The following is a 56,655-nucleotide window of genomic DNA, read 5'->3' on the forward strand; positions in this document are numbered from 1 at the left end:
CGTGAACAACTGCGACGACAAGTGCCCCGGTTCGCAGGCTGGCCAGACCATCGGTCCGGACGGCTGCCCGGTGCCGGTCTCGATCGACCTGAAGGGCGTGAACTTCGACTTCGACAAGGCCACGCTGCGTCCGGATTCGACCGCCATCCTCAACGAGGCCGTCGAAATCCTGAAGCGCAACCCGTCGCTGCGCGTCGAAGTCGCCGGTCACACCGACCAGTGCGGTAAGGACGCGTACAACCAGAAGCTGTCGGAGCGTCGCGCTCAGACCGTGTACGACTACCTGACCAGCAACGGCGTGGAAGCGTCGCGTCTGGGCGGTCCGAACGGCTACGGCGAAAGCCGTCCGCTGGAAGACAAGGGCCAGGCGTTCCCGGGCTGCAAGAGCGAGACCAACCGTCGTACCGAGCTGAACTCCCAGAACTAAGGGACGCCAGCCGGTTCCTCGGAACCCGCCGCAACACCACGAAGCCCGGCCTAGCGCCGGGCTTCGTTCATTTGCGGGCCATAGTTGATAAACAACGTTAAGTGGTATTAACAATCGTCTTGACGGTGTATCATCGCCCCGCCAGTGATCGCCTGCCGGCGTGACCGTGCCAGACGGCGTCCCTGCTGGGCTTTCCGCCGTGAATCAAACCGTTCCTACTGATCTGAAGGAGTTAGAGATGAAGATCCGTTTGTTGAGCACCGCATTGTTGGCGGGCTTGGCGTTTGCCCAGGCGGCCAGCGCGCAGGATTTCGACGACCGCTGGTACATCACCGGTTCGGCCGGCATGAACCTGCAGGACAACGACCGCGGTACCCGTAACGCNTCTGAACCAAGGAGCTATAACAAATGAATAAGAAACTCCTCTGCGCCGCCCTGCTGGGTGGCCTGAGTCTGGCCCAGGCGGCCAGCGCGCAGGATTTCGACGACCGCTGGTACATCACCGGTTCGGCCGGCATGAACCTGCAGGACAACGACCGCGGTACCCGTAACGCCCCGTTCGTGGGCCTGGGCGTGGGCAAGTTCATCAGCCCGAAYTGGTCGGTCGACGGTGAGCTGAACTATCAGCACCCGAAGTTCGACGCCGACCAGGACCTGTCGTGGAGCCAGTACGGCGTCTCGCTGGACTTCCGTCGCCACTTCATCACCGAAGGCCGCAACTGGAACCCGTACGCCCTGCTGGGTATCGGTTACCAGCGTTCGGAAGAAGAATTCGACAACTTCCCGTCGCCGAACTCGCCGGGCCGCCGTGAAGACGGCAACCTGGCCGCCAAGGTCGGTCTGGGCATCCAGGGCGACCTGGGCCGCGTCGGTATCCGTACCGARCTGGCGTACCGCGCCGATTTCGACGACACCAGCATTGCCGCTCCGCAGGAAGACTGGTTCGGCGACGTGCTGGCTTCGGTCGGCATCATCGTCCCGCTGGGTCCGGAAGCTGAAGCCCCGGTCGCTCCGGCTCCGGTCGTTGCCGCCAACTGCGCCGATCAGGACGACGACGGCGACGGCGTGAACAACTGCGACGACAAGTGCCCCGGTTCGCAGGCTGGCCAGACCATCGGTCCGGACGGCTGCCCGGTGCCGGTCTCGATCGACCTGAAGGGCGTNGTCGCCGAACTCGCCGGGCCGCCGTGAAGACGGCAACCTGGCCGCCAAGGTCGGTCTGGGCATCCAGGGCGACCTGGGCCGCGTCGGTATCCGTACCGAACTGGCGTACCGCGCCGATTTCGACGACACCAGCATTGCCGCTCCGCAGGAAGACTGGTTCGGCGACGTGCTGGCTTCGGTCGGCATCATCGTGCCGCTGGGCCCGGAAGCTGAAGCTCCGGTCGCTCCGGCTCCGGTCGTTGCCGCCAACTGCGCCGATCAGGACGACGACGGCGACGGCGTGAACAACTGCGACGACAAGTGCCCCGGTTCGCAGGCTGGCCAGACCATCGGTCCGGACGGCTGCCCGGTGCCGGTCTCGATCGACCTGAAGGGCGTCAACTTCGACTTCGACAAGGCCACGCTGCGTCCTGACGCGGTGACGATCCTGAACGAAGCCGCCGAGATCCTGAAGCGCTATCCGGAACTGAAGGTCGAAGTGGCTGGTCACACCGACCAGTGCGGTAAGGACGCGTACAACCAGAAGCTGTCCGAGCGTCGCGCTCGCGCCGCCTACGACTACCTGACCAGCAACGGCGTCGATGCCGCTCGTCTGTCGGGTCCGAACGGCTACGGCGAGAGCCGTCCGCTGGAAGACCTGGGTCAGGCGTTCCCGGCGTGCAAGAGCGAGAAGAACCGCCGCACCGAGCTGAACGTCCAGAACTAAGGACGACGGGGCCCTCGGGACCCGAAAGCGACACCACGAAGCCCGGCCTAGTGCCGGGCTTCGTTTTTTTGCGCGTGCGGCATGCACGGCGGAAACGTGATCGCAGCGGCGGAACGGCGGCATGTGAACGATGCTGCGGTTGTCCGATCAGCCCCCCGCGCCTACACTGTTTCGGTCGTGTCCGGACCCTGTCGGGACATCGCTACAGCCAGACCGGGAGGAGTTCGCCATGCATCGTGTCCTAGTCGCAGCGCCGCTGCTGTTGATCGCAACGATCGCCCAAGCCGACGTCGGCAACTGCGGCGCGATCTCCGTGCCCGCGCTGCCGGTGCAGCCGACCGTGATCGCCCCGGTCGCGCCGGAACTGGTCGCTCCCTCGTACCAACTGGGCTCGCCGACCGGCGTGCTCTCGCAAGCCTTCGACGAATCCCTGTCGGTGGACCGCGTGCTGCTGCGCATGCGCATCGACGGCTGCAACCTGGCCAACGCCAAGCCCGCCGCCGGCGGCATGCCGAGTTCGAACGATCCGGCCGCCTACAAGCCCAAGACCCAGTTCGACAACACCCCTTGGCGCTTCGACATGAGCCAGAACGGCAAGCGCATGACCGCCGACGAATTCAGCGCCTGGATGAAGGCCAAGGGCGTGCGCGTGGCCAAGGGCGCCCCTGGTTCGGCGCCTGCGACGCCGCCGCCGGCCCCGGTGGTCGAAGCGCCCAAGGACGAGAAGAAGGGCAAGAAGAAGTAAGCGCCGCGCTGTCGCGCCGCGTTCTTCGCGCCATCCACCACATCCCGGCCGCGCCGCGCGCGCGGCCTTCGTCATGACCGCCATACCTCGTCACGGCCTCGCCCGCGTGCTGTCCAAGCAGGGTCTGTGCTCGCGCACCGAAGCCGCGCGCTGGATCGCCGCCGGCCGGGTCGCGGTCGACGGCCGGGTGGTGCGCGACCCCGAATTCCCGATCCAGCGCGGCCGCCAGCGCATCGCCGTCGACGGCCGCGATATCGACCAGGCCGCGCGCCTGTACCTGATGCTCAACAAGCCGCGCGGCCTGGTCACCAGCGCCCGCGACGAACGCGGCCGCGACACCGTCTACCGCTGCCTCGACGGCGCCCAATGGCAGGGCGCGCCGCTGCCGTGGCTGGCCCCGGTCGGGCGCCTGGACCAGGCCAGCGAAGGTCTGCTGCTGTTCTGCAACGACCCCGAATGGGCCGCGCGCATCACCGACCCCGAACACGGTCCGGACAAGACCTACCACGTCCAGATCGACACCATCCCCGACGCCGACGCGCTCGCGGCCCTGGTCGCCGGCGTGGTCGAGGACGGCGAGCCGCTGCGCGCCAAGTCGGCGCGCCTGCTGCGCAGCGGCGAGAAGAACGCCTGGCTGGAGATCGTGCTGGACGAAGGCCGCAACCGTCAGATCCGGCGCTTGCTGGCCGCGTCCGACATCGGCGTGCTGCGGCTGCTGCGGGTCGCGATCGGCGAACTGGCGCTGGGCGAACTCGGCAAGGGTCAGTGGCGGATGCTGAGCGCGGCGGAAGTCGCGCAACTCTCGCGTTGATGCGCAAATCGCGCCGTTCGCATCGACGGCCCGACGCGAACGCTTAACCGGCGCGTCCCGTGCCCGAAAAAAGCGTGCGCTGCTGCGGCATCGCGGCGTGCGCCTGCGCCGCAATCGCGACATCGCTGCGCGCGCCTGCGCAGGAGTGTGCCAGACCGCACCGTTTCGCACCTTTGAGTTGCGATGCGCGCACCTAGACTCCCCGGACCGATGGGTTGGACTTTGGGGAGTGTGGAATGCGTACGATCGCGATGGCGATACCGCTGCTGCTGTGTTCGGGTTGGCTCGGCGCGCAGGAGCTGCCCTGCGGCAGCGCCCCGGCCGTGCAGGCCGAAGTTGCGTTGTTGCTGGAGCCGACCGCCGCGACGCCGAAGCTGGCAAGGCGCCAGCTCACGGGCGGCAACGGCCTGCTCGCTTTCGCCGAGGCCGCCCCCCTGTCGCCCACGCTGGCATCGCCGCTGGGAGCATGCACGCAGCTGACCGCGCGTCGCGACAAGCGCAAGCGCAGCGCCGGCGGCAGCAGCGCCGCCCCGGCCGCCTACAAGCCCAAGACCCGCTACGACAACACGCCCTGGCGCTTCAACATGGAACAGAACGGCAAGCGCATGACCGCCGATGAGTTCGATGCCTGGATGAAGGCCAAGGGCGTGCGCGTGGCCAAGGGCGCACCGATGCCGGTGAAGAAGGAAGACCAGCGCCGCCGCATCGCACGCGAACGCTGAGCGAGCCGGATGGAACCGCAGCGCTGAGCGAGCCGGACGCAACCGCAGCGCCGAGCGAGCCGAACCGGACCGCTGCGCCATGCGGGCGCGGCGCGCGCCCGCGCCCGCGCCTTCGCGGGCATGCATCGGCGTGCGAGCGCGAGCGCGCGCGAGAAGAACGGAGCAGGGCGTTGCGCCATCGCGCGTCGCAACGCGGGCACTGGCTTCGTGCCGCATCCCTGGGCTAGTCTCGCCCTACCGCAGCGCTGAGCCGACGCAGATCGCGTCGCAGCGCCGGCCGCGCCCATGAAGGGCTCGGATATCGACACAGGGAGGTGGCCAGCCGGCCCGGATCTCGCGATCCGTAGAGGACGCCGGCACCGACGTACTTTTCTGCGACCCGCGCCGGCCCTGCCCGGTACGGCGACGCCGCGCGCGGCTGCGCGCTTCCCCCCATCTCAAGGAGAGAATCATGCTTCGTAACAGCTATGTCGCATTCAAGGCCCTGCTGCTGTCCCTGCTGCTGATCGCCAGTCCGCTGGCCCTGGCCGAACCGACGGCCGCCAATCAGCAGATGCAGATGGCCCAGCTCAATTTCATGCAGGTGAAATTGCAGTTCCAGATGGCCCAGAACTACCTCGCCACCGGCAACATCAACCTGGCGCGCCAGTCCTTCATCTCCGCCCAGGTCAGCGCACAGCTGCTGAACATGTCCGTGATGCAGCTGAAGATGGAGAACACCGACACGCTCAACAACGGCCAGTACGTGCATCGCGCGCCGCAGGAACGCGCGGTGGCCTACAGCGAACTCGCCAGTCTCGATGCGCTGCAGCTGTCGGTGCAGCTGTCGGTGCTGGCGCAGCAGCCGACCTCGTACGGGAACCGGATCCAGGCGCAGATCGCCATCCAGCAGTTGACCTTGAGCCTGCAGCAGTGCGCGCAGGAAATGGCGGCCGCGCAGTAAGTCGTAGTGGCGGAATCGATACGCGCGAAGACCGTTCGCAGATTCCGCATCGCGCCGGGTCGCCGCATGCGCAGCGGCCCGGTCGCGAACGGCGCCGTTGCGGCGCCGCTTGAGGCTCAGGCAGCGATTACGCCCAGCTCGCGGCCGATCTTCACGAACGCGGCGATCGCCCGGTCCAGATGTTCGCGCGTGTGCGCCGCCGACATCTGGGTGCGGATGCGCGCCTGACCCTGCGGCACCACCGGGAAGAAGAAGCCGATCGCGTAGATGCCTTCTTCGAGCAGGCGCGCGGCGAACTTCTGCGCCAGCGGCGCGTCGTACAGCATCACCGGCGCGATCGGATGCACGCCCGGCTTGATGTCGAAACCGGCCTGGGTCATGCGCTCGCGGAAATAAGCGGTGTTCTCGGCCAGGCGCTCGCGCAGCTCGCCGGCGGCCGACAGCATCTCGAAGGCCTTGATGCCGGCCGAGACCACGTGCGGCGGCAGCGAGTTGGAGAACAGATAGGGGCGCGAACGCTGCCGCAGCAGCTCGATCACTTCCTTCCTGGCGGTGGTGAAACCGCCCAGCGCGCCGCCCATGGCCTTGCCCAGGGTGCCGGTGAAGATGTCGATCTTGTCCATCACGCCCTTGACCTCGGCCGAGCCGCGGCCGCTGGCGCCGAGGAAGCCGGTGGCATGGCATTCGTCGATGTGGACCAGGGCGCCGTACTTCTTGGCCAGCGCGGTGATTTCGTCGAGCGGGGCGATGAATCCGTCCATCGAGAACACGCCGTCGCTGGTGATCAGTTTGGTCTTGCAGCCGGCGGCGTCGGCGGCCTGCAGCTGCTTCTCCAGGTCGGCCATGTCGCAGTTGGCGTAGCGGAAGCGCTTGGCCTTGCACAGGCGCACGCCGTCGATGATCGAGGCGTGGTTGAGCGCGTCGGAAATGATCGCGTCGTTTTCGTCCAGCAGCGGCTCGAACAGGCCGCCGTTGGCGTCGAAGCAGGCCGCGTACAGGATCGTGTCTTCGGTGCCGAAGAAATCCGCGATGGTCTTTTCCAGTTGCTTGTGCAGGTCCTGGGTGCCGCAGATGAAGCGCACCGAGGCCATGCCGAAACCGTGCGTGTCCAGCGCGTCTTTCGCGGCCTGGATCACGTCCGGATGGTCGGCCAGGCCGAGGTAGTTGTTGGCGCAGAAGTTCAGCACCGTGCGACCGTCGGCGAGGGTGATTTCGGCCGACTGCGGGCTGGTGATCACGCGCTCGGACTTGAACAGCCCGGCGGCGCGGATCTCGTCCAGGGTGTCGGCGTAACGTTGGGTCAGGGACATAGAGGCCGGGATTCGAGATTAGGGATTAGGGATTTGGGATTGGCGAGGCGAAGCGGGGGGCGGTTGGAGTTCGCTTTTACGAATCCCCAATCCCGAATCCCGGCCTTCATCAATTCCAACTCAATACGACCTTGCCGGCCTTGCCCGCTTCCATCAGGTCGAAGCCCTTCTGGAAATCGTCGATCGACAGCTGGTGGGTGAGCACCTTGCCGAGCGGGAAACCGCCGAGCACCAGCTGGGTCATCTTGTACCAGGTCTCGTACATCTTGCGGCCGTAGATGCCGTGCAGGGTCAGGCCCTTGAAGATGATCTTGTCCCAGTCCGCGCCGGCGCCCTTGGGCATGATGCCGAGCATGGCGATCTTGCCGCCGTGGTACATGCAGTCGAGCATGTCGTTGAACGCGCGCGGGTTGCCGCTCATTTCCAGGCCGACGTCGAAGCCTTCCATGTGCAGGTCGGCCATCACGTCCTTGAGCGACTGGTTGGCGACGTTGACCACGCGGGTGGCGCCCATGTCGGCGGCCAGCTTGAGGCGGAAGTCGTTGACGTCGGTGACCACCACGTTGCGCGCGCCGATGTGCTTGCAGATGCCCGCGGCGATGATGCCGATCGGGCCGGCGCCGGTGATCAGCACGTCCTCGCCGACCACGTCGAATTCCAGCGCGCAGTGCGCGGCGTTGCCGAAGGGATCGAAGAACGCGGCCAGCTCGCTCGGGATCTGGTCCGGGATCGGCCACAGGTTGCTGGCCGGCATCACGATGTATTCGGCGAAGGCGCCGTTGCGGTTCACGCCGATGCCGGTGGTGTTCGGGCACAGGTGCTGGCGGCCGGCGCGGCAATTGCGGCAATGGCCGCAGACGATGTGGCCTTCGGCCGAGACGCGCATGCCGACGGTGTAGCCGGTGACGCCGGCGCCCACCTCGACCACGCGGCCGACGAATTCGTGGCCGATCACCAGGCCGGGCTTGATCGTGCGCTGGCTCCACTCGTCCCACAGGTAGATGTGCAGGTCGGTGCCGCAGATCGCGGTCTTTTCGAGCTTGATCAGGACCTCGTTCGGCCCCGGCGTGGGAACCGGCACCTGTTCCATCCAGATGCCCTTGCCGGTTTCGCGCTTGACCAGTGCCTTCATCGTTTGCGTCATGGGTTGCATGCCTTCGGGTGCCGCGCGGGGGTGCGGTTAAAGAGACCGGAATTATACGCCCCGGACCTGCGCCGGACGCCCGCCGGGTTTGCCCGGTCCAGTCCGCATCGCCTATCGTCGCGGCTTCCCAGCGATCCGGATCGACCATGCGCCCCCGTCTGTTAGCCCTGTCCCTGGCGCTGTGCGCCGCGCCCGCCCATTCCGACGAGGGCATGTGGATGCCGTCGCAGTTGCCGGAGATCGCCGCGCAACTGCGTGCGGCCGGTTTCAAGGGCGAACCCGGCGACCTCGCCGAGCTGGCCAAGCCGCCGATGAACGCCGTGGTCAAGGTCGGCGGCGCCACCGGGGCTTTCGTCTCCGGCGACGGCCTGGTGCTGACCAACCACCATGTCGCCTTCGGGGTGATCCAGTACAACAGCAAGCCGGACAAGGACCTGATCAAGCACGGCTACATCGCCGCCGATCGCGCCGCCGAGCTGCCGGCCAATCCCGACTACCGGGTCCTGGTCACCACCGGCTTCGACCGGATCACCGACCGCATCCTGGCCGGCGCGCGCGGCAAACAGGGCCGCGCCTACTACGACGCGGTCGACGCCGCGACCAAGGCTGTGGTCGCCGAATGCGAGCGCGAGCCGGGCAACCGCTGCAGCGTCGCCAACATGTACTACGGCACCGACTTCTACCTGATCCGCCAGCTCGAGCTGCGCGACATCCGCCTGGTCTACGCGCCGCCGGACAGCATCGGCAACTACGGCGACGAGGTCGACAACTTCGTCTGGCCGCGCCACAGCGGCGACTTCACCCTGTTGCGCGCCTACGTCGGCCGCGACGGCAAGCCGGCCGACTATTCGCCCGACAACGTGCCCTACCAGCCGCCGGGCCACCTGCAGGTCTCCACCGACCCGGTGCGCGAGGGCGACTACGCCATGCTCGCCGGCTATCCGGGCATCACCTTCCGCCACCGCATGGCTTCGGAGTTCAAGCAGCAGATCGAATGGCAGCTGCCCTCGCGCGTGGCCCTGTTCGGCGACATGATCAAGACCGTCGAAACCGCCGCGGCCGGCGACGCCGAGGCCAAGGTGCGCTACGCGGCCCAGGTCGCGAGTTTCAAGAACACCCTCAAGCGCGCCCAGGGCGAGCTCGACGGCCTGCGCCGCAGCGACGCGGTGCGGGTGCGCGCCGACGACGAAGCCGCGATGCTGGCCTGGCTGGCCAAGCAGCGCGAGGCCAAGGCGATCCGCGCCGACATCGACGCCGCGCAGCGCGTGCTCGATGCCGCCGCTAAGACCGCCGAGCGCGATCAACTGCTGGCCGCGATCCGCAGCCAGAGCCAGCTGCTGCGCGCCGCCATCACCTTGCAGCGACTGGCCGCGGAGCGCGCCAAGCCCGATGCGCAGCGCGAATCCGGCTACCAGCAGCGCGACGAGACCCTGATCGCCGGCCAGCTCAAGCAAGTCCAGCGCCGTTACGCGCCGGAGGTCGAAAAGCGCCTGCTGCGCGAGCTGCTGATCCAGTACAAAGCGCTGGCCCAGGACCAGCGCATCGCCGAGTTCGACGCGGTGTTCCCTGGCGCCGATGCGGACGCGCTGCAGGCCGCGCTCGACAGCCTGTACGCGGGCACGCGCCTGGGCGACGAAGCCGAACGCCTGCGCCTGATGAACGCGCCGGCCGCGGAACTGAAGGCCTCAGACGACAGCCTGCTCAAGGCCGCGACCGCGCTGATGCCGGCGCTGCTGCGCCTGGAAGAACAGAGCAAGGCGCGCGAAGGCGAGCTGCTGCGACTGCGCCCGGCCTACATGCGCGCGCTGATCGGTTTCCGCAAATCGCAGGGCCGCGCGGTGTATCCGGACGCCAACTCCACTCTGCGCGTGAGCTACGGCAAGGTCAGCGCCATGGACCCGCGCGACGGCGTGCGCTATCGCCCCTTGACCACGGTCCAGGGCATCGTCGAGAAGCACACCGGAGTGGCTCCGTTCGACGCGCCGCAGACCCTGCGCGAAGCGATCGCCAAAGGCGATTTCGGCAGCACCGTCGATCCCGAACTCAAGACCCAGACCGTCGACTTCCTGACCAACCTCGACACCACCGGCGGCAATTCCGGCTCGCCGGTGCTCGACGCCCACGGCAAGCTGATCGGCCTGAACTTCGACAGCAACTGGGAGGCGGTCAGCGCCAGCTGGATGTTCGACCCGCGCTACAAGCGCGCGATCCATGTCGACCTGCGCTACATGCGCTGGCTGCTGGCCAAGGTCTACCCGGCGCCGCATTTGCTCAAAGAAATGAATCTGCCCGCCGAATGAGGCGCGGCGCAGTCTGAATGGCCGGGGCAGGACTTTCGTCATGCCCCGGCCCAAGTCCGGCGGGCTAGACTCGCCGGTCGATTACCGCAAGGAGTGTTGCATGCGATACACGGCGTTGGCTGCGGCCATGGCGATGACGGGGACGTTCGCGGTCGGGGCCGGTCCGGCCCACGCGGGCGAGGGCATGTGGGTGCCGCAGCAATTGCCGGAGATCGCCGGCCCGCTGAAAAAGGCCGGGCTGAAGTTGAACGCCAAGCAGCTGGCCGACCTGACCGGCGACCCGATGGGCGCCGTGGTCTCGCTGGGCGGCTGCACCGCCAGCTTCGTGTCGCCGCAGGGTCTGGTGGTGACCAACCACCACTGCGCCTACGGCGCGATCCAGCTCAATTCCACCGCCGACAAGAACCTGATGCGCGACGGCTTCAACGCCGCCACCGCCGCCGAGGAAGTGTCGGCCGGCCCGAACGCGCGCATCTATGCCCTGGATTCGATCCAGGACGTGACCCGCGAAGTGAAGAACGCGATCGCCGCCGCGCCCGACGCGCTTAGCCGCACGCGCGCGCTGGAAGACGTCGAGAAGCGCCTGGTCGCGGCCTGCGAAGCCGACGCCGGTTTCCGCTGCCGCCTCTACAGCTTCTCCGGCGGCAACGTCTACCGCCTGTTCCGCAACCTCGAGATCAAGGACGTGCGCCTGGTTTACGCGCCGCCGGGCAGCATCGGCAACTACGGCGGCGAAGTCGACAACTGGATGTGGCCGCGCCACACCGGCGACTTCTCGTTCTACCGCGCCTACGTCGGCAAGGACGGCAAGCCCGCCGCCTACGCCGCCGACAACGTGCCCTACCAGCCCAAGCATTGGCTGAAGATCGCGACCCAGCCGCTGGGCGCGGGCGATTTCGTCATGGTCGCCGGTTACCCGGGTTCGACCAGCCGCTATGCGCTGGCTGAGGATTTCGACAACACCGCGCAGTGGACCTATCCCACCGTCGGCGGCCACTACAAGAAACTGGTCGCGATGGTCCAGGCCGAAGGCGCCAAGAACCCCGACATCGCGGTCAAGTACGCCAACACCGTGCGCGGCTGGCAGAACTCGATGAAGAACTACGACGGCCAGCTCGACGGCTTCCAGCGCATCGGCGCCAGCGAGAAGAAGCACGCCGACGACGCGGCGGTGCTCGAATGGCTGCGCAAGCAGGGCGCCAAGGGCGAACCGGCGCTGGCCGCGCACGACACCCTGGTCCAGGTCGGCGCGGCCGCGCGCGCCAACCGCGAGCGCGACCTGGTGTTCAGCCAGTTCCGCAACACCGGCGCGATCGGCGCCGCGCTGCAGCTGTACCGCCTGTCGATCGAACGTGCCAAGCCCGACGCTCAGCGCGAGCAGGGCTATCAGCAGCGCGACATGCCGGCGTTCGAAGGCGCGATGAAGCAGATGGAGCGCCGCTACGACCCGAAGATGGACCGTCAGCTGCAGGCGTACTGGCTGGCCGAGTACGTGAAGCTGCCGGCGGCGCAGCGCGTCCCCGCGCTCGACAAGTGGCTGGGCGGCTCGGACGAGAAGGCGATCAAGCGCGCGCTCGACAAGCTGGCCAAGACCAAGCTGGGCAACACCGAAACGCGCATGGGCCTGATCCAGGCCGACCGCGCCGCGTTCGACAAGAGCAAGGACCCGGCGATCCAGCTGGCCGCGGCGCTCATGCCGACCGTGCTGAAACTGGAAGAGGAAGCCAAGGCGCGCGCCGGCGAGACCCTGGTCGCGCGCCCGGTCTATCTGCAGGCGGTCGCCGACTACAAAAAGAGCAAGGGCCAGTTCGTGTACCCGGACGCCAACTCCTCGCTGCGCATCACCTTCGGCAACGTGATGGGCTACACCAAGACCGACGGCAGCAAGCAGGCGCCCTTCACCAAGCTGGAAGAAGTCGCGGCCAAGGCCACCGGCACCGAACCCTTCGATGCACCGCAGGCCCTGCTCGACGCGATCGCCGCCAAGCGTTACGGCGGTCTGGCCGACAAGCGCCTGGGCACGGTGCCGGTCAACTTCCTGTCCAACCTCGACATCACCGGCGGCAATTCCGGTTCGCCGGTGCTCGACGGCAGCGGCAAGCTGGTCGGCCTGGCCTTCGACGGCAACTGGGAGTCGGTGAGCTCGAACTGGGTGTTCGACCCGACCATGACCCGCATGATCGCGGTCGATCAGCGCTACATGCGCTGGATCATGCAGGAGGTCTACCCGGCGCCGCAGCTGCTGAAGGAACTCAACATCGCGCCGAAGTGAGGCGCGAAGCCTGAGCAAGACCGAAAAGGCCGGGCGATCGCCCGGCCTCTTTCGTTTCCGCACCGCTCGCTTCGGGGTAGGAGCGGCGTAAGCCGCGATCACGAAGTCACGCACATCCGCGCATGTTCGTTGTCATGCACATCCGCGCAGGTTCGTTTCCACGTATTGCGCATGCTTTAAGTGCCGCGACGCAGCGGCAAAGGCGTGGTCGCGGCTTACGCCGCTCCTACCCCAAGGCGTCGTCCGCGTCGGTCTATTCGGCTGCTGTGTCCAGGGCACCGCATGCGCGAAGGCCGGGCCGGAGCCTGGCTTCTTCGTTTCCGCGCCGCCTGCTTTGGGGTAGGAGCGGCGTAAGCCGCGACCAAGAAGTCACACACATCCGCGCATGCTCGTTGTCATGCACATCCGCGCAGGTTCGTTTCCACATATTGCGCATGCTTTAGGTTCCGCGGCGCAGCGGCCAAGGCGTGGTCGCGGCTTACGCCGCTCCTACCCCAAGGCGTCGGCTGCGTCGGTCTATTCGGCTGCTGTGTCCAAGGTGTCGCATACGAAAAGGCCGGGCCGGAGCCCGGCCTTTTCGTTTCCGCGCCGCTCGCTTCGGGGTAGGAGCGGCGTAAGCCGCGACCACGAAGTCACGCACATCCGCGCATGTTCGTTATCACGCACATCCGCGCATGTTCGTTTCCACGTATTGCGCATGCTTTAGGTGCCGCGACGCAGCGGCAAAGGCGTGGTCGCGGCTTACGCCGCTCCTACCCCAAGGCGCGATCTGCGTCGGTCTGTTCGGCTGCTGTGTCCAAGACATCGCATATGCGAAGGCCGGGCAGAGGCCCGGCCTTCGCGATTTCGCTGTGGTAGCTAAGGCTCAATCGCCCGGGCAGAACGCATGCCCCGAGCTGTAGCGCGAAGTCAGCACGCCGGACTGGTAGTACGTGCCGTCGCAATCCATCGAAGACTCGCCGACCGCCTGGCCGTTGGCGTCGAAGTAGACGTAGAACTCGCCGATTTCGTCGGCGATCGGCGGGCGGGCGAGGGCGGCGGTGGCGTAGATGGCCAGAGCGAGGCCCAGGCCGATGACGATGCGCTTACGCATGGGTGTTTCTCCTTGGATGCGGCGCGCGCGACGCAGCTGCGCGGCGGGGCGCCGGAATGGCGGTGGTGGGCTTGGCGCGCGCGCGTCGCGGCGTGTGCGCGGTTGCGGATCGGCGGATCGGCTCAGCGCGGGTCGGGATCGCAGATGAAGTAGCCGTCGGCGTAGGTTTTGGTGAACTTGCCCCAGGACGTGTGGGTGCCGTCGCACTCGATGGCTTGGTAGCCGACCACCGCACCGTTGGCGTCGTAGTAGTAATAGAACTGGCCGGGGCCGGTCGGCCCGACCGCGGCGATGGCCGCGCCCATGGTCGCCGCGGCCAGCAGGCCGAGGGCCCAAACGGTCTTCTTTCGCATCTTCCACTCCCTGTCGTCGAATGCGCCGGCGTCGGTGCCGGCGCTGCGACCCTAGGGCGGTATTTGTTGCGATCAGGTGAGGCTGAAGCTAGGAATTCGTGACTTTGTGACCGCGTTCCGTACCGGCGTCGCGAATTGATTAGGCCGGCACATCGGCGCAGTGACGGCGGTGCGGTGCTTGCAACCGCGCCCGGCTTTGCTAATCTGCGCCCTCAGTCGCGGATTCCCATGCCAGCCGGCCCCGTCTCCCGACCCGTGTCAGATGCCGCCTTACCGCGGCCGCGCTACCCCAGGTCCGTCCCTCAACCGGCGGCCCGGACGTAGCCGAACCTGTTCCCGCAGTGCCGGCTCATAGGCTTTCCGCGCTCCCATCCCACGAATGGAGCTTGCGATGAAAGTACTGGCCTGCGATGGCATCCACGAAGACGGTCTGGCCCTGTTCCGCGATGCGGGCTGGGACGTGGTCGTCGCCCCCGCCCCGATCAAAGATCCCGACGCGCTCGCCCTGGCGCTGGCCGATGTCGACGCCGTGCTGGTGCGTTCGGCCACCGCCGTGCCGGCCGAGGCGCTGCGCGAGGCCAGGCAACTGCGCGTGATCGGCCGCGCCGGCGCCGGCGTCGACACCATCGACGTCGAAGCCGCCACCGCACGCGGCATCGCGGTGATGAATGCGCCCGACGGCAACACCCTGGCCGCGGCCGAGCACGCGATCTCGCTGCTGTTCGCGCTGGCCCGCCACATCCCGCGCGCCGACGCCGGCATGAAGGCCGGCGAGTGGCCCAAGGCCGGCCTGACCGGCTTCGAGCTGGAAGGCAAGAAGCTGGGCGTGATCGGCCTGGGTCGGATCGGCGGCACCGTCGCGCGCAAGGCCCAGGGAATCGGCATGGAGGTCGCAGCCTACGATCCCTTCCTGCCCGCGTCCGCCGCCGGCAAGGGCAGCGTGCCGCTGAAGACCCTGGACGAACTGCTGGCCTGGGCCGACGTGGTCACCCTGCACATCCCGCGCACCAAGGAAACCACCAATCTGCTGTCGGAAGCGCGGATGCGCGCGATGAAGAAGGGCGCCTACATCGTCAACGCCGCACGCGGCGGCTTGGTCGACGAGACCGCGCTGCTGACCCTGCTCGACGAAGGCCACATCGCCGGCGCCGCCCTCGACACCTTCGCCACCGAGCCGCTGCAGGCCGACTCGCCGCTGCGCGCGAACGCCAAGCTGATCCTGACCCCGCACCTGGGCGCGTCCACCAGCGAAGCCCAGCAGGCCGTCAGCACCATCCTGGCGCGCCAGATCATCGATTTCGTCGCCACCGGCGCGGTCGCCGGCTGCGTCAACCTGCCGCCGCTGACCGCCGAAGCCGCGCGCGAAGTCGGCCCGTGGATGCCGCTGATGTCCTCGCTGGGCCGCCTCGCCGCGCGCCTGGTGCCGGCGCCGACGCGCCTGGAAATCACCTACGCCGGCCGCACCGAGGCGCTCGACACGCGGCCGCTGTCGCGTTTGCTGGTCGCCGCCCTGCTCGGCACCGCCTCCGGCCGCGTGACCCCGGTCAACGCCCTGCAGGAAGCCGCCGCGCGCGGCCTTGCCGTGTCCGAAACCCTCGGCGGCGACGGCGACGGCTTCGACCGCCTGCTCAAGCTGCGCGTGGTCGGCGAACACCGCACCCGCGAGATCGAAGCGACCCTGCACCGCGGCCCGCGCGTGGTCCGCCTGGACGGCGTCGAGATCGAATTCGATCCGCAGGCGCACGTGCTGCTGCTGCGCAACGAGGACCGTCCCGGCATGATCGGCCTGGTCGGCAGCCAGCTCGGCGCGGCCGGCGTCAACATCGTGAACTTCGCGCTGGGCGCGGCCGGCGACGGCCAGGCGCGCGCGGCGATCACGGTCGACAAGCCGGTGACCGACGAGCAACTCGCCGCGTTGCGCGCGACCCCCGGCATCCTTTCGCTGGCGCAGGTCTGACATGCGCATCCTGCTCGCACGTCACGGAGAAACGCCCTGGAACGCCGAAGGCCGTTACCAGGGCCAGGAAGACATCCCGCTGTCGCCGATCGGCGAAGCCCAGGCGATCGCCTTGGGCGAACGCCTGCGCGAAGTCGCGATCACGCGCGCGGTGGCCTCGCCGCTGGTGCGCGCGCGCCGTACCGCCGAACTCGCGCTCGGTCCGGCGCGCGCGGCCACGCTGCAACTGGACCCGGGCCTGATGGAAATCGCCCACGGCACCTGGGAGGGCCTGCTCGCCAGCGAGATCCGCGAGCGCGACGGCGAACGCCTGCAGGCCTGGCGCGACACCCCGGATGCGGTGCTGATGCCGGGCGGCGAATCGATCCAGCACGTGCTCGACCGCGCCTGGCCGGCGTTCGCGCGCGCGGCCGAAGGACTGGGCGAACACGACACCCTGCTGGTCGTGGCCCACGATGCGGTCAACCGCGTGCTGCTGTGCAAGGTGCTCGGCATCCCGCTGGCCAGGCTGTGGACCTTCCGCCAGGCGCCGACCACGCTCAACCTGCTCGAAGGCGGCGACGTCGATCACCTGGACGTGGTCCGGCTCAACGACTGCAGCCATCACACGCTGCTGTTCGGCGAAGCGGTGCATCGGGCGCTGTAGCCCCGGGCCGGCTGCCGCGCCTCATCGGGCGCGGCAGCTCCGGCGACAGGCGCGACCTTTGGCTTGGCCGTTCGGAGCCGCCCCAGCCTGTCTGCGGCAGATCGGATCGGCGACAATGGCGCCATGCAACGCACGCTCGCCGACTGGCTGTCCCACATCGAACGCATCCACCCCAAGTCCATCGACATGGGCCTGGAGCGCATCCGCGCGGTCTCCCAGCGCCTGGGGCTGAAACGCCCGGCCAGGAAGGTGGTCACCGTCGGCGGCACCAACGGCAAGGGTTCGACGGTGGCCTTCATCGAGGCGATCGCGCGCGCGGCCGGCAAGCGCGTCGGCGCCTACACCTCGCCGCACCTGCTGGCCTACAACGAGCGCGTGCGCATCGACGGCCGCGACGCCGATGACGCGGCGCTGATCGCGGCCTTCGAGGCCATCGAAGCCGCGCGCCTGGGCGAGGGCGAGGGCGAGGGCGAGATCGCGCTGACCTATTTCGAATACGGCACCCTGGCCGCGCTGTGGCTGTTCGAGCGCGCCAGGCTCGACCTGGCGATCCTGGAGGTCGGCCTGGGCGGGCGCCTGGACGCGACCAACATCGTCGACCCCGACGTGGCGGTGATCACCACGGTCGATATCGACCATCAGGACTACCTCGGCGACGACCGCGAAGCGATCGGTTACGAGAAGGCCGGCATCGCGCGCGGCTGGAAGCCGCTGGTGCTGGGCGACGACGATCCGCCGTCGAGCGTGCTGCGCCACGCCTACGCGATCGGCGCTTCGGCCATGCGCGCGAACTGCGACTTCTTCTTCGAAGCGCTGCCGGCGGTCATCGACGCGCCGCCGCAATGGCGCTGGCGCGAGGTCGGCTACCGCGCGCAGCTGCCGATGCCGCAATTGGCCGCCCCCGCGCAGCTGCGCAACGCCGCGGTCGCCATCGCCGCGCTGCGCGCCCTGGGCGGCGCGCCGAACAAGGCCCAGATCGCCGAGGGCGTGGCGCGCGCGCATGTGCCTGGGCGCCTGCAGCGTTTCGAACGCGCCGGCGTCGAGGTGCTCGTCGATGTCGGGCATAACCCGCAGGCCGCGCGCGAACTCGCAGCCTGGTTGGCCGCGGCGCCGGCCAGCGGACGGGTGCGCGCCGTGTTCGCCGCGCTCGCCGACAAGGACGTTGCCGGCGTGGTCGCAGCGCTGGCCGGACGCATCGACGAATGGCATCTGGCCGGCCTGACCGACAGCGGGCCGCGCGGCGTCGACGTGGACGCGTTCGCCCAGCGCCTGCGAGGCAGCGCGGCGGGCGAGGGCGAGCGTCACGCCGATGTCGCCGCGGCGCTGGACGCGGCGATCGCGCGCGCCGAAGCCGGCGACCGCATTCTGGTGTTCGGCTCCTTCCACACCGCTGCGGCGGCGATGGACTATCTGGCCACGCGCTAGCCCCGAGTCTTCAGTCACCGCCGTATTGCGGCGCGTCGCGCAGCGCCGTGGCGCGTCGGCCATGCGCCGAACCGGTGCGCGCGAGCTTGCCCGTGCCTGAGCGTACCGGCGACACTAGCGTCCAGGGCGTGGGGACGCCCGTTTACGCTCAGGGGACATCGAATGTTGAAGTGGATGCTGTTCGGCCTGTTGGCCGTATCGGCGGGCGCGCACGCCCAGGAAATGACGGAAGCCGAGCAGAAGCAAGCCGAACAGCGCGCTCAGCAGTTGGTTCAGTCGCTGCAGTACAGCGAGGGCAAGGTCGCGGTCGCCCAGGCCCAGGCCCATCTGAATCTGGGCAAAGAGTTCCGCTACCTGGGCGCGGCCGACGCGCGCAAGGTGCTGGAGCAGCTGTGGGGCAACCCGCCCGATGCCGACGTGCTGGGCATGGTGGTGCCGCGCGGCGGCGACCTGCTCGACGACAAGGGCTGGGCGGTGGTGGTGACCTACGCCGATGAAGGCTACGTGTCCGACGAGGACGCGGCCAAGATCGACTACAGCGAAATGCTGCAGGAGATGAAGGACAGCACCAAGGAGAGCAACGCCGAGCGCCGCGAAGCCGGTTACGGCGGCATCGACCTGATCGGCTGGGCGGAACCGCCGCGCTACGACGCCGCGGCCAAGAAGCTGTACTGGGCCAAGGAACTCGCGTTCGAAGGCAGCGAGAACCACACCCTCAACTACGACATCCGCGTGCTCGGCCGGCGCGGCTACCTCAGCCTCAACGCGGTGGCCGGCATGGGCGAGATCGGCCAGGTCCGCGCCGGCATGCAGCAACTGCTGCCCGCGGTCGAGTTCGACCAGGGCGCGCGTTACGCCGACTACGATTCCAGCTCCGACAAGACCGCGGCCTACGGCCTGGCGGCGTTGGTCGGCGGCGGCATCGCGGCCAAGGCCGGTCTGTTCGGCAAGATCGGCGTGCTGCTGCTGGGCCTGAAGAAGCTGCTGATCCCGCTGGTGCTGGTGATCGGCGCGTTCTTCGGCAAGGTCCTGAACTTCTTCCGCCGCGGCAAGAAGGACGGCGAGGGCGGCGGCACGGTCAGCTGAGGCATGCCCGGCTCGGCGGTGGCGCGCTCGGTTCGGCGCACGCCCCTGTGCAGTGGCCGCTGTCGCCGCGGCTGGCGCGAATCCCCCGGAAACGGGGGATTCTTTCGTTTGCATGGGATCGTTTCGCCCAGGACGGGCGGCACTGTGCCGGCACACGCTGCGAGCGCGTCGCTGCGGGCTCGCAGCGGCATGCGCGGCGCGATTCGGGGCGCCGCGAGCGCGCGCGGACACCGCTTCCTGAATGTATCCAGCGCCGCGGACGCCGGTGCTCGCGCCAAGCGGCGCTATAATTCGCGCCGGCACCCGGCCCTGCGAGCGATCGAGTAGCGATGGAACCTGCCCTGAAACAGCGACTGATCGGCGCGGCGGTACTGGTCGCGCTGGCGGTGATCTTCCTGCCCATGCTGATCAAGGGGCCGGCGCCGGAAAGTAGCGCCTCCGACGTCCCGCTCAATCTTCCCGAACAACCCGACGGCCAGTTCGAGACCCGCGAACTGCCCCTGGTGACCCCCGGCGACGCCCCCAGCGGCGGTGTGGTCGGCATGTCCCCGGGCGCCGCCGCGGCGCAGGGCGAGACCCTGCCGACGGTGGATACCGCCGCCGAAGCGGCCAAGACCGCCGCCACCGGCGCGATGCCCGCGACCGCCGCCGGCGGCGATTTCGCGGTGAGCTTCGGCAGCTACGCCAGCAGCGGCGACGCCGACCGGGTGGTCGCGGCGCTGCGCGGCGCGCAGCTGCCGGGCTACCAGGAAGCCGTGCCGGGCAACGGCCGCACTCTTTACCGTGTCCGCATCGGGCCCTACGGCTCGCGCGCGGACGCCGAAACCGCGCGTCTGGCCTCGGCCAAGGTGCGCAACGACACCAGCGCCAAAGTGGTGACCCTGGATGCCGACGCGGCGCCGCCGGCCGCCAGCGCTTCGGCCTCGCAGCCGGTCGCCGCCGCGACGCCGCCGGTATCGGCCGCGGTACCGCTGGCCGACAGCCGCCCGGCGACCAAGCCGGCCGCACTGCCGCCGGAACCGGCCAAGCCCGCGCCCAAGCCTGCTGCCGCGATGCCCAAGCCCGCCGCCGCGCCGGCCAAGCCGCCGGTCGCCGCCGCACCCAAGCCGGTCGAACCGGCCAAGCCTGCGGCCGCCGCGCCGGCGCCGACCAAACCGGCCGCCAGCGACACCGGTTTCGCGGTGCAGCTGGGTGCGTTCGGCAGCGCCGAGGAGGCCAACAAGCTGCGCGACCGCGCCCGCGCCGCCGGCTTCAGCGCGTTCGTCGAACAGGTCCGTACCGACAAGGGCACGCTCAGCCGCGTCCGCCTCGGTCCGGTCGCCAACCGTGCCGATGCCGACAAGCTGAAAAGTCAGGCGGCGGCCAAGATCGGCGTAGACGGCTTCGTCCGTCCGCATCCCTGAGCCGACCGCAATGGGCGCCGCCGACTTGATTCTGCTGGCGGTGGTCGCGATATCGGCGTTGCTCGGGCTGATGCGCGGCTTCGTCGGCGTGGTCGCCTCCCTGGCCGCCTGGATCCTGGCCGGCTGGGCCGCATTCGGTTTCGGCGGCACCACCGCGCTGATGCTGGCCGGCCGCGGTTCGCCCGGCCTGGGCGAAATGTTCGGCGGTTACGCGCTGTGCTTCCTGGGCGTGCTGATCACGGTCTGGATCGTCGGTTACGTGGTCAAGCGCATGATCCACGAGGCCGGCCTGTCCGGCGTCGACCGTTCGCTGGGGCTGGTGGTCGGTGTCGCCCGCGGCGCGCTGATCGCGAGCATGCTGGTGTTGCTGGTCGGTTTCACTCCGCTCGCGCATCGGCCGGAATGGCGCTCGGCGCAGCTGGTGCCGTTGTTCGTGCCCGGCGCGCGCATGGTGCGCAGCTGGATGCCCGACTGGGCCGGCCGGGCGATGGATTTCGGCAGCGGCGTGCCGGCCTGGATGCCGTCGCTGCCCAAGTTGGACTTGAACATGCAGGGCCTGCCGGGCCTGGGTGGTAGCGGCAACGGCAACGGCAACGGCCAGGCTTTCGGCCAGGACGTCCTGCCGATCCTCAACGAAGGCGTGCTGCCCATCCTCAAGGGCGCGGGTTTCAAGGGCGCGCCGGTGGATGGCATGCCTTCCCAGATCGGTTCGCCGCAGGGCGATCCGCTGCAAGTGTCGCCTCGCACGAAGCGCGACGAAGCCCTGCCGATGCCGGTCGAGCAGGACGAAGCGTTCGTGATGTAACCCCACGCAACAGACAGCAGGACTCGAAACTCATGTGCGGCATACTCGGCATCGTCGGCCATAACGACGTCGCGGCCCAGCTTTACGACGGCCTTACCGTGCTCCAGCATCGCGGCCAGGACGCAGCGGGCATCGCCACCGCCGACGGCTCCAAGCTGCGCGTGCATAAGGGCAACGGCCTGGTCAGCGACGTCTTCGACGAGAGCGCGATGCGTTTGCTCGACGGCCGCGTCGGTATCGGCCATTGCCGCTACCCGACCGCCGGCAGCGAGGGCTCCGACGAGGCCCAGCCGTTCTACGTCAACTCGCCCTTCGGCATCGCCCTGGCCCACAACGGCAACCTGATCAACACCGACGCGCTGCGCCGCGAGGTGTTCGAGCAGGACCGCCGCAACGTCAACACCGAATCCGATTCCGAAGTCCTGCTCAACGTGTTCGCGCACGAGCTGGACATGCAGCGCGCGCTGACCCCGGAGGCCGCGTTCAAGGCCATCGAAGGCGTGCACCGGCGCTGCGTCGGCGGCTACGCCGTGGTCGCCACCGTGCTCGGCCTGGGCCTGGTCGCGTTCCGCGACCCCAACGGCATCCGTCCGCTGGTGCTGGGCAAGCGCCACAGCGGCGGCCAGGACGAATACGCGATCGCGTCCGAATCCGTGGCCCTGGACCTGCTCGGTTTCGAGCGTGTGCGCGACGTGCGCCCGGGCGAGGGCATCGTGGTGACCCCGCGCGGCGAGCTGCACACCCAGATGTGCGCCGAACCGCGCCAGCACGCGCCGTGCATCTTCGAATTCGTCTACTTCGCCCGTCCCGATTCGATGATGGACGACGTTTCGGTGCACAAGGCGCGCATGCGCATGGGCCAGACCCTGGCCGAGAAGATCCTGCGCCTGCGTCCGGACCACGACATCGACGTGGTGATCCCGATTCCCGACACCTCGCGCGACGCCGCCTTGGAAATCTCCAACGCGCTGGGCGTGAAGTACCGCGAAGGCTTCATCAAGAACCGCTACGTCGGCCGCACCTTCATCATGCCGGGGCAGGGCGAACGGGCGAAGTCGGTGCGCCGCAAGCTCAATCCGATCCCGCTGGAGTTCCGCAACCGCGTGGTCCTGCTGGTCGACGATTCGATCGTGCGCGGCACCACCTCCAAGCAGATCGTGCAGATGGCGCGCGACGCCGGCGCGCGCAAGGTCTACCTGGCCTCGGCCGCGCCCGCGGTGCGCTATCCGAACATCTACGGCATCGACATGCCCTCGGCCGAGGAATTGGTCGCGCACGGCCGCAGCGACGACGAAGTGCAGACCCTGCTCGGCTGCGACTGGCTGATCTATCAGGACCTGGACGCGCTGGAGACGGCGGTGTCGGGCCCGAAGCACCGCATCGATCATTTCGATTCGTCCTGCTTCAACGGCGAGTACGTGACCGGAATCGAGCCGGGCTATTTCGAGCGCCTGCAGCAGCTGCGTTCGGACGACGCCAAGAAGACCCGCCGGGTGTCGTGAGCCCGCAGCGCTCCGCCTCCGCCTTTCCCCCTGCGCAAAATGGGGGCAGGGCGGATTCGGCGCCCAGCCCCATGCCCAGCCTGTTCGACGCCGCGCGTGCCTGCCTGGACGCCGCCGCTCCCGAGGACAAGGTCGCCGCGACGTTCGCCGCCGCGAGCGCCTACGCGCGCGGCGAATTGGCGACGCCGGACGACGCGCCGGCGCCGCAGCCGATCCGCATGCCCGGCCGTCCCGAGCGTCCGCTGCTGGTGCATCCACGCGACCTGCCCAAGCGCGGTTTCGGCACCGAAGAGGGTCGCGCCGCATTCGTGCACGCCATCGCCCACATCGAGTTCAACGCCATCGACCTGGCCTGGGATGCGGTGTACCGCTTCCGCGGTCTGCCGGCGCAGTTCTATGCCGACTGGGTGAGCGTGGCTGCCGACGAGGCGCGCCACTTCGACCTGCTGCGCGCCCGGCTGCACGAACTGGGCTACGACTACGGCGATTTCGACGCCCACAACGGTTTGTGGGAAATGGCCGAGAAGACCGCTCACGACGGTCTGGCGCGGATGGCCCTGGTGCCGCGCGTGCTCGAAGCGCGCGGCCTGGACGTGACCCCGGGCATGATCGTCAAGCTGCGCTCGCTCGGCGACAGCGCCACGGTCGCGATCCTGGAAACCATCCTGCGCGAGGAGGTCGCGCACGTCGCCGCCGGCTCGCACTGGTACCGCTGGTACTGCGAGCGCGCCGGCATCGATCCCGGCCCGCGCTTCCGCGAACTGCTGGCGCAATACGCGCGCGCCGTGCTCTACGGCCCCTTCAACTTCGAAGCGCGCAGCGCGGCCGGCTTCGACGACGAAGAGCTGCGCATGCTGGAAACCTTCGTCGAACGCTGAGCGCGGCGCCCGTTAGGCCACCCGCACCAGCGCCCAGCGCTGCGCGTAGCCGCTGTCATTCGGCCGGGTCGAGCCGCGAAGCGTGCGCGGCGCAGCGTTCTCGGACGAACTGCCTTCTGACTGCAATCTCGCGTACACACGATATCGACAGACTTCCGCGGCTTCGCTCTGCATGCCGCCCGGAGTGATACGCGCCAACGCGCGGCGGCACTCTCTCTCACTGGAAGTCCCTCATGACGACGAAGACGACGATCCTCGCCGCCTCGATCCTGCTGTGTCTGTACGCCGCCACCGCACATGCCGAAGCCGATGCCTCCCAACCCGCCGCCGTCGCCGCGTCCGCCGCGGCCATGGACGACGCCACCACGCTCGATGCGGTTTCGGTGGTCGGCACCGGCCAGACCCGCCAGGTGCAGGCACTGGGCAAGGCCGATCTGCAGCGCGAAGCCGCCGGCACCAGCCCGCTCAAGGTCATGGCCAAGCTGCCGGGCGTGCATTTCCAGAGCTCCGATCCCTGGGGCAACTACGAATGGTCGAGCAAGCTGAGCATCCGCGGCTTCTCGCAGCAGCAGCTGGGCTTCACCCTCGACGGCGTGCCGCTGGGCGACATGAGCTACGGCAATCACAACGGCCTGCACATCAGCCGCGCGATCATCAGCGAGAACCTGTCCGGCGCCGAGTTGTCGCAGGGCAGCGGCGCGATCGACACAGCCTCCAGCGGCAACCTCGGCGGTACCCTGCGCTTCTTCAGCAGCGACCCCTCGGCCGACTACGGCGTGCGCCTGGCCCAGACCTTCGGCAGCGACGCCACCCGCCGCAGCTACGCGCGCGTCGACACCGGCGACCACAACGGCTTCAGCGCCTACCTCAGCGGCGCCTTCCACACCACCGACAAGTGGAAGGGCGAGGGCCCGCAGCGCAACGCCCAGTTCAACGCCAAGCTGGTCTACGCCACCGAAGACCTCAAGCTGACCGGTTACGCCGCGACCTCGCGCCGGCGCGAGACCGACTACGCCGACCTGTCGCTGGATTCGGCGCGTCGCCTGGGCATGGATTGGGACAACTACGCCGGCGACTGGCAGCGCGCGATCGACGCCGCCGGCGGCGTGTTCCGCGGTGGCGTCAACAGCCTCGACGACGCGTATTACATCGCCCGCGGCCTGCGCGACGACGACCTGCTGTACGTCTCCGCCGACTGGTCGGCGACGCCGGACCTGAGCTTCGCCGCCACCGTCTACTACCACCGCAACGAAGGCCAGGGCCATTGGGCGACGCCGTACGCGTCCTCGCCGGACGTGCCGATCGCGATGCGCACCACCGAGTACGACATCGAGCGCACCGGCATCACTCCCAGCCTGACCTGGCAGATCGGCAACCACCGCCTGCAGGCCGGCCTGTGGCTGGAGCAGAACGCCCATGGCGTGCAGCGCAACTTCTACAACCTGCGCCGCGACACGCCGCCGAACGGCATCTACTTCCTGCGCGACCCCGACGCGCGCGTGTTCCGCCAGCGTTTCGACACCGACACCCGCCAGTACTACATCACCGACCACATGGAGTTCGCCGACGGTCGGGTCGCGGTCGATGCCGGCTTCAAGGGCACGCGCGTGGAAACCGACGGCAAACGCCTGATCGGCAGCCGCGCCGGCGGCAAGCTGGAAGCGGAAGACAATTTCCTGCCGCAGGTCGGCGCGCGCTGGCAGTTCAGCGAGCACGAGGAAATCTTCGGCTCCTACAGCGAGAACATGGCCGCGTTCCGCACCGGCGTGAACGGTCCGCATTCGACCTCGCAGTTGGCGTTCGATGCCGCGGTGGCGACCTTGGAGCCGGAAACCTCGCGCACCATCGAAGCCGGTCTGCGCACCAGCCGCGACGGCCTGGAGGCCTCGCTGGCGCTGTACCGCGTCGATTTCGAAAACCGCCTGCTGGCGATCGCGCGTTGCGCCGGCATCGTCGGTTGCGCGTCCAGCTTCGCCAACGTCGGCGACGTCGAGACCCGCGGTGCCGAACTGACGGTGCTGTGGACGCCGATCGAAGGTTTGAGCTGGTACAACTCGCTGGCCTGGAACAAGTCCGAGTACGCTTCGGATTACCTTGACGGCACCACCCTGATCCCGGCCAAGGGCAAGGACGTGGTCGACGCGCCCAAGCGCCTGTACGCGACCGAGCTGCGCTGGAGCCGCGACGGCTTCTCGGCCCAGATCGGCGCCAAGTACACCGACAAGCGCTATCTGACCTATCTCAACGATTCCAAGGTCGGATCGTTCTGGGTCGCCGACGCCGCCGTGTCCTACGAATGGACCGAACTGAGCTGGGCGGACGCGTTCAAGCTGCAGTTCAACGTCACCAATCTGTTCGACGAAGACTACTTCGGCAGCATCGGCACCAACGGCTTCGTGACCTCGGACCCGAACGGTCTGAACTACACCCTGCAGTCGGGCGCGCCGCGGCAGATGTTCCTGACCGCGGAAGTGAAGTTCTAAGTCTGGAAGGGCGGGCGCCGGCCTTGCCGGCGTCCGCGCTCAGACCCGCCGTGCGCGCGGCGGGTTCGAGCGAAAACGAAGATCAGCTCAAGGCCTGCAGCTGCAGGCCGTCGCGGTTCACCCGCAGCACCGAGCCTTGGTCGTACCAGTCGCCCAGCACCACGCGCTGACGCGCGATGCCGGCGACTTCGAGTTCGTGCACCGCCGGGCGGTGGGTGTGGCCGTGGATCATGCGGTCCAGGCCGTAGCGTGCGTACACGCTGTCGACGGCGGCCGGCGACACGTCGGTGATGGTTTCCATGGTGCCGGCGTCGCGCAGGCCCGATTGATGGGCCTTGCTCGCCGCGCGCGCCTGCTGGGCGAAGGCCAGGCGCGCGGCCAGCGGCTGCGCCAGGAACTGTGCCTGCCAGGCCGGGTCGCGGGTCTGGGCGCGGAACTGCTGATAGGCGACGTCGTCGGTGCACAGCAGGTCGCCGTGCTGGATCAGGGTCGGCTGGCCGTACAGGATCACCACGGCGGGGTCGGGCAGGATGCGCATGCCGGCGCGGCGCGCGTAGTCGTCGCCGAGCAGGAAATCGCGGTTGCCGCGGATGAACGACACCGGCACGCCGCTGTCGGCCAGCGCGCGCAGTTCGGCGGCGACATAGGCGCCGGTCTCGGACGGGTCGTCGTCGCCGACCCAGGCTTCGAACAGGTCGCCGAGGATGTACAGCGCGTCGGCGCCGCGGGCCTCGGAGCGCAGGAACTGGCCGAACAGGGCGGTGGTCTGCGGGCGTTCGGCGTCCAGGTGCAGATCGGAAATGAAAAGGGTCGTCATCGGGGTAGTTTAGGGCACCGACACTGAGCGGCAGGCCGAATGCGGCGCGTGAAGGTCGGCAAGCGGCGGATTTGCGTTGGTCGGTGCGGTTCTGCGTCCGCGGCGATGCCATCGGACCGGCTGTTGCGGGCGTATCCGGCAGCGCCACGGCCACTCCGTTAAAATGCCCGATTCCCCGGTCCATCCCGAGTCCCGCATGACCTGCCGCACCCGCTTCGCTCCCAGTCCCACCGGCTACCTGCACATCGGCGGCGCACGCACCGCGCTGTACTGCTGGCTGGAAGCGCGCCGCGCGGGCGGTCAGTTCATCCTGCGCATCGAGGACACCGACCAGGAGCGCAGCACCCAGGCCGCGATCGACGCGATCCTGGAGGCGATGGACTGGCTGGGCCTGGGCTACGACGAAGGCCCGATCTACCAGACCCAGCGCCTGGCGCGTTACCGCGAGGTCGCCGAGCAGATGGTTGCCGCCGGCACCGCTTACTACGCCTACGAAACCAAGGAAGAGCTCGCCGCCGCGCGCGACGCGGCGATGGCGGCCAAGGAGAAGCCGCGTTACAACGGCGCCTACCGCGACCGCAACGAACCCTACCGCGACGATCCGAACCGGGTGATCCGCTTCAAGAATCCGCTCGAGGGCACGGTCGCGTTCGACGACAAGGTCAAGGGCACCATCGAGATCGCCAACAGCGAGCTCGACGATCTGGTGATCTTCCGCGCCGACGGCTACCCGACCTACAACTTCGCGGTCGTGGTCGACGACCTGGACATGGGCATCACCGACGTCGTGCGCGGCGACGACCACGTCAACAACACGCCGCGCCAGATCAACATCTACCGCGCGCTCGGCGCCCCCGTGCCGCATTTCTCGCACCTGCCGATGATCCTGGACGAGGACGGCAACAAGCTGTCCAAGCGCACCGGCGCGGCCGACGTGATGCAGTACCGCGACGACGGTTACCTGCCGCATGCGCTGCTGAACTATCTGGTGCGTCTGGGCTGGTCGCACGGCGATCAGGAAATCTTCTCGATCGAGGAGATGACGCGGCTGTTCAAGCTCGAGGACGTGAACTCCAAGGCTTCGCGCCTGGACGCGGCCAAGCTGGGCTGGCTCAACCAGCAGTACCTCAAGAGCGACGATCCGGTCGAAGTCGGCAAGCACCTGGAGTGGCACCTGCGCCAGCAGGGTTACGACCTCGCCGCCGGGCCGGCACCGGCCGACGTGGTGGTCGCCTTGCGCGACCGCGTGCAGACCCTGAAGGACATGGCCGAGCGCGCCGCGGTCTGGTACCGCCCGCTGCAGGAGTACGACGAGGCCGCGGTCGCCAAGCACCTGAACGCCGCAGCGCAAGCGCCGCTGGCCGAGGCACGCACGCGCCTGGCCGCGCTTGAGGCCTGGACCGCCGAGGCCGTCGCCGTGGCCCTGCACGCCAGCGCCGAGGCCCTGGGCATCGGCATGGGCAAGGTCGCCCAGCCGCTGCGCGTGGCCATCACCGGCACCCAGGTCAGCCCGGACATCTCGCATACGGTCTATCTGGCCGGCCAGGCCCAGGCCTTGCAGCGCATCGACGCTGCCCTCATTAAGATCCCTGCGTAGGACCCGTCCGCGCCTGGAGCCCGCCATGAGCAGCCACACCGCCGCCTGCACCGACCCCAAGCACCACGTCCACGACGGCGACGCCTTCGTGCACGAGGTCGAGCGGGCCTGCGAGCAGCGCGGCCTGCGCCTGACGCCGATCCGCGCCCACGCCCTGCGCCTGATCGCCGATGCCGGCCGGCCGATGAAGGCCTACGACCTGCTCGACCGGATGAAGGCGACCCACGACGCGGCGGCGCCGCCGACGATCTACCGCGCCCTGGATTTCCTGCTCGAACACGGCTTCATCCATAAGCTGGCGTCGATCAATGCCTACGTCGGCTGCCACCATCCGGGCGGCGCCCAGCACGCGGTGCCGTTCTTGATCTGCGACAGCTGCCAGTCGGCGACCGAACTGGAAGACGAGCGCATCGTCGACCTGCTCGAATCGCGCGCGCGCGCGCTGGGCTTCGCACCGCAGGCGCAGACCTTGGAAGTGCACGGCATGTGCGCGGACTGCGTGGCCAAGAACGCGGCCTGATCGCGGCGAGCCCGCCTTCTGTGGGAGCGTCGTACTGTGGGAGCGGCGTAAGCCGCGATCGCCTTACCCGTACCGTGCCATCCATCGCGGCTTACGCCGCTCCCACAGCAAGCGCGCTTCCACTCGGAAGCATGTAGAGAAAGCGAAGGCTTACGCTGCCGCCAGCGCCCGCTGCACGCGTGCTTCACGGATCGGCAGGTTCGCCGCCGCGGCCAGCAGCGCCAGCACGATGTCGGCGTACCACATCCAGGTGTAGTCGCCGAACTTCGCCATCGCCAGGCCGCCGAACCAGGCGCCGAAGAAGCCGCCGATCTGGTGCGAGAGCAGGGTCAGGCCGAACAGCGTGCCCAGGTAGCGCGGGCCGAACAGCTTGCCGACCAGGCCCGCGGTCGGCGGCACCGTCGCCAGCCAGGTCAGGCCCAGGCCGGCGGCGAAGATGAAGAAAGTGGCCGGCGTCGGCGGCGACACCAGGTAGATCGCGACCATCGCCGCGCGGCTGGCATACATCGCCGCCAACAGGTACTTCATGCGATAGCGCTGCCCCAGCGCGCCCGCGGCCAGGCTGCCGGCGACGTTGAACAGGCCGATCACCGCCAGCGATATCGCCGACACGCTGTCGGGCAGGCCGCACAGCGCGATCTCGCCGGGCAGGTGGGTGACCAGGAAGGCGATGTGGAAGCCGCAGGTGAAGAAGCCGATATGCAGGCACCAATAGCTGCGATCGCGCAGGGCGATGCGCACTTGCTCGCGCAGACCGATGCCCGGCGCCGCCACGGTGCTGGCAGCGGTCGCGGCTGGCGCCTGGCGCCGGCGCAGCGGCCAGGCCAATGGCAGCGTCGCCAGCGCGGCGACCGCCAAGGCCCACATGCCCGCGGCCCAGCCCGCGGCACTGATCACCGCCTGTGCGAACGGCGCGAACAGGAACTGCCCGAACGAACCGCCGGCGTTGATCACGCCCGCGGCCATCGAACGGTTCTGCGCCGGCATCCGCGCCGCGGTCGCGCCGATCAGGATCGAGAAGCTGCCGGCGCCGGCGCCGGCCGCGGCCAGCACGCCCAGGGTCAGCAGCAGGCCCCATTCGGAAGCGAACATCGGCGTCATCGCCATGCCCGCGACCAGCAGCACGCTGCCGAACACCAGCACCCGGCCGGGTCCGCGTTGATCGGCGATCGCGCCGAATACCGGCTGCACCGCGCCCCAGACGAATTGGCCGATCGCCAGCGCGAAACTGATCTGGGCGATGCCCAGCCCGGTGCTGGCGCCGATCGGCTTCACGAACAGGCCCAGCGACTGGCGCACGCCCATCGTGATCATCAGCATCAACGTCGCTGCGATCACCAACGGCCAATAGCGCACGGCAGAGGCGGCGGGTGCGGCGAGGGAAGGGGTTACGGCGGTGGCGTCGGCGCTCATGCGGAGGGATTCCCTTGCAGTTGCCCGATCGCCAGATCGAGCTGTTCGTGCAGTGCGAGCAGGCCGGCCCGGCCCAGTCCGCGTTCGATGTCGTCCTGCGCCGCCTGCCACAGCGGCATCGCGCGCGCGACCGTGCGCCGGCCGGCGGCGGTCACTCGGATTCGGCGCTGGCGCGCGTCGTCGCCGGGCGCGGTCTCGACCCAGCCGGCGGCGAGCAAAGGCTTGAGGTCGCGGGTGAGGGTGGTGCGGTCCATGCCGAGCTCGTGTGCGAGCTCGCCGATGCTGCGCGGCGTGCCGCCGGCGCGGCGCAGGATCGAATACTGGTTGAGATTGAGCCCGGCCGGCGCCAGCGCCTGGTCGTAGCGCTGGCTCATCAGCCGGGTCAGCTTGCGCACCCGGAAGCAGGTGCAGGCGCTGCGCGCCGGGGCGTCGGCAATAGGCTTGGCGGGGCTCATTAGGTGTATATGCACATATTCCGGCCGCAACCGCAAGCGCCGGCACGAAGGCCGGCGCTCGGGTCTGACGGGGAGAGGGGACGTCAGAAGAACATGCGCACGCCGAAGGCCACGCCGCGGCCCGGCAGCACCACCGTGTCCTTGAGGAAGGACGTGTGCACGTGCGCTTCCTGGTCGGTGAGGTTGGTGCCGTCCAGGAACAGCTCCCAACCCAGTTGATCGGTGTCCCAGTGGTAGGCGAGGTGGGCGTCGACCAGGGTGTAGCCGTCGGTCGGGGTTTCACCGACGGCGACGTCGTCCTGCTTCATGTAGCGGGTCGCGCCCAGCGAAGCGCGCCACGAGGATGCGTTCCAGCGCAGCTCGCCGCCGACGCGGCCCGGCGCGATTCGCGGCAGGTTGCCGCCCTGGTCGAGGGTGGCGCGGACGCGGTCGCCGAACACGCGCACGTCGAACTTGCCGGCGTCGCCGTCGAACACATGCGCGATGGCTTCGGCTTCGAAGCCGCGGAAGCGCGCGTCGGCCTGGCTCCACTGCCGCACCGGCAGGTCGTCCTCGATCAGGCCGGTGTCGGTGAGGTAGATGAAGCCGTCGAAGTTGGTCTGGTAGGCCGAGACTTTGGCCTCGAAGCGCGAGCCGTGGTAATGCAGGCCGAGCTCGGCCTGGTTCGCGCGCTCCTTGCCCAGGTTCATGTCGCCGATCTCGAACGAAGCCGTGGCCACGTGCGGGCCGTCGGCGAACAGTTCTTCCTCGGCCGGTGCGCGTTCGGCGCGGTCGAGGTTCAGGCTCAGGCGCCAAGCCTCGTTGAACTTCCAGATCGCGCCGGCGGACAGGCTGACCGGGGTGAAGGAACGGTTGAAGCCGGTGGCGGGATCGCTCTCGATGCGGTCGACGCGCGCGCCCAGTTCGACCTGCAGCGCATCCCACTGGTTCTGCTCGGTCAGGAACGCGCCGTAGGCCTTGGTGTGGGTACGCGGCACGAAGGCTTCTTCGCCGATCGCTTCGAACTTGCGGTCGTAGCCCTGCAGGCCGAACGCGCCGATCCAGCCGCCGAAGGGCTTATGGGTCAGTTCCAGGCGGCCTTCGGTGGCTTCGTTGATGAAGCGGGTGCCGACTTCCTCGCCTTCGAATTCGATGTGCTCGTAATCGGTGTGGGCGACGCTGGCGCGCAGGCTGCTGAAGATGCCGAAATCCTGGTTGATGCCGGCCTTGCTCTCCAGGCGGCTCTGCTTCATTTCCAGATGCACGCCCGCCTCGCCGGCGGCGATGTCGCCGGGCTCGCCCGGATTGCCGTAGCTGTCTTCGTAACGCGAAGCCGAGAAGCCGAGGAAGCCCAGATCGCCGACCAGCGAGGCGCCCAGGGCGCCGGTCTTGGTGTCCACGAAGCTGTTGCGCTGCCGGCCCAGCGGAGTCTGGTAGTCCTTGTTGTTGCGGTAGACGCCGTCGGCGTGCAGCACCACGGCGCCGTCGGCGCCCATGGCATCGACGCGGGCCATACCGGTGAAGCCGTCGTTGACCGTATCGTGGCGTACCTCGGCGCGGCCGGACACGGTTTCGTCCAGCGGCTTCTCGGCGATGCGGCCATCGACCACGTTGACCACGCCGCCGATCGCGCCGCTGCCGTAGAGCAGGGTGGCCGGGCCCTTCAGCACTTCGATCTGGTCGGCCAGGAACGGTTCGACGGAGACGTTATGGTCCTGGCTGACCGTGGACACGTCCTGGGTCGCCATGCCGCCGCTCAGCACGCCCACGCGCGGGCCTTCGAGGCCGCGGATGATCGGCCTGCCGACGCCGGCGCCGAAGTTGGAGCTCTGCACGCCGGGCAGTTTGCCGATGGTCTCGCCCAGGGTCGCGCCGCGAGCTTCGTCGAGCTTCTCGCCGGACAGCACTTCGACCGGCTGGGCCAGGTCTTCGGCGCTGGCGCGCAGCGGCGAGGCGGTGACCACGACCGAATCCAGGTCGGTGGGCTGGTCGTGGCGCTTGTCGCTGGCGGTGTCGCTGCCGGCGGCGGAGTCGGGCGCTTGCTGGGCGAAGGCGGGGCCGGCCAGGGGCAGGGAGAGGGTCAGGGCGATCGCGAGCAGGCTGCGACGCGGGCGACGGGCTAGCATGGAGGGCATGGAGTGGGGGCTGGTGACGGGAGGATGTGGAATGTTATATAGTAACGAAATGAGATTTGCACCCTCCCAGAAGTCATCCTTCCTTTGTCCGCATTGCTGATGCCTCCCCTACGCCCCCGCAGTTTTCTCGACCGCATCGGCGCCTTCGGCTCGCTGTTGTGCGCGATCCACTGCGCCCTGCTGCCGCTGCTGATCGCGCTGCTGCCCACCCTGGGCGTGGCCGGCTGGTTCGACGACAGCTTCGAGCTGGCCTTCGTCGTGTTCGCGACCCTGCTGGGCGTGTTCAGCGTGGTCTGGGGTTATCGCCGCCACCACGCCATCCGTGCCGTGTCGTTGCTGGCGCCGGGTCTGCTGGTGCTGTGGCTGGGCGTGCTGTACGCGCCGCTGCACCATTCGGTGGTACCGCACGCGATCGTGATGACCCTGGGCGGCACCCTGGTCGGCCTGGCCCATCTGGCCAACCTGCGCCTCAACCACGGCCACATCCACGACGCCAGCTGCGCGCACTGAGCCCAGGTCAGGACCCCGAAAGCCGCTTGTGCTAGGCTTCGCAGCCTCGCGCGCGACGCGCGGGCCCGATCGTTTCGTCGACCGCGCCCGTCCGGCGCGCGACCGCATACCGCACTAACGCTAATTCAGGAGCACGACCATGGGTAAAGGCGACCGCAAGACCGCCAAGGGCAAGCGCTACAACTCCAGCTACGGCAACGCCCGCAAGGCCGTGACCAAGGCCGCCGGCACCGCCGCCGCGCCGGCCGCGAAGAAGACCGCGAAGGCCCCGGCTGCGAAGGCGCCGGCGGCCAAGAAGGTCGTGGCCAAGAAGGCTGCTGCCAAGGAGTAAGCGTCGGTTCCGGCGCTGCGCAAAAACCCCGCTTCGGCGGGGTTTTTTGTTTTTGGGCCGACGGGTTGTTCCCGTTAGGGCCGCTCTCGTTCTTGGCTCCGCCTTGAAAATTGAGGAGCCGTTCTGACGAATCGCAGGTTCGTGTGTTGCTACCCTCGCGGCCGCGCCGGTTGCGCGCTCGCTTTGGGGTAGGAGCGGCGTAAGCCGCGACCGCGAACTTCGCCTGCTGGCGGAGGTTCTGCTTCAGATCGCTCGGCTTCTGCCTCTGCCTTCTGTGGGAGCGGCGTGAGCCGCGATCGCGAACTCCGGGGTTCTGCGATGGTTTCGGTTCTTGAGATCAAAGGCTTCCGCCCGCTGCGCGCGCGGGTCACTTTCTCTTGCTAGCCCAAGAGAAAGTAACCAAAGAGAAGGGCTATACCTTGACAACCCTCCCTTGCGAGTTCGTTGCTTGCGCGGGGATTTTTCGAAGGAACATCCTGTTCCTCGAAAAACGGCGCGCGTCCTGCGCGCCGCCCTTCGGGTCTACGGTTGCTCGTCGTGGTGCGGCTCAATGGATTCCAATGCCGCGGCAACGGCAACGGCAACGGCAACGGCAACGGCAACGGCAACGGCAACGGCAACGGCAACGGCAACCGCAACCGCAGTGCTGCGATAGCGGAGTTCGCGGCCGCGAGCGAATACCGGGGTATCTCAGCCTGCCTGCGCATCCGCTCCCTCTCCCGCTCGCGGGAGAGGGTTGGGGTGAGGGCCGCTACACCGAGCAGTTGCGCGTAACCCGCCCGCCTCACTTCCCAGCCGTCGCCACCCTCTCCACCTCGCGCCAAACCCGCAGCAGGTTCTCGCCGAGGATCTTGCGGATGTCATCGTCTTTGTACCCGCGCGCCTGCAGTCCGGCGATCAGGTTCGGGTAGTCGGCGACGCTGCGCAGGCCTTCGGGCAGCGCGCCGCTGACGCCGTCGAAGTCAGAGCCGATGCCGACGTGGTCGATGCCGATCAGTTTCACCGCGTAGTCGATCTGGTCCAGCACCGCGTCGATCTTGACCGCGTGCGCCAGCGGCGGATGGCTGCGTTCCCATTCCTTGTCGAACTCCTCGACCGTCTTGGGCTTCTCGCCACGCGCGGCCGCGGCGGACTGCTCGCGGTCGAACTCGGGACGCGCGCGGAAATAGGCGGTGGTCTCGCCGGCGGTCTTGGGATCGACGAAGGCGTTGCCGAAGGTGATCTGGACCACCCCGCCCTGCTTGGCGATGGCCTGGGCGAGCTCGTCGCTGAGGTTGCGCTCGAAGTCGGGCGTGAAATGGCGCAGGCCGGAATGGCTGGCGATCACCGGCGCGCGGCTCGCGGCGAGCGCGGCGCGGGTGGCGTCGTCGGTCAGGTGCGAGACGTCGACCATGATGCCGAGGCGGTTCATCTCCGCGACCACCTTGAGACCGAACGGGCTCAGGCCTTTCCACGGCCGATCCAGGCTGTAGGAGCCGTCGGCGATGCGATTGCTGTGGCTGTGGGCGAGGGTGATGTAGCGCACGCCGCGGACGTAGAACTGCTGCAGGCGGGCGAGGTCGTCGCCGATCGGCGCGCCGTTCTCCATGCCCAGCGCCAGCAGCACGCGGCCGCCGTCGATCTGGCGCGCGTAGTCGGCCGGCGAACGCAGGATCGCGAACTTGTCCGGATGCCGCCCGACCATGGCCTCGACCGCGTCGATCTGGGTGCTGGCGACCTGCCAGGCGGTGCCGGCCGCATCCTGGTCGGGCGAGGTGTAGATCGACATGAAGGCCACGTCCAGGCCGCCCTGGCGCGCGCGCGGGTAGTCGAACTCGACCTTGGGCGTATCCACGCCGAGGTCGTTCCAATGCTTGAGCAATTCGGTCGGCGCGTCGATATGGGTATCGACAATGACCGCGGAGCGGGCGAGCTTCTGTGCCGGGCTCAGGGCCTCGTCGGCACGGGCGGCGCCTGCGAACAGGGCGAGGGTACAGGCGACGGCGAGCAGGGAACGCATGCGGGAAGCCTCGTGCGGTTGGGAGGGGAGCGCGATGGTTAGGCGATGGTCAGGCGATGGTCAGGCGATGGGGCCAGCGACTCGGCGGCCGCCGGCGTAGACGTCGCCTGCGAGCGCGCCGCCCAGCCAGTAGCACAGCTCGGCAGGATGGCCGATGCGCCAGCGCACGAAGTCGGCGCGCGCGCCGACCCGCAGCACGCCGCGGTCCGAACAACCCAGAGCGCGCGCCGCATGCGTGGTCGCGCCGCGCAGGGCTTCCAGCGGGGTCAGGCGGAAATGCGTGCAGGCCAGCTGCATCGCCTGGCGCAGCGACTGCAGGGGTGACGTACCGGGGTTGCAGTCGGTGGCCACGGCCATCGCCACGCCGTGCTCGCGGAACGCCTCCAGCGGCGGCAAACGGGTTTCGCGCAGCACGTGGAAGGCGCCGGGCAGCAGCACCGCTACCGTGCCGTGCTCGGCCATGGCGCGCACGCTCGGCTGCGAGGTGTATTCGACATGGTCGGCCGACAGACCCGAGAACTCGGCCGCCAGCGCCGCGCCGCCGAGATCGCTGAGCTGGTCGGCGTGCAGCTTGACCGGCAGCCCCAGCGCGCGCGCGGTTTCGAACACGCGCCGGGTCTGCGCCGGACTGAAGCCGATGCCTTCGCAGAACGCATCGACCGCGTCGATCAGGCCTTCCTCGTGCAGCGGCCGCATCCAACCGCAGACCGCGGCGATGTAGTCGTCGCTGCGGCCGGCGAATTCGGGCGACAAGGCGTGCGCGCCGAGGTAGGTGGTGCGCACGCCGACGCCGAGGATCTCGCCGATGCGGCGCGCGACCCGCAACATCTTGCGTTCGTTGTCGTAGTCCAGGCCGTAGCCGGACTTGATCTCCAGCGTGGTCGCGCCGTCGCCGACCAGGGCCTGCGCGCGCGGCAGCGACTGGCGCAGCAGTTCGTCTTCGTCGGCGGCGCGGGTGGCGCGCACGGTCGAGACGATGCCGCCGCCGCTGCGCGCGATCTCTTCGTAGCTCGCGCCCTGCAGGCGCAGCTCGAATTCGCGCGCGCGGTCGCCGGCGAACACCAGGTGCGTGTGGCAATCGACCAGGCCGGGCGTGATCCAGCCCTCGGCGACGATCACCTGCGCGGCCAGCGCGGCCGGGTCGCCGGGCAGGTCCGAGCGCGGGCCGACGTAATGCAGGATGCCGTCGCGCCAGCCCAGTGCGGCGTCGGCGATCTCGCCGTAGCCGTCGGCCGAATCCAGCGTCGCCAGCGAGACGCCGACGATCAGGCCGTCCAGCGGCAGGTCCTGCGGTGTCGGTATGTCGCCGGCGGACGCGGCGTTGGGGTCGGGGCGGCTCATGGGCCGATTCTAGCGGAGCCGCCCCAGCGCGGGAGGGCGCAGGCGCCGGCGCGCTGCGACAGGTTTGCCGATGCGGTGTTTCCGAGCGCGCGCAGCGAGCGCGAGCGTGCGCAGGACACGCCCGCGCAACGGGTCTGTAGAATCCGGGGCATGGAGAATCTCGACGCGACCACGCTCTGGACCCCCGCCGGTTGGCGCCACGACACCGGACTGCGCCTCGACGACGACGGCCGCATCCTCGCCCTCGACGGCGCCCAGCCCACCGGCAGCGCCCAGCGCATCGTGCCGGGCATCGCCAACCTGCATTCGCATGCGTTCCAGCGCGCGATGGCGGGCATGGCCGAACGCCAGACCGATCCGCGCGACAGTTTCTGGACCTGGCGCGAGACCATGTACCGCTTCGCCTCGCGCTTCACGCCCGAGACCCTGTACGCGGTGGCCTCGCAGCTGTACGTGGAAATGCTGGAAGCCGGTTACACCACGGTCTGCGAATTCCATTACCTGCATCACGCGCCCGACGGCCGTCCCTATGAGGATCCGGCGGCGATGTCGCGTGCGTTGATCGCCGCCGCGCGCGACACCGGCATCCGCCTGACCCTGCTGCCGGTGCTGTACATGACCGGCGGTTTCGACGAGCGGCCGCTGAGCGAGCGCCAGCGCCGCTTCGGCCATCAGGTCGAGGACTATCTGGCGCTGCTGCAGCGCCTGCGCGGCGACGCCGATCACGGCGTGCGCATCGGTTGCTCGCTGCACAGCCTGCGCGCGGTACCGCCGCAGGCGATGGCCGAGACCCTGGCGGCGCTGCCGCCGGACAGCCGCGTGCATATCCATATCGCCGAGCAGGTCGCCGAAGTCGAGGATTGCCTGGCGGTGCGCAAGGCGCGGCCGGTGCGTTGGCTGCTGGACCATGCCGAGGTCGATGCGCGCTGGACCCTGGTCCACGCCACCCATCTCGACGACGAGGAAACGCGCGCGATCGCGCGCAGCGGCGCGACCGTGGCGATCTGCACCACCACCGAGGCCAATCTCGGCGACGGCCTGTTCCCCTTGCGCGACTACCTGGACGCGGGCGGGCGCTGGGGCGTGGGTTCGGACTCGCATATTTCGGTGTCGCCGATCGAGGAACTGCGTTGGCTGGAGTACGGCCAGCGCCTGATCACGCGCCGGCGCAACATCGCGGTGGATGCGGGCTCGCCCAGCGTCGGCGACACCCTGATGCGCGATGTCGCGGCCAGCGCCGCGGCGTCGACCGGGCATGCGATCGGCACGCTCGCGGTCGGCGAGTACGCCGATGCGCTGGTGCTGGATTCGGATGCGCCGCTGTTCGCTGGCGCGCGCGACGAGGATGCGCTGGATCGCTGGATGTTCAGCGGCAATCGCGGCGCGGTGCGCGAGACCTGGGTCGGCGGCCGCCGCGTCGTCGCCGAGGGCCGGCATCGCGATCGCGAGGCGGTCGCAGTTGGGTATCGGCGGGCGATGCACGACTTGCTCGAGTCGGCCTGAGGTTCGTTCGTCGTTGTGGGGGCGTGCGGGTGGCTTGCGCGGCGCGATGATGCGGTTCGCGGTGCTCACCGCATCCTACGATTCGCTCGCCGCGGTTTCAGGGGCGACTAGGACCTGACACCGTCGGCGTGCGTGCTTGCTGTGGGAGCGGCGTGAGCCGCGATCGGCCGCCACGCAGGCGACGCGATGCGATTCCCGGCGAAACGCACACTGCCTCGGCGAAATCGTTTTTGCGCTTCCGTCCCGCGATGGCGATCGCGGCTCACGCCGTTCCCACAGGAAGCGCGAGCCAATAGAGCACAGCTCAAGCGAACAAGTCGTCGGCCGGTGCCAGCGCGCCTTCGAGTTCCAGCAGGAAGCGCTTGGTCGGCAAGCCGCCGCCGAAGCCGGTCAGGCTGCCGTCGGCGCCGATCACGCGGTGGCAGGGCAGGACGATGGGCAGCGGGTTGCGGCCGTTGGCGGCGCCGACCGCGCGCATCGCGCTGGCTTGGCCCATGTGCCGCGCCATCTGGCCGTAGCTCCAGGTTTCGCCCCAGGGGATCAGTGCCAGCGTGCGCCAGCACTGCATCTGGAACGGCGTGCCGTGCGGCGCCAGCGGCAGGTCGAAATCGCGGCGCGTGCCGGCGAAGTACTCGCCCAGCTGCTTGCGCGTCTCCAGCAGCACACCGTTGTCGCCTTCCTGCCAGCGCTCGTCGATCATGGCCGGGTGCCAGGGCGCTTCGAACTCGATCAGACGCAAACCGTCGTCGCCGCTGGCAAGCAGCAGGCAGCCGACCGGGCTGTCGATGCGCTGGTAGGTGATCGCGCCGTCCTTGAGGCGGATGTACTTGCTCATGCGCGGTTCCTCGCGATGGCGAACGACGCGGCGGCCTGCCGTGGCTGGCGCTCGCGGTTCATTCGACGTCGGTCCTGAGTTCGGCATCGCGAGCACGCGCGGCGGCGTTGCCGCGCTTGCGCGGCGCGGCGGCCGTGGCGACCGGTTTGGCGGCGCTCATCGAATCGCGCCACAGGTGGATCACCGCATAAGCGCGCCACGGCCGCCAGCTTTCGGCGCGCGCGGTCAGGGCTTTCGCGGTCATGCGGCTGCCGTCTTCCGGCACCGCCTTCTGCAGCACCAGGTCGTCGGCGGGGAAGGCGTCGGGGTGGCCGAGCGCGCGCATGGCGATGTAGTGCGCGGTCCACGGGCCGATGCCGGGCAGCGCGACCCAGCGCGCGGCGAATTCGTCCAGGGTGCGTTCGGCGCCGAAACCGACGCCGCTGTCGACGCTGCCGTCGAGCAAGGCCCGCGCGACCGTGCGTACGGTCGCGGCGCGCGCGCGAGTCAGGCCGATCTCGGTGAGGTCGGCGTCGGCCAGGGCGTCGGGTGTCGGGAACAGGTGCTCCAGGCCCGGCGCGAACGACTGCGGCAGGGCCTGCCCGTAGCGTTGCGCGGTGCGCGTGGCCAGGGTGCGCGCGGCGGCGACGCTGACCTGCTGGCCGAGGATCGCGCGTACCGCGATTTCGAAGCCGTCCCAACCGCTGGGCAGGCGCAGGCCCGGACGTCGCTTCAACAGCGGCCGCAGGCGCGGGTCCACCGACAGCGCGTCGGCGATCGCATTCGGATCGGCGTCCAGATCGAACATGCGGCGCAGGCGGTTGATGATCTCCAGCAGCCGCGACGGCGCCGGCCCGTGCAGTTCCAGCTTCAAGGCATGCTCGCCGCCGGGCCAGGCGCTCACCCGCAACCAGCCCGGCCGTTCGATCGGGCCGATCACGCGCGCGTAGCTGTGCTCGTCGACGCTCTCGACGCCGGGCAGGGCGCGGCCACGCAGGAAGTCGAGCATCGCCGCGAAGTCGTACGGCGGCCGGTAGCCCAGGCGCAAGGTCAGGGTGTCGTCGCCGGCGGTGGCGTTCTCGTTCGGACGCCGGCGCAGATCGCGCGGGGCCATGCGATAGGCTTCGAGGAAGGTGGCGTTGAAGCGGCGCAGGCTGCCGAAGCCGGCGGCCATCGCGACCTCGGTGATCGGCAAAGCGGTTTCGGTCAGCAGTTGCTTGGCGAACAGCAGGCGGCGGGTGCCGTGCACGCCGATCGGCGCTGCGCCCAAGCGCTCCACGAACAAGCGCCGCAATTGCCGCTCGCCCAGGCCGACGCGTTGCGCCAGCGCCGACAGCGGATGCTCGGCGAGCAGGCCCTGGTCGATCAGCTTGAGCGCGCGCGCGACCGCGGCGTCGCCGCGGCGCCAGGCGCCGTCGCTGGGCGAGAGTTCGGGGCGGCAGCGCAGGCAGGGGCGGAACCCGGCGGCTTCGGCGGCCGCGGCGTTGCCGTAATAGAGGACGTTCTCGCGTTTGGCCGCGGGCGCCGGGCAGACCGGCCGGCAATAGATCCGGGTGCTGGTCACGGCGGTGAAGAACAGGCCGTCGAAGCGCGGGTCGCGGCTCAGGCGCGCCTGCTCGCAAACCCGCCAGTGCGGCAGGCTGTCTTGGGCGACGGGGGCGGGGAAGGTCGGCATGGAATGCAGGCTAGCACCGTCGCGGGGGCCGGACTCGCCGAATTCGGACATGGTCTTCGGGGGCCGCGTCGACGCCGTTTCGACGCCCCCGGCGCATACTCCGCGCACGCATCCAGGAGGGATTCGCATGAACCGTCGCCATTTCGCCATTGCCGCCACGCTCGCGCTCGCCGCCGGCGCCTGCGCCAGCACCCCGCCCGCATCCACCGAACGCAAGCTGACCGCAGCCGATGCCGGCGCGCCGGTGATCCTGCATGTGGGCGATACCGTCGCGATCGCGGTGGAGGCCAATCCCAGCACGGGCTACGGCTGGATCTTCGATCAGGCCGCCGCCGCGGGCACGGTCGAAGCCGTCGGCGAACCGTCGATGGCGCTGTCCAATCCCGGCGCGATCGGTGGCGGCGGCACCCAGACCTGGCGCTACCGCGCGGTCGCCAAGGGCCAAGGCGAATTGCGCATGGACTACCGCCGCGCCTGGGAGAAAGAGGTCGCGCCGGTGCGCAGCGTGTCCTGGAAGATCGAAGTGCGTTAAGGCGCCTTGGCGTCGTCGCGCAGGGCCGGCAGCAAGGGCGCGATGTCGCCGTCGTTGCGCGCCGGCGCGATGCCGACCAGGCGCGCCAGCAGCGGATAGACGTCGACGTTGTCGAACGCGGGCAGGGTCGCGCCGCGCCGGAACGCCGGGCCGCGGGCCAGGAAGATCGCGCGCATCGATGCCAGAGCCGGGTCGTAGCCGTGCGAACCGCGGTCCGCGTTCGGGCGCTTGGCCAAGGCCGAGCGCTGGATCGCGTCCCAGCCTTCGTCCATCTGGCAGACGATCGCCGGTACGCGCGGATGGCTGCCGTAATGCCAGCGCGCGGGCAGTTCGCCCTTGCGCCAGCACTCGTAATGTTCGTGACGGCCGATCAGTTTGGCCGCCACCGCCGTTTCGAAGCCCGGCTTGGGCGCGATTCCGATCGACTGTCCGATCGAGACCACGGTCGCTTCCTCCATCGACACCATGTCCTCGACCGCGATCGCATGGCCCGGGGCCACGGTCGCCATGCCGTGGTCGGACACCACGATCAGGTTCACCCGTTCCAGCTGGTCGCGCGCGGCCAGGCCGTCGAGCAGGCGGCCCAGGGCGGCGTCGATGGTACGGGTGGACTCGCGCGCCTGCGCGGAGTCCGGGCCGTATTCGTGGCCGGCCTTGTCCAGGGCGTCGAAGTACAGGGTGATCACGCGCGGCCGCGTCGCCGCAGGTTCGCCCAGCCAGGCCAGCACTTCGTCGACGCGCGCGTCGGCCGAGACCTTTTCGTCGAACGGATGCCAGCGCGTCGGCCGCACGCCCTGCACCGGCGCCTCGCTGCCGGGCCAGAACAAGGTCGCGCTGCGCAGGCCGGCCTTTTCGGCGCCGACCCAGATCGGCTCGCCGCCCCACCAGCGCGTATCGCCGACTGCCTTGCGGTCGGCGACGCGGAAATCGCCCAGCCCGTCTTCCCACATGCTGTTGTGGACGATGCCGTGGTGGTCCGGACGCAGGCCGGTGACGATGCTGTAGTGGTTCGGGAACGTCAGCGAGGGATACGAGGGATTCATCCACGCCGCGCGCACGCCGTCGTGGGCGATGCGCTCCAGGTTGGGCGTGATGCCGCGCTCGAAATAGTCGTTGCGGAAGCCGTCGATCGAGATCAGCAGCACCGGCACGGGCTCCGCGGCTTGCGGGGCTCGGGTGGCGCAGGCGGTCAGGGCAAGGGCGAGCAGGGCGGTCGCGGCCGCCGAAAGATAGGAACGCATGCAGGCATGATAACGGGCGCAGATTGCGGCCAGGCGTCGGCAGCGCGGTCGCCGCTATGACTTCTGTCGCTGGCGGCGTACCGGTTCTGTGCCGATAGTGGCCTGGCCCTTTGCCCGGAGAGTCGCCATGCGTCGTATCGCCGTCCGTTGCGTCGCCGTGGCTTTGTCTGCGGCCGTGGGGTTGCCGGTGTGGGCCCAGGCCGGGTCCGCGCCGGTGGTGATGGAAAACCCGCCGCCGCCGCCGAACCCCGGGCCTGTGCTCAGCGCCGGGGAATGCGAGGTCTGGGCGCGCGAACTCAGCTTCGCCAAGTCGGTGGCCGACCACGATGCGGCCGCATTCGCATCGCATCTGCAGGCCGGGGCCGCGTTCGGGGCCAGCCGCGCGGCCCCGACCCGCGGCCGCGATGCCATCGCCCAGCGCTGGGCCGGCATCGTCGACGGCAAGGCGGTGCGGCTGGAGTGGTACCCGACGCGCGTGACCATCGGCGGCGCCAAGGACGTGGCCTGGTCCAGCGGACCGTCCCTGTTCGAGGACCTCGCACCCGACGCCAAGCAGCGCTTCTCGATCGGGGCCTTCCACTCGGTCTGGCACCGCGATGCCGACGGTGTCTGGCGGGTGTTGTTCGACGACGGCATCGAAGGCAGGCCGGTGACTTCGGCCGAGGCGATGGCGTTCCGCGACGCCCGCCGCACGGCCTGCCCGCGAGGCTGACGAACGCCTAAACGCGGGGGGGGCGGCACGCGCCGAATGTGCCTGGAGGCGTATGGTGGGCTTGCGGCGGCCTTGGCCCGCCGAATTCCCCAACGCGATTCCGAGGTGCTTCCATGAAACGTGTATTGCTCGCCAGCCTGCTCGCGGCCTGCGCTTTCGCGGCCTCGGCGCAGCAGACCTCGGTCTCGGCACAGGCCGACGCATCGGCACGCACCGATGGCGCCACCCAGACTCAGGTCCAGGCCGATACCCAGTCCAAGACCGACATCGACCGCAACTGCCTGCGCCAGACCGGCACGCACATCCGCGACCGTTCCGCCACCGACGGCAAGGGCCGCAAGCGCTGCGTCGCCGCCAACGGCCGCGTCTACACCCGCGACGATATCGACCGCACCGGCCAGACCGATATCGCCGAAGCGCTGCGTCAGCTGGACCCGTCGATCCACTGAGGCGGCGGTACTCGCCGTAACCGGAACGCCCGGCTTCTGCAGCCGGGCGTTTTCGTATCCGCGCCGCGCGGATCGCGCCGGTCGCGGATATCGCCGCGCTTAGCTCCGCAGTCCGTCCAGCAGCCTGCCCAGCGAGGCTTCGTAGAAATCGCGGAAGCGGCGCTCGTCGTAGCTGAAGCGGCCGGCGCGGTAGAGCGCGATCAGCCCGTGGGTGTGCGCCCACAAGGTCATCGCCACGTCCCAGGCATCGTCCTGGCGCAGCAGGCCGGCTTGCTGCGCCTCGCTCACCACGTCGGCGACCACGTTCAAGGTCGGCGAGCGCCGGGCGTGGAAGTCTTCCGGATAACGCCGCGCGTCTTCGCGCCGGGCCGAGAAGGCGTGATCGAACAGATGCGGGTGGGCGAGCGCGTAGTCCAGATAGATGCGCTGGATCGCCTTGAGCCGTGCGATCACGTCGCCGCCTTCGTTGCGCGCGCTCCAGTGGTGGGCGATCTCCTGGAAACTGTCGTCGCTGATGCGCTTGAGCAGAGCGTCGCGATTGGGGAAATGCCGGTAGATCGCCATCGGCGTGATTCCGACCGCCTCGGCGACGCGGCGCATGCTGACCGCGTCGGCGCCGTCGCGTTCGAACAGGACGCGGGCGGCGCGCAGGATCCGGTCGGCGGTGGCGGCGGGCGCGCTCATGTATACAGCGTATACATTTTGCCCACGGCGCGGCAATTCCTGGTGAAAAGACCCGCACAATCGTCGCCGACGGCTTGCGCGCGCTGGCGGCTGCCGAGAACGCGGCGCGATAATTTCGTTCACCCTCGAACGCCGGAAACCGCCATGTCCGCAGCCAGCCGCAACGACCCCACCCGCGTCATCCGCGCTCCGCGCGGCGGCGAGAAGACCTGCAAGTCGTGGTTGAGCGAGGCGGCCTACCGCATGATCCAGAACAACCTGGATCCGGAAGTGGCCGAGAATCCGGCCGAACTGGTGGTCTACGGCGGCATCGGCCGCGCCGCGCGCGACTGGCCCTCGTTCGACGCGATCCTGAAATCGCTGCGCGAGCTCGAAGACAACGAGACCCTGCTGATCCAGTCGGGCAAGCCGGTCGGCGTGTTCCCGACCCATGCCGACGCGCCGCGCGTGCTGCTGGCCAACTCCAACCTGGTCCCGCATTGGGCGACCTGGGAGCACTTCAACGAGCTCGATAAGAAGGGCCTGATGATGTACGGCCAGATGACCGCGGGCAGCTGGATCTACATCGGCTCGCAGGGCATCGTCCAGGGCACCTACGAGACCTTCGTCGAGATGGGCCGCCAGCATTACGGCGGCGACCTCAAGGGCAAGTGGATCCTGACCGCCGGCCTGGGCGGCATGGGCGGCGCGCAGCCGCTGGCCGCGTCGCTGGCCGGCGCCTGTTCGCTCAACATCGAATGCAAGCAGAGCAGCATCGACATGCGCCTGCGCACGCGCTACGTCGACGAGCAGGCCAGCGACCTGGACGACGCGCTCGCGCGCATCGCCAAGTACACAGCCGCCGGCGAGGCGCGTTCGATCGCGCTGCTCGGCAACGCCGCCGAAGTGCTGCCCGAACTCGTGCGCCGCGGCGTGCGCCCGGACGCGGTCACCGACCAGACCAGCGCCCACGATCCGGTCCACGGCTACCTGCCGATCGGCTGGACCGTCGAGCAGTGGCTGGCCGCACAGAAGAGCGATCCCGAAGGCGTGCGCGACGCGGCCAAGCGCTCGATGCGCGTGCACGTCGAGGCCATGCTCGCGTTCCAGCGGCAGGGCATCCCGACCTTCGACTACGGCAACAACATCCGCCAGATGGCTCTGGACGAAGGCTGCGCCAACGCGTTCGACTTCCCGGGTTTCGTGCCGGCCTACGTGCGGCCGCTGTTCTGCCGCGGCGTCGGTCCGTTCCGCTGGGTCGCGCTCAGCGGCGACCCCGAGGACATCTACAAGACCGACGCCAAGGTCAAGGAAATCATCGCCGACGACGCCCATCTGCACCGCTGGCTGGACATGGCGCGCGAGCGCATCAGCTTCCAGGGCCTGCCGGCGCGCATCTGCTGGGTCGGCCTGGGCCTGCGCCACAAGCTCGGCCTGGCCTTCAACGAAATGGTCCGCAACGGCGAGCTGAAAGCGCCGGTAGTGATCGGCCGCGATCACCTGGACAGCGGCAGCGTCGCCTCGCCCAACCGCGAGACCGAAGCGATGAAGGACGGCAGCGACGCGGTCAGCGACTGGCCGCTGCTCAACGCCATGCTCAACGTCGCCGGCGGCGCGACCTGGGTGTCGCTGCACCACGGCGGCGGCGTCGGCATGGGCTATTCGCAGCACTCCGGCGTGGTCATCGTCTGCGACGGCAGCGAGGAGGCCGACAAGCGCATCGCGCGCGTGCTCTGGAACGACCCGGGCACCGGTGTGATGCGTCATGCCGACGCGGGTTACGAGATCGCCCAGGCCTGCGCGAAGGAGCAGGGGCTGAAGCTGCCGATGCTCTGAGCCCGCGACGGGCAGCGACAGCTTCGCGGCTTGCGCCGCGCGCAGCCGAACGACGGCCCGGTCTCCCGGGCCGTTGTTCGTTTCAGAACTCGCAATGTTGCGCCGCGCTCACTCGGGGATGGTCGGCTCGACCAGCCGTTCCAGCAGGGTCAGCGATTCCTGCCAACCGAGGTAACACTGCTCGACCGGGATCACGTCGGGAATGCCTTCCTGGACCACCTGCAGCTCGGTGCCGCAGGACACGGTGCGCAGGCTGATCGTGGTGAGCATGGTGCCGGGCAGGTCGGGGGAATCGAAGCGGTCGTCGTGGACGATGCGTTCGCCCGGCACCAGCTCCAGGTAGGTGCCGCCGAAACTGTGGCCGTTGCCGGTCGAGAAATTGGCGAAGCTCATCCGGTACTTGCCGCCGACCCGCGCGTCCAGCTCGTGCACGGTGCAGGTGAAACCGTCCGGCGGCAGCCATTTGGAAAGCGCGGCTCCATCGAGGAACGCGCGGTACACGCGCTCGGGCGGGGCGGTGAAAACGCGGTGCAAACGTACGGTGCCGGTCATGGGAGTTTTCCTGTGCGAGGCGTAGTCCTCATTGTGTCCGACGAACGGGCGGGTCCCGAATAGACAGGCAGTTCGCCGCAGCGGTGGAGCGTAGTGCGATCGTTCAGGTTGCGCTGCGGATCACCGGGGCGCGAGATCGTAAGCGGACTGTCGAGAATTCGAAGCATCGTCGTCGCTGTCGACGCAACGGCCCAGGCGCCTGGGTAGTGCCGGGCCGCAGTCGGACGCAGTGGCGTCCCAGCTGCTGAGACGGGCTCATGGCAGGGTGCTCGGACGCGTCGGCCGGGCCCGGCGCGATCCGATGAGGGGCGGCGGCCCGGTTGTCGATTTCGGCCCCCTTGGTTCGTCGTACCCAGGAATCGGTACGACGGCCGCCGCCGTACCCCCGTCCCTGAGCACACGGATAGGTCCTGATGAGCAATCAACCGCAAACCACCCCGGACGGCGACACGGCCGTCGCCCCGCACGTCCCCACCGGCTCGCTGTGGAGCGAGATCCGCGAAGCCGTGCGCGGCACCAACGCCGACTACACCAAGATCCCGATGCGCCGCGCGGTGTTCCTGCTGGCGGTGCCGATGGTGCTGGAGCTGGTGCTGGAGTCCACCTTCGCGGTCGTCGACATCTTCTTCGTCGCCAAGCTCGGACCGTCCGCGGTGGCGACCGTGGGGCTGACCGAAAGCTATCTGTTCCTGCTGTACGCCGTGGCGATGGGCCTGGCGATGGCGGTGACCGCCGTGGTGGCCCGCCGGATCGGCGAGGGCAAGCGCGAGCAGGCCGCGGTGGCTGCGGTGCAGGCGATCCTGGTCGCGCTGCTGGTGTCGGTGGTCCCCGCGCTGGTCGGCATCGTCTATGCGCAGGACCTGTTGCGGTTGATGGGCGCCGACGCCTGGAGCATCGAGCACGGCTATCGCTACACCCAATGGATGCTGGGCGGAAACGCGGTGATCGTGCTGCTGTTCGTGATCAATGCGATCTTCCGCGGCGCCGGCGACGCGGCCATCGCGATGCGCGTGCTGTGGCTGTCGAACGGTTTGAACATCCTGCTGTGCCCCTTGCTGATCTTCGGCCTGGGACCGGTGCCGGCCCTGGGCATCGAGGGCGCCGCCATCGCCACCAATATCGGCCGCGGGATCGGTGTGCTGTTCCAGTTGTGGGTGCTGTTCCACGGCGGCAAGCACATCCGGGTGACGGCTGCGCATCTGGCCTGGCAGGGCGCGGTGCTCTGGCACATCGTGCGCACCTCGCTGGGCGGCATTGGCCAGATGATCGTGGCGATGACCTCGTGGATCTTCCTGATGCGCATCCTGGCCAGCGTCGGCAGCGAGGCGGTGGCCGGCGCCACCATCGCGATCCGGCTCATGATGTTCACGATGATGCCGGCCTGGGGCATGTCCAACGCGGCGGCGACCTTGGTCGGCCAGAACCTGGGCGCCGAGCAGCCCGAGCGCGCGGAAGCCTCGGTGTGGCGTATCGGCTGGTACAACATGGCCTACCTGGTGATCGTGTCGGTGCTGTTCTTCCTGTTCCCGAGCCAGCTGGTCGGCTTCTTCACCGAAGACGCGAAGGTCGTCGCGATCGGCGCGGAATGGCTGCGGATCCTGTCGTACTCGTTCTTCGTCTACGGCTGGTGGATGGTCACCGTGCAGGCCTTCAACGGCGCCGGCGACACGATGACGCCGACCAAGATCAACGTGGTGTTCTTCTGGCTGATCCAGATCCCGCTGTCGTACTACCTGGCGATCTCGCTGAACTGGCAGCAATCGGGCGTGTTCTGGGCCGTGTTCGTGTCGGAGACCTCGGTGGGCCTGTTCACGCTGTGGCTGTTCAGCCGCGGGCGCTGGAAGACGGTGCAGGTCTGACGCAGCGCCGGCCTACCGCCACCTCGAATACGGAAACGGCTCGCGCTGGCGAGCCGTTTCTTTTTGGATCTACTTTTGGATCTACTTCGCGGCTTCGCCCTGCGCGCGCAGCTTGTCCAATACTTCGCTCTCGAACGCCTTGCCGGCCCGCTCGGCCTCGGCAGGGTCGCCCGGCTTCAGCAGCTTCTGCCGCAACGCCGCGTCGATCGCGGCGCGCGGGCCGCCGACCACGACCAGGCTCTGGTCGCCGGTGTCGAGGGCGAGATAGCGGTCGGAGGACTTGCGCGCCTGCAACAGCGTATCGAGCAGGCGCAGCACGGCGTCGACGTCGTACCAGTCGCCATGGTTCTCGGCCTGGGTGCGGTAGCGCATGCCGTCGGCGTAGGCGAACAGCTGGTACGGGCCATCGTCGTCTTTCGGCGCGACTTCCTCGAACACGACGCCGTCCAGCGCAGGCCGCACCAGCTCGGCCAGTTCGCGCAGCAGGCTGTCGTGCTGGTTGGGGAATTCCCCGGTTTCGACATCGAACCAATGCGCGTAGCCGGCGGCCTGCAGCACCGCGACCGCATCCGCGCTTTCCAGCTTGCTCGGGTCGATGTCGCCCACGCGCGCGAAGCCCAGGTTCTGCAGTTGTTCGATGCGCGCGCGGACTTTCGCCGGGGGCGCCCGGTCGGGGCCCTGCTGCGATTGCGCGGCCGCCGCTGGCTGGGGCTTGCGCAGTTCTTCGCACATCGGGTCCTGCGCTCGACGCGTGCAGGCCAATTGCGCCTGCACGCGGCCGGAGCCGCTGTCGGAGCGGAGGAAGGCCATCGCGATCTGGTCAGCGCGCTCCTGGTCGCGGATCTCGCCGTGCAGAGTCAGCAGCGTGGCATTGGCTTCGGGCTGGTGCAGTTCGGCCAGCACGAAGGCCGCGCGCCGCGCGGCCTGCTCGTCGTCGCCGTGGAAGACGTTGCGCGCGGCGCGCGCGAGCCGTGGCGCGAACGCCGGGCGTGGGCCGCCGTTCGATCGGTCCTGGCTGTAGTAGTCGAGCACGGCCGCGTCCGGCGTGTCGTTGCGCAACACCGCCGCGGCGTCTTCCGGGCCGGCGCAGTGCTTGGCGAACGCGGGCATCAGCGCGCGGCGCAGGGTCGAGTCGGGTTCGGCGGCGATCGCGCGCGTCGAAGCGCAGAACGCCGGCCGCACCTCGCGATACTCCAGCCTGGCCTGCCAGATCGCCGCCCAGCGCTGCGTTTCGCCGGCGGGTACGCGTTCGGCGCTGCGGCGCAGGCGGCCGATCCAACCGGCATCGCCGCTGACGACGCCGTCGATCGCATGCGACGGCGGCGGGAAGCGCTCGCGGTCGTCCCACCAGTGCTCCAGATCGGCGACGGTTTCGGGCAGGGCGGCGGCGTAGCGCGCCGGCAGCGGCGCGCGTTCGCTGCCGACCCGGGTCGCGGCGGCGTCGGCGAACGCGATGCGGCCGGTATCGTCGTGGGCGGCTTCGGGGGCTGCGGGTTGGCAGGCGGACAGCCCTGGCGTCAGCAACAGCGCGAGCAGCAGGCGGCTGGTAGAGCGCATCCGTTTTCCCCGACGGCGTTGCGATTGCGCTCGATTGTTTCAGTCCCGCGGCGGGCGGTAAAGGTGCGCGGCAACCGGCCGCGCCGGATGCGGCGCAGCCGGCGCATATCCGCCGATCACAGTTCGAGGATGGGCTTGAAGCCGCCCCAGAACATGCGCATGCCGTCGAAGGGCAGCTTCTTCGGGTCCATGCTGTCGGCCAGGCGCGGGTCTTTCATGACCTTTTCCAGGATGCGGTCGCGCTGCGCGCGCGATTTGTACACGATCCAGGAAAACACCACGACTTCGTCGGCCTTGAGCTTCACCGCCTGCGGGAACGAGGTGACCTTGCCGGGCTTGACGTCGTCGGCGACGCATTCGACGTAGGCCAGGGCGCCGTGCTCGCGCCAGACCTTGCCGGACTTGCGGGCCAGGCGCTTGTAGGCAGTGAGATTCTTGCGCGGGACCGCCAGGACGAAACCATCGACGTAGCTCATACATCCTCCGTGTCTGCGGGAAGGTGCGCAGCCGCGACGGGCTGGCACGCGAAACATGCCATCGCACGGTTTAAGACCGGATGAAACAGGGCCGCGACTGCCGACCGTCGCAGTATCTGCGATAAGCGCCGGCTCCAATGCGCAGGCCCGCTTCGTTTCGATACCCATACGCCCGTGCTGACGACGCTCGCGATCGCCCATTACCGTTCCCTGCACAAGTTGGTCGTGCCGATGGGGCGTTTGAACCTGGTGACCGGCGCCAACGGCAGCGGCAAGTCGAATCTGTACCGGGCACTGCGCTTGCTCGCCGAAACCGCGCAGGGCGGGGTGGTGCCGGCGCTGGCGCGCGAAGGCGGGCTGCGTTCCACGCTGTGGGCAGGGCCGGAGCAGCATTCGGCGGGCATGCAGCGCGGCGAGGTGCCGGTGGAAGGCGGGCCGCGCCAGAATGCGGTGGCCTTGCGCCTGGGCTTCGCCGGCGACGAATTCGGCTACGCGATCGACCTCGGCCTGCCGGTGCCGTCGAAGTCGGCATTCGCGCTCGATCCGGAGATCAAGCGCGAGGCCATCTGGAGCGGCCCGTTCCTGCGCTCGTCGAATCTGCTGGTCGATCGCCGCGGGGCGATGGCGCGCGTGCGCGACGGCCGCGGCTGGCGCGTGGTGGCCGAACATCTCAATGCCTACGAAAGCCTGTACGGGCAGATCGCCGATCCGGTCGGCGCGCCGGAGGTGCTGAGCCTGCGCGAGACCATCCGTGGCTGGCGCTTCTACGATCACTTCCGCGCCGACGGCGAATCGCCTGCGCGCCTGCCGCAGCTGGGCACGCGCACGCCGGTGCTCAGCCACGACGGCCGCGACCTCGCCGCGGCCTGGCAGACCATCGTGGAGATCGGCGATCCGCGGGCGCTGGAGGCCGCGGTGACCGACGCATTCCCGGGCGCACGCGTGGACGTAATCGCGCAGGACGGCCGTTTCAGCCTGCAGTTCAACCAGCACGGTCTGCTGCGGCCGCTGTCGGCGGCCGAGCTGTCCGACGGCACCCTGCGCTACCTGCTGTGGATCGCGGCCCTGCATACGCCGCGGCCGCCGCCGCTGATGGTGCTCAACGAGCCCGAGACCAGCCTGCATCCCGACCTGCTGCCGGCCCTGGCACGGCTGATCGCGCATGCGGCGCGCCGTACCCAGGTCTGGGTGGTCTCGCACGCATCGCGGCTGATCTCGGCGCTGGAACAGGAGCCCGACTGCAACACGCTGCGGCTGGAGAAGTCGATGAGCCGCAGCGTGCTGGTCGGGCAGGGCCTGCTCGACGTGCCCGCCTGGCATTGGCCGGAGCGTTGAGGCGGGCCCGCGCGCACCGGGCCGGACCAGGCGATGCCCCGTCCCGCAAAGCAAAAGGCCGCCTCGCGGCGGCCCCTGCTCGATCGCGATGGCGACGGACTTACTTGGACAGTTCGAGCGCGAGCGAAGACACCCAGCCCTTGTTGCCCATCTCGTCCTCGACTTCCCACATCGTGCCCTGCTTGTTGCCGGTGGGGTAAAGCATCATGCCGACGTCGAGCGAGCGCACCACCTTGCCCTTGCCGCTGGCGTCGGTGTACAGGCGGCCGGGCTTGACCACGGTGACGGCCTGCTGGGCGTTGGACGCCGAAGCGTTGCCGGACACGCCGCCGAGTTCGCCGACCAGGTCGGTGTAGGCCTGCAGATAAGCCAGGGTGATGACCTGGCCGAGTTCGGTGTTGGCGTAGCCGGACACGCCGGCGCCGCCCAGGCCGCTGCTGCCCCACAGCGCGCCGCTGGCGCCGAAGCCGATGTCGGTCTTCTTGGCGTGGCCTTCGGCCATGGCGACCTGCTCGGACGAGCGTACGTCGGTCAGGGTCAGCACCACGTCCGCGGTCTTCTTGCGGAAATTGAGATTGCCGGCGACCGCGCCGGCTTTGCCGCCGATCAGGCCACCGAGCAGGCCGCCGATGGCGTTGCCGCCAGCGTCGTTGTTCTGCGCGATCAGGTCCGGTACCAGCACGTAGTCGGCGGCCTTGATCTGGCCCTTGCCGACGTTGGAACGGCCGCGCAGCTGGCCGCTGGAGGCCAGTTCGCGTTCGCGCATGGCCATGTCCATGCCGGCGCCGCGATCGACCAGGGTGAAGCAGCGCGACTTGCTGACGAACACCTTGATCAGCTTGCTGGGTGCGGGCAGCTGCTGGCCGCTCCACCAGTTGACCGAATCTTCGGGCTCGATGACCGAGATCGTGCCCAGGCTCTTGGTGCAGGTCGGAATCTGCGCGGTCTGCTCGGCGCGTTGTTCCTGCGCGCTCTTGCGCTGCGCCGAGGCGGGCGTGGCGGTCAGCGACAGGCCCAGGCCCAGCGCGCAGGCCAGCAGCGTGGCGCTGCCGGGCGAAATTCCCCTGTGTGCGGTCTTCATTGTGCGGTTATTCCTTCAACGACTAACGAAAAAGCCGGCATCGCGATGCCGGCACCGATGGAGTCCGTTCGTTTCCGTCCGGCCGCAGGCGCGACGGCGGCATAGCCATCGGCCGGACGGTCGGTCCCCAAGCGAGCGCGGCGACGGCGGACCGGCGCCCTGGCGACTCGCACGCCAATGATAACGTGACTTGTGTCCGATTCAGGACGCGTCCGGCCGCATTCGCGTCGGTCCGGGACGGGGCGGCCGGGACTGCCCATCGGCATCTCGCCATCGGCATGCGCGGCCACGAGCGGGCCGACCGTGGCGCCGGACCTGCGGCTAGAATCGCGATCCACTCAAGGGGAGGGTGCTCGCGGATGATCGTTCCAGCCTATTGGGCCGAGGCGCGCCTGCAACAGCGCACGCACCGGCGCCAGATCACGGTGCGCCGATTCGGTTGGTCGGACGTGAGCCTGGCCGAAGCCCAGGCGCATGCGCAGGCGCGCGTGCGCGACGCCTTCGATCGCGTCGTCGCCGGCGAAAAGCTGCCGCGCCTCGAACGCAAAGTCGGCTACGGCGGCAGCCAGGGCCTGCCGATCCGCGAGGAGATCGTCGACCGCCACGGCGAAGCGGTGATCACCCGCAACAGCTACGGCGCGCTATGCCTGAACACCCCGGACGTGCTGTTCGTCGACGTCGACTTCGACGAGCCGGTCAGCGACGGACTGTCCAGCATCGCCGTGGTCCTGGTGCTGATCGCCGCGGTGGCCCTGGGCCTGTGGCAGCGCTCGATAGGGTTGGGCATCGGTGGGTTCTTCGTCGGCTTGATTGTGGCCTTGTTCGTGGTCGGCCGGCTGCGCAAACGCGCGCACGCCGCCAACGGCGGGCCGGAACGGCGCGCCCGCGAGCGTATCGATGATTTCGCGGCGCAGCGGCCGGACTGGCACCTGCGCGTCTACCGCACCCCGGCCGGCTTCCGGCTGCTGGCGATGCACCGACGCTTCGCGCCGCGCGAGCCCGAGGTCGTCGACAGCTTCCGCGCGCTGGGCGCCGACGGGCTCTACGCGACCATGTGCGCGGTGCAGAACTGCTTCCGCGCACGCGTGAGTCCGAAGCCGTGGCGTATCGGCATGAAGCGCAAGATCAAACCGACCGTCGCGGTGTGGTCGCCGGAACAGGCCGAGCTGCCGGAACGCCGGCAGTGGCTGGCCGATTACGCGGCCGCAGCGCTGGGCCACGCGTCCTGCCGCTACGTCGCCAGCCTCGGCGACGCGGGCGCGGTCGATCCCCAGGCAGAGGAAGTCCGGCAACTGCATGACGCCCTGTGTCGCGCCGACGAGGAGCTGCCGATCGCCTGACGCGGGCGCGGCACGCCGGCACGGCGCGCTTCAAACACGGCACGTGCAGGCACGGTGCGCCTCAGGCCGCGCCGGTCCACTCGCGGATGAAGGGCGCCAGTTGCGGGATCAGATCGACCATGCCGTGCAGCGGCACGATCAGCCACAGCGAGCGGGTGCGCGCCCACAGCACGCCGAAGGCGACGCCGGCGGGCGCGATCATCGCGATCGAATAGGCGACGGCCCAGCCCGGCGTGGGTTCGGCCACGCCTTCGAGCAGGCTGGCGCCACGCAGGTACAGGCCCGGCGCGTGCGCCAGGCCGAACAGCAGCGAGGCCCAGGCGACCGCCGCGACCTGCGAGCCGGTGGCGAGCGCGAGCTGTTCCTGCAGCACACGGCGGAACAGGAACTCCTCGCACAGGCCCGCTTCCAGCGTCTGCCAGACCCAGCACAGCGGGATCGCCCACAGCAGGGTGATCGCGGCCGGGGCGAGTTGCGACAAGGACATCAGGCCGCGTCCGAACACCGCCTGCATCGCCAGGTAGGCCAGCGACATCGGCATGAACACCAGCCACAGTCGGCGCGCACCGAACGGCGCCGGATCGCGCTCGCGCAGGCGCAGGAACAGCCAGGCCGGCAGCAGCACCATCGTCAGCAGCTTCAAGGCGAGCTTGGCGAGCGACTGCGCCGGGTCCTCGGGCACGGCCTCGTTGAGCGCGCTGAAGCCCCAGCCCAGGATCAGCAGCGAGAACACCGCTAGATAGATCAGCACGCCCGGCAGGCGCGAGCGGCCCTGCGCACGCGGCGGATGCCGCGGCTTGCGGGTCAACGCCCAAGCCAATGCGGGGAACGCCAGCCCGATCACGCCGAGCAGGAACAAGGGATCGGCCAGGCTTGCGCCAGGCAGTCGCTGCAGGACGTAGAGCGAGCCCAGGTAGGCGGAGGCGGCGACCGCGAGGGCGATCGCGGCATGACGGCGGGCGGCGGCGGGCGAGGGCTGCATCGGCGCATGGTGCGCGAACGCGGTTGGCCGGTCCGCTGCCGTTCGTCGCCCAACCAATGTCAGGGGCGCCCGCCGTGGGGCCTCTGCGCACCTCAGCGTGCCGCGATTACCCGGATTTCGACCCCTTGCAGACGCACCACCTGGCCGGCGTGGATCTTGCAGGTCTTGCGCAGCTCGACCTGACCGTCGACCGTGACCGCGCCGCTGGCGACGATGGCCTTGCCGGTGCCGCCGCTGTGGGCCAGGCCGACCAGTTTCAGCAACTGGTTGAGTTCGACGTGATCGCGGTCGAGTTCGAATTCGATCGGGGACATGGCACCGGCGCGTGGAGAACGATGCGCAGGGTCGCAGTGCCGACGCCGACGCGCAAGCCGCAGATTCGCAGCGGGCGGAGTAACGTGGGCGTTCTTGCCCGAGCGCGGGCGACCACGATGGGTGCGGACATGAAGCAGGCCAGGTATGCGACGCGCGGCCCGGTGCCGCAGGACGTGATCGAAACGGTGGCGTGCGAGGTGCCCGCATTGGGACCGGGCCAGGCGCTGGTGGAGGTGCTGGCGGCGCCCATCAACCCCTCCGACCTGCTGACCCTGACCGGTCAGTACGGCATCCTGCCACCCTTGCCGGCGGTCGGCGGCAACGAAGGCGTGGGACGCGTGCTGGCCCTGGCCGACGGCGTGTCCACGCCCGCGCTCGGCCGTACCGTGCTGCTGCCGATCGGCGGCGGGACCTGGGCCACGCACGTGGTGGCCGACGCGCGCTCGTTGACGCCCTTGCCC

General features: G+C 69.1%; 50 protein-coding genes and 1 pseudogene (1 of these 51 only partly in view). 31 read left to right on the forward strand and 20 right to left on the reverse strand.

The genetic code is table 11. The annotated features are described in order from the left end of the window. From ASD78_RS15350 to ASD78_RS15380, 6 genes and pseudogenes are all read left to right on the forward strand, one after another. On the forward strand, positions 1-427 hold a 427-nt coding region (locus ASD78_RS15350; protein ID WP_156087809.1), incomplete at its 5' end, for an OmpA family protein. A 1,164-nt stretch (positions 428-1,591) separates the two neighbouring features. Further along, positions 1,592-2,297, forward strand: a pseudogene (locus tag ASD78_RS15360) (OmpA family protein); the annotation flags it as partial. A 229-nt stretch (positions 2,298-2,526) separates the two neighbouring features. Next, complete coding sequence (locus ASD78_RS15365; RefSeq protein WP_055901512.1) at positions 2,527-3,042, forward strand: hypothetical protein; 516 nt, start codon at positions 2,527-2,529, stop codon at positions 3,040-3,042. 73 nt (positions 3,043-3,115) lie between these two features. Then, positions 3,116-3,853: a pseudouridine synthase gene (locus tag ASD78_RS15370; RefSeq protein ID WP_056102999.1), complete on the forward strand. Its 738-nt coding sequence runs from the start codon at positions 3,116-3,118 to the stop codon at positions 3,851-3,853. Positions 3,854-4,089: 236 nt separating this feature from the next. After that, positions 4,090-4,575 carry a hypothetical protein gene (locus ASD78_RS21605; RefSeq protein ID WP_235566516.1) on the forward strand — a complete coding sequence of 162 codons (486 nt, stop codon included), beginning with the start codon at positions 4,090-4,092 and terminating at the stop codon, positions 4,573-4,575. Positions 4,576-5,026: 451 nt separating this feature from the next. Next, the gene (locus tag ASD78_RS15380; RefSeq protein WP_055901507.1) at positions 5,027-5,518 is read left to right on the forward strand and encodes a hypothetical protein; all 492 of its coding nucleotides are present in this window, start codon (positions 5,027-5,029) and stop codon (positions 5,516-5,518) included. Positions 5,519-5,634: 116 nt separating this feature from the next. Here ASD78_RS15380 and kbl read toward each other — a convergent pair whose 3' ends face one another. After that, positions 5,635-6,828, reverse strand: coding sequence for a glycine C-acetyltransferase (kbl, locus tag ASD78_RS15385; protein ID WP_056103002.1), 1,194 nt, complete (start codon positions 6,826-6,828; stop codon positions 5,635-5,637). Positions 6,829-6,937: 109 nt separating this feature from the next. After that, positions 6,938-7,972, reverse strand: coding sequence for an L-threonine 3-dehydrogenase (tdh, locus tag ASD78_RS15390; RefSeq protein WP_200944233.1), 1,035 nt, complete (start codon positions 7,970-7,972; stop codon positions 6,938-6,940). A 146-nt stretch (positions 7,973-8,118) separates the two neighbouring features. Here tdh and ASD78_RS15395 point away from each other — a divergent pair, with 146 nt between their 5' ends. Continuing rightward, positions 8,119-10,272: a S46 family peptidase gene (locus ASD78_RS15395; protein ID WP_056103004.1), complete on the forward strand. Its 2,154-nt coding sequence runs from the start codon at positions 8,119-8,121 to the stop codon at positions 10,270-10,272. Between the two features lie 100 nt (positions 10,273-10,372). Then, entirely contained in the window at positions 10,373-12,544 is a 2,172-nt protein-coding gene (locus ASD78_RS15400) for a S46 family peptidase (protein WP_056103007.1), read from the forward strand. Between the two features lie 865 nt (positions 12,545-13,409). On the opposite strand, the gene ASD78_RS15405 is transcribed toward ASD78_RS15400, so the two are convergent. After that, positions 13,410-13,637 carry a DUF6289 family protein gene (locus tag ASD78_RS15405; protein ID WP_055901496.1) on the reverse strand — a complete coding sequence of 76 codons (228 nt, stop codon included), beginning with the start codon at positions 13,635-13,637 and terminating at the stop codon, positions 13,410-13,412. A gap of 122 nt (positions 13,638-13,759) precedes the next feature. Beyond that, positions 13,760-13,990: a DUF6289 family protein gene (locus tag ASD78_RS15410; RefSeq protein ID WP_055901494.1), complete on the reverse strand. Its 231-nt coding sequence runs from the start codon at positions 13,988-13,990 to the stop codon at positions 13,760-13,762. A gap of 391 nt (positions 13,991-14,381) precedes the next feature. Here ASD78_RS15410 and serA point away from each other — a divergent pair, with 391 nt between their 5' ends. The 9 genes from serA to ASD78_RS15455 all read left to right on the forward strand — a co-directional run bounded on the left by serA (position 14,382) and on the right by ASD78_RS15455 (position 26,175). Next, positions 14,382-15,947, forward strand: a complete 1,566-nt coding sequence (serA, locus tag ASD78_RS15415; RefSeq protein ID WP_056103010.1) for a phosphoglycerate dehydrogenase — start codon at positions 14,382-14,384, stop codon at positions 15,945-15,947. A gap of 1 nt (position 15,948) precedes the next feature. Then, the gene (locus ASD78_RS15420; protein WP_056103013.1) at positions 15,949-16,593 is read left to right on the forward strand and encodes a histidine phosphatase family protein; all 645 of its coding nucleotides are present in this window, start codon (positions 15,949-15,951) and stop codon (positions 16,591-16,593) included. Positions 16,594-16,716: 123 nt separating this feature from the next. Continuing rightward, positions 16,717-18,018: a bifunctional tetrahydrofolate synthase/dihydrofolate synthase gene (gene folC / locus ASD78_RS15425; RefSeq protein ID WP_056103017.1), complete on the forward strand. Its 1,302-nt coding sequence runs from the start codon at positions 16,717-16,719 to the stop codon at positions 18,016-18,018. 222 nt (positions 18,019-18,240) lie between these two features. Further along, positions 18,241-19,104, forward strand: coding sequence for a DUF2167 domain-containing protein (locus ASD78_RS15430; RefSeq protein ID WP_235566531.1), 864 nt, complete (start codon positions 18,241-18,243; stop codon positions 19,102-19,104). Positions 19,105-19,433: 329 nt separating this feature from the next. Then, positions 19,434-20,507, forward strand: coding sequence for an SPOR domain-containing protein (locus tag ASD78_RS15435; RefSeq protein WP_056103021.1), 1,074 nt, complete (start codon positions 19,434-19,436; stop codon positions 20,505-20,507). A 10-nt stretch (positions 20,508-20,517) separates the two neighbouring features. Then, positions 20,518-21,312 (forward strand): CvpA family protein, encoded by a 795-nt coding sequence (locus ASD78_RS15440; RefSeq protein ID WP_056103024.1) that lies wholly within the window; start codon positions 20,518-20,520, stop codon positions 21,310-21,312. A gap of 32 nt (positions 21,313-21,344) precedes the next feature. Beyond that, positions 21,345-22,814, forward strand: a complete 1,470-nt coding sequence (purF, locus tag ASD78_RS15445; protein WP_055901476.1) for an amidophosphoribosyltransferase — start codon at positions 21,345-21,347, stop codon at positions 22,812-22,814. 71 nt (positions 22,815-22,885) lie between these two features. Continuing rightward, entirely contained in the window at positions 22,886-23,692 is an 807-nt protein-coding gene (locus ASD78_RS15450) for a ferritin-like domain-containing protein (protein WP_055901473.1), read from the forward strand. Between the two features lie 233 nt (positions 23,693-23,925). Then, a complete protein-coding gene (locus ASD78_RS15455; RefSeq protein ID WP_055901470.1) occupies positions 23,926-26,175 on the forward strand; it encodes a TonB-dependent receptor in 2,250 nt (749 codons plus the stop codon). Positions 26,176-26,257: 82 nt separating this feature from the next. Here the strand turns inward: ASD78_RS15455 and lpxH are convergent, their stop codons facing one another. Further along, positions 26,258-26,992, reverse strand: coding sequence for a UDP-2,3-diacylglucosamine diphosphatase (gene lpxH, locus ASD78_RS15460; protein ID WP_055901467.1), 735 nt, complete (start codon positions 26,990-26,992; stop codon positions 26,258-26,260). A gap of 196 nt (positions 26,993-27,188) precedes the next feature. Here lpxH and gltX point away from each other — a divergent pair, with 196 nt between their 5' ends. Next, complete coding sequence (gene gltX, locus ASD78_RS15465) at positions 27,189-28,589, forward strand: glutamate--tRNA ligase (protein WP_055901464.1); 1,401 nt, start codon at positions 27,189-27,191, stop codon at positions 28,587-28,589. Between the two features lie 25 nt (positions 28,590-28,614). Next, on the forward strand, positions 28,615-29,109 hold the full coding sequence (locus ASD78_RS15470) for a transcriptional repressor (protein ID WP_055901461.1): 495 nt from the start codon (positions 28,615-28,617) through the stop codon (positions 29,107-29,109). Between the two features lie 150 nt (positions 29,110-29,259). Here ASD78_RS15470 and ASD78_RS15475 read toward each other — a convergent pair whose 3' ends face one another. From ASD78_RS15475 to ASD78_RS15485, 3 genes are all read right to left on the reverse strand, one after another. Beyond that, complete coding sequence (locus ASD78_RS15475; protein ID WP_056103027.1) at positions 29,260-30,522, reverse strand: MFS transporter; 1,263 nt, start codon at positions 30,520-30,522, stop codon at positions 29,260-29,262. After that, positions 30,519-30,977, reverse strand: a complete 459-nt coding sequence (locus tag ASD78_RS15480; RefSeq protein WP_056103030.1) for a MarR family winged helix-turn-helix transcriptional regulator — start codon at positions 30,975-30,977, stop codon at positions 30,519-30,521. Before ASD78_RS15480 ends, ASD78_RS15475 begins: the two co-directional genes overlap by 4 nt. A gap of 83 nt (positions 30,978-31,060) precedes the next feature. Next, positions 31,061-33,091 carry a TonB-dependent receptor gene (locus ASD78_RS15485; protein ID WP_055901450.1) on the reverse strand — a complete coding sequence of 677 codons (2,031 nt, stop codon included), beginning with the start codon at positions 33,089-33,091 and terminating at the stop codon, positions 31,061-31,063. 99 nt (positions 33,092-33,190) lie between these two features. Here ASD78_RS15485 and ASD78_RS15490 point away from each other — a divergent pair, with 99 nt between their 5' ends. The 3 genes from ASD78_RS15490 to ASD78_RS20205 all read left to right on the forward strand — a co-directional run bounded on the left by ASD78_RS15490 (position 33,191) and on the right by ASD78_RS20205 (position 34,706). Next, positions 33,191-33,601 carry a MerC domain-containing protein gene (locus tag ASD78_RS15490; RefSeq protein WP_055901572.1) on the forward strand — a complete coding sequence of 137 codons (411 nt, stop codon included), beginning with the start codon at positions 33,191-33,193 and terminating at the stop codon, positions 33,599-33,601. Between the two features lie 139 nt (positions 33,602-33,740). Then, positions 33,741-33,932: a 30S ribosomal protein THX gene (locus ASD78_RS15495; protein WP_055901445.1), complete on the forward strand. Its 192-nt coding sequence runs from the start codon at positions 33,741-33,743 to the stop codon at positions 33,930-33,932. 528 nt (positions 33,933-34,460) lie between these two features. Further along, positions 34,461-34,706, forward strand: a complete 246-nt coding sequence (locus ASD78_RS20205) for a hypothetical protein (protein ID WP_082575664.1) — start codon at positions 34,461-34,463, stop codon at positions 34,704-34,706. A 10-nt stretch (positions 34,707-34,716) separates the two neighbouring features. On the opposite strand, the gene ASD78_RS15500 is transcribed toward ASD78_RS20205, so the two are convergent. Next, positions 34,717-35,931 carry a dipeptidase gene (locus ASD78_RS15500; RefSeq protein WP_056103033.1) on the reverse strand — a complete coding sequence of 405 codons (1,215 nt, stop codon included), beginning with the start codon at positions 35,929-35,931 and terminating at the stop codon, positions 34,717-34,719. Between the two features lie 60 nt (positions 35,932-35,991). Then, entirely contained in the window at positions 35,992-37,272 is a 1,281-nt protein-coding gene (gene hutI, locus ASD78_RS15505) for an imidazolonepropionase (protein ID WP_056103036.1), read from the reverse strand. Between the two features lie 150 nt (positions 37,273-37,422). Here hutI and ASD78_RS15510 point away from each other — a divergent pair, with 150 nt between their 5' ends. After that, positions 37,423-38,775 (forward strand): formimidoylglutamate deiminase, encoded by a 1,353-nt coding sequence (locus ASD78_RS15510; RefSeq protein WP_056103039.1) that lies wholly within the window; start codon positions 37,423-37,425, stop codon positions 38,773-38,775. 304 nt (positions 38,776-39,079) lie between these two features. Here ASD78_RS15510 and ASD78_RS15515 read toward each other — a convergent pair whose 3' ends face one another. Together ASD78_RS15515 and ASD78_RS15520 are read right to left on the reverse strand one after the other, a co-directional pair. Continuing rightward, complete coding sequence (locus ASD78_RS15515; RefSeq protein WP_055901433.1) at positions 39,080-39,610, reverse strand: methylated-DNA--[protein]-cysteine S-methyltransferase; 531 nt, start codon at positions 39,608-39,610, stop codon at positions 39,080-39,082. A 58-nt stretch (positions 39,611-39,668) separates the two neighbouring features. Then, positions 39,669-41,264, reverse strand: a complete 1,596-nt coding sequence (locus ASD78_RS15520; protein ID WP_156087811.1) for a DNA-3-methyladenine glycosylase 2 — start codon at positions 41,262-41,264, stop codon at positions 39,669-39,671. Positions 41,265-41,391: 127 nt separating this feature from the next. On the opposite strand from ASD78_RS15520, the gene ASD78_RS15525 reads away from it, so the two are divergent. Beyond that, a complete protein-coding gene (locus ASD78_RS15525; protein WP_055901430.1) occupies positions 41,392-41,796 on the forward strand; it encodes a protease inhibitor I42 family protein in 405 nt (134 codons plus the stop codon). Here the strand turns inward: ASD78_RS15525 and ASD78_RS15530 are convergent. Further along, positions 41,793-43,037, reverse strand: a complete 1,245-nt coding sequence (locus ASD78_RS15530; RefSeq protein WP_056103042.1) for an ectonucleotide pyrophosphatase/phosphodiesterase — start codon at positions 43,035-43,037, stop codon at positions 41,793-41,795. The two genes, ASD78_RS15525 and ASD78_RS15530, sit on opposite strands and share 4 nt — an antisense overlap. Before the next feature lie 127 nt (positions 43,038-43,164). Here ASD78_RS15530 and ASD78_RS15535 point away from each other — a divergent pair, with 127 nt between their 5' ends. Then, on the forward strand, positions 43,165-43,749 hold the full coding sequence (locus ASD78_RS15535; RefSeq protein WP_235566517.1) for a DUF4440 domain-containing protein: 585 nt from the start codon (positions 43,165-43,167) through the stop codon (positions 43,747-43,749). A 113-nt stretch (positions 43,750-43,862) separates the two neighbouring features. After that, positions 43,863-44,198 (forward strand): hypothetical protein, encoded by a 336-nt coding sequence (locus tag ASD78_RS15540; protein ID WP_156087812.1) that lies wholly within the window; start codon positions 43,863-43,865, stop codon positions 44,196-44,198. Positions 44,199-44,297: 99 nt separating this feature from the next. On the opposite strand, the gene ASD78_RS15545 is transcribed toward ASD78_RS15540, so the two are convergent. Next, positions 44,298-44,882 (reverse strand): TetR/AcrR family transcriptional regulator, encoded by a 585-nt coding sequence (locus ASD78_RS15545; RefSeq protein ID WP_056103048.1) that lies wholly within the window; start codon positions 44,880-44,882, stop codon positions 44,298-44,300. A 144-nt stretch (positions 44,883-45,026) separates the two neighbouring features. Between ASD78_RS15545 and hutU the strand changes: the two genes are divergently transcribed. Further along, on the forward strand, positions 45,027-46,697 hold the full coding sequence (gene hutU / locus ASD78_RS15550; RefSeq protein WP_055901414.1) for a urocanate hydratase: 1,671 nt from the start codon (positions 45,027-45,029) through the stop codon (positions 46,695-46,697). A gap of 108 nt (positions 46,698-46,805) precedes the next feature. On the opposite strand, the gene ASD78_RS15555 is transcribed toward hutU, so the two are convergent. After that, entirely contained in the window at positions 46,806-47,249 is a 444-nt protein-coding gene (locus tag ASD78_RS15555; RefSeq protein WP_055901411.1) for an SRPBCC family protein, read from the reverse strand. A 413-nt stretch (positions 47,250-47,662) separates the two neighbouring features. Here ASD78_RS15555 and ASD78_RS15560 point away from each other — a divergent pair, with 413 nt between their 5' ends. After that, positions 47,663-49,108 carry an MATE family efflux transporter gene (locus ASD78_RS15560; protein WP_082575665.1) on the forward strand — a complete coding sequence of 482 codons (1,446 nt, stop codon included), beginning with the start codon at positions 47,663-47,665 and terminating at the stop codon, positions 49,106-49,108. An 81-nt stretch (positions 49,109-49,189) separates the two neighbouring features. Here ASD78_RS15560 and ASD78_RS15565 read toward each other — a convergent pair whose 3' ends face one another. Both ASD78_RS15565 and ASD78_RS15570 read right to left on the reverse strand, forming a co-directional pair. After that, positions 49,190-50,665 (reverse strand): hypothetical protein, encoded by a 1,476-nt coding sequence (locus ASD78_RS15565; RefSeq protein ID WP_056103051.1) that lies wholly within the window; start codon positions 50,663-50,665, stop codon positions 49,190-49,192. 116 nt (positions 50,666-50,781) lie between these two features. Continuing rightward, positions 50,782-51,141: a DUF1428 domain-containing protein gene (locus ASD78_RS15570; RefSeq protein WP_056103054.1), complete on the reverse strand. Its 360-nt coding sequence runs from the start codon at positions 51,139-51,141 to the stop codon at positions 50,782-50,784. Between the two features lie 174 nt (positions 51,142-51,315). On the opposite strand from ASD78_RS15570, the gene ASD78_RS15575 reads away from it, so the two are divergent. Beyond that, on the forward strand, positions 51,316-52,476 hold the full coding sequence (locus ASD78_RS15575) for an AAA family ATPase (RefSeq protein ID WP_056103057.1): 1,161 nt from the start codon (positions 51,316-51,318) through the stop codon (positions 52,474-52,476). Positions 52,477-52,576: 100 nt separating this feature from the next. Here ASD78_RS15575 and ASD78_RS15580 read toward each other — a convergent pair whose 3' ends face one another. Continuing rightward, a complete protein-coding gene (locus tag ASD78_RS15580) occupies positions 52,577-53,557 on the reverse strand; it encodes a CsgG/HfaB family protein (RefSeq protein WP_056103060.1) in 981 nt (326 codons plus the stop codon). A gap of 359 nt (positions 53,558-53,916) precedes the next feature. Here ASD78_RS15580 and ASD78_RS15585 point away from each other — a divergent pair, with 359 nt between their 5' ends. Continuing rightward, positions 53,917-54,897, forward strand: coding sequence for a hypothetical protein (locus ASD78_RS15585; RefSeq protein ID WP_056103063.1), 981 nt, complete (start codon positions 53,917-53,919; stop codon positions 54,895-54,897). A 61-nt stretch (positions 54,898-54,958) separates the two neighbouring features. Here the strand turns inward: ASD78_RS15585 and ASD78_RS15590 are convergent, their stop codons facing one another. Together ASD78_RS15590 and ASD78_RS15595 are read right to left on the reverse strand one after the other, a co-directional pair. Further along, positions 54,959-55,879 (reverse strand): CPBP family intramembrane glutamic endopeptidase, encoded by a 921-nt coding sequence (locus ASD78_RS15590; RefSeq protein ID WP_056103065.1) that lies wholly within the window; start codon positions 55,877-55,879, stop codon positions 54,959-54,961. Between the two features lie 92 nt (positions 55,880-55,971). Further along, positions 55,972-56,193, reverse strand: a complete 222-nt coding sequence (locus ASD78_RS15595) for an RNA-binding S4 domain-containing protein (protein ID WP_056103068.1) — start codon at positions 56,191-56,193, stop codon at positions 55,972-55,974. A gap of 129 nt (positions 56,194-56,322) precedes the next feature. Here ASD78_RS15595 and ASD78_RS15600 point away from each other — a divergent pair, with 129 nt between their 5' ends. Further along, positions 56,323-56,655: the 5' portion of a zinc-dependent alcohol dehydrogenase family protein gene (locus ASD78_RS15600; protein WP_056103071.1), read on the forward strand. 660 nt of this gene lie beyond the right edge of the window; only the first 333 of its 993 coding nucleotides appear in the window; it begins with the start codon at positions 56,323-56,325; the stop codon falls past the right edge of the window.

The organism is Lysobacter sp. Root667, assembly GCF_001427715.1.
In the GTDB taxonomy this organism is placed as follows: domain Bacteria; phylum Pseudomonadota; class Gammaproteobacteria; order Xanthomonadales; family Xanthomonadaceae; genus Lysobacter.

Coding starts and splice junctions, on each gene's coding strand:
- ASD78_RS15370 (WP_056102999.1), top strand. CDS start 3,116: ATGACCGCCATACCTCGTCACGGCCTCGCCCGCGTGCTGTCCAAGCAG.
- gltX (WP_055901464.1), top strand. CDS start 27,189: ATGACCTGCCGCACCCGCTTCGCTCCCAGTCCCACCGGCTACCTGCAC.
- ASD78_RS15515 (WP_055901433.1), bottom strand. CDS start 39,610: ATGAGCAAGTACATCCGCCTCAAGGACGGCGCGATCACCTACCAGCGC.
- ASD78_RS15595 (WP_056103068.1), bottom strand. CDS start 56,193: ATGTCCCCGATCGAATTCGAACTCGACCGCGATCACGTCGAACTCAAC.
- ASD78_RS15450 (WP_055901473.1), top strand. CDS start 22,886: ATGCCCAGCCTGTTCGACGCCGCGCGTGCCTGCCTGGACGCCGCCGCT.
- ASD78_RS15530 (WP_056103042.1), bottom strand. CDS start 43,037: ATGCGTTCCTATCTTTCGGCGGCCGCGACCGCCCTGCTCGCCCTTGCC.
- ASD78_RS15455 (WP_055901470.1), top strand. CDS start 23,926: ATGACGACGAAGACGACGATCCTCGCCGCCTCGATCCTGCTGTGTCTG.
- ASD78_RS15485 (WP_055901450.1), bottom strand. CDS start 33,091: ATGCCCTCCATGCTAGCCCGTCGCCCGCGTCGCAGCCTGCTCGCGATC.
- ASD78_RS15545 (WP_056103048.1), bottom strand. CDS start 44,882: ATGAGCGCGCCCGCCGCCACCGCCGACCGGATCCTGCGCGCCGCCCGC.
- ASD78_RS15410 (WP_055901494.1), bottom strand. CDS start 13,990: ATGCGAAAGAAGACCGTTTGGGCCCTCGGCCTGCTGGCCGCGGCGACC.
- ASD78_RS15500 (WP_056103033.1), bottom strand. CDS start 35,931: ATGCGTTCCCTGCTCGCCGTCGCCTGTACCCTCGCCCTGTTCGCAGGC.
- ASD78_RS15585 (WP_056103063.1), top strand. CDS start 53,917: ATGATCGTTCCAGCCTATTGGGCCGAGGCGCGCCTGCAACAGCGCACG.
- folC (WP_056103017.1), top strand. CDS start 16,717: ATGCAACGCACGCTCGCCGACTGGCTGTCCCACATCGAACGCATCCAC.
- ASD78_RS15435 (WP_056103021.1), top strand. CDS start 19,434: ATGGAACCTGCCCTGAAACAGCGACTGATCGGCGCGGCGGTACTGGTC.
- kbl (WP_056103002.1), bottom strand. CDS start 6,828: ATGTCCCTGACCCAACGTTACGCCGACACCCTGGACGAGATCCGCGCC.
- purF (WP_055901476.1), top strand. CDS start 21,345: ATGTGCGGCATACTCGGCATCGTCGGCCATAACGACGTCGCGGCCCAG.
- ASD78_RS15525 (WP_055901430.1), top strand. CDS start 41,392: ATGAACCGTCGCCATTTCGCCATTGCCGCCACGCTCGCGCTCGCCGCC.
- ASD78_RS15580 (WP_056103060.1), bottom strand. CDS start 53,557: ATGAAGACCGCACACAGGGGAATTTCGCCCGGCAGCGCCACGCTGCTG.
- serA (WP_056103010.1), top strand. CDS start 14,382: ATGAAAGTACTGGCCTGCGATGGCATCCACGAAGACGGTCTGGCCCTG.
- ASD78_RS15510 (WP_056103039.1), top strand. CDS start 37,423: ATGGAGAATCTCGACGCGACCACGCTCTGGACCCCCGCCGGTTGGCGC.
- ASD78_RS15430 (WP_235566531.1), top strand. CDS start 18,241: ATGACGGAAGCCGAGCAGAAGCAAGCCGAACAGCGCGCTCAGCAGTTG.
- ASD78_RS15590 (WP_056103065.1), bottom strand. CDS start 55,879: ATGCAGCCCTCGCCCGCCGCCGCCCGCCGTCATGCCGCGATCGCCCTC.
- ASD78_RS15420 (WP_056103013.1), top strand. CDS start 15,949: ATGCGCATCCTGCTCGCACGTCACGGAGAAACGCCCTGGAACGCCGAA.
- ASD78_RS15490 (WP_055901572.1), top strand. CDS start 33,191: ATGCCTCCCCTACGCCCCCGCAGTTTTCTCGACCGCATCGGCGCCTTC.
- ASD78_RS15480 (WP_056103030.1), bottom strand. CDS start 30,977: ATGAGCCCCGCCAAGCCTATTGCCGACGCCCCGGCGCGCAGCGCCTGC.
- tdh (WP_200944233.1), bottom strand. CDS start 7,972: ATGACGCAAACGATGAAGGCACTGGTCAAGCGCGAAACCGGCAAGGGC.
- ASD78_RS15440 (WP_056103024.1), top strand. CDS start 20,518: ATGGGCGCCGCCGACTTGATTCTGCTGGCGGTGGTCGCGATATCGGCG.
- ASD78_RS15380 (WP_055901507.1), top strand. CDS start 5,027: ATGCTTCGTAACAGCTATGTCGCATTCAAGGCCCTGCTGCTGTCCCTG.
- ASD78_RS15475 (WP_056103027.1), bottom strand. CDS start 30,522: ATGAGCGCCGACGCCACCGCCGTAACCCCTTCCCTCGCCGCACCCGCC.
- ASD78_RS21605 (WP_235566516.1), top strand. CDS start 4,090: ATGCGTACGATCGCGATGGCGATACCGCTGCTGCTGTGTTCGGGTTGG.
- ASD78_RS15560 (WP_082575665.1), top strand. CDS start 47,663: ATGAGCAATCAACCGCAAACCACCCCGGACGGCGACACGGCCGTCGCC.
- ASD78_RS15405 (WP_055901496.1), bottom strand. CDS start 13,637: ATGCGTAAGCGCATCGTCATCGGCCTGGGCCTCGCTCTGGCCATCTAC.
- ASD78_RS15555 (WP_055901411.1), bottom strand. CDS start 47,249: ATGACCGGCACCGTACGTTTGCACCGCGTTTTCACCGCCCCGCCCGAG.
- ASD78_RS15470 (WP_055901461.1), top strand. CDS start 28,615: ATGAGCAGCCACACCGCCGCCTGCACCGACCCCAAGCACCACGTCCAC.
- ASD78_RS15540 (WP_156087812.1), top strand. CDS start 43,863: ATGAAACGTGTATTGCTCGCCAGCCTGCTCGCGGCCTGCGCTTTCGCG.
- ASD78_RS15365 (WP_055901512.1), top strand. CDS start 2,527: ATGCATCGTGTCCTAGTCGCAGCGCCGCTGCTGTTGATCGCAACGATC.
- ASD78_RS15520 (WP_156087811.1), bottom strand. CDS start 41,264: ATGCCGACCTTCCCCGCCCCCGTCGCCCAAGACAGCCTGCCGCACTGG.
- ASD78_RS15535 (WP_235566517.1), top strand. CDS start 43,165: ATGCGTCGTATCGCCGTCCGTTGCGTCGCCGTGGCTTTGTCTGCGGCC.
- ASD78_RS15565 (WP_056103051.1), bottom strand. CDS start 50,665: ATGCGCTCTACCAGCCGCCTGCTGCTCGCGCTGTTGCTGACGCCAGGG.
- ASD78_RS15400 (WP_056103007.1), top strand. CDS start 10,373: ATGCGATACACGGCGTTGGCTGCGGCCATGGCGATGACGGGGACGTTC.
- ASD78_RS15570 (WP_056103054.1), bottom strand. CDS start 51,141: ATGAGCTACGTCGATGGTTTCGTCCTGGCGGTCCCGCGCAAGAATCTC.
- hutU (WP_055901414.1), top strand. CDS start 45,027: ATGTCCGCAGCCAGCCGCAACGACCCCACCCGCGTCATCCGCGCTCCG.
- ASD78_RS15495 (WP_055901445.1), top strand. CDS start 33,741: ATGGGTAAAGGCGACCGCAAGACCGCCAAGGGCAAGCGCTACAACTCC.
- lpxH (WP_055901467.1), bottom strand. CDS start 26,992: ATGACGACCCTTTTCATTTCCGATCTGCACCTGGACGCCGAACGCCCG.
- hutI (WP_056103036.1), bottom strand. CDS start 37,272: ATGAGCCGCCCCGACCCCAACGCCGCGTCCGCCGGCGACATACCGACA.
- ASD78_RS15395 (WP_056103004.1), top strand. CDS start 8,119: ATGCGCCCCCGTCTGTTAGCCCTGTCCCTGGCGCTGTGCGCCGCGCCC.